The sequence below is a fragment of the Oleiphilus sp. HI0043 genome (assembly GCF_001634935.1).
The window spans coordinates 1-41,949 of the sequence record NZ_LWEY01000114.1; the positions used below are offsets into that span (position 1 = coordinate 1).

Genomic DNA, 41,949 nt, shown 5'->3' on the forward strand with positions numbered 1-41,949 from the left:
CGCCGTAAGCACAGGCTTACTCAATAAAATGAGCCGTGAGGAAGTTAAGGCTGTACTTGGGCATGAAATCGGGCACGTCGCAAATGGTGATATGATTACCCTCACCCTTATCCAAGGAGTCGTAAACGCATTCGTTATGTTCTTTGCGCGAATTATCGGTAGCTTTGTTGATAGAGCAGTATTCAAAAATGAAAGCGGTCACGGCATGGGCTTTTTTATCGCCACCTTCGTCGCAGAGATGATATTAGGAGTGCTCGCTAGCACGATTGTTTTCTGGTTTAGCCGCCGTAGAGAATATCGAGCAGATATAGCGGGAGCGGAGCTAGTTAACCCCGCTGCGATGGTCAGCGCACTTGCACGCCTGCAGGCTGAATACGATAAACCAAGTGAAATGCCTTCTGAAATGGTCGCTTTTGGTATTAGTGGCGAACTGAAGAATTCATTAGGCGGTTTGTTTATGAGTCACCCTCCTCTAGACAAACGTATCGAAGCGCTTCGACAGCGTTATAGTGCTTAGGTCCTGAAGTAGCTAGTTCGAAAGCTTTATTTTCGAACTAGCTCTAAAGACCGATACCAATCAGACTGACCCGGGAGCACCTTAAACATTTGGTAGCGCTTAACGCTCAAGTTTGCTTGTTTCGCATAAAGTGTATAGTCGTAGATTTTGTGAACCGGGTTTTTCGCTATTAAATGAAATGCGAATAGTGCTGAGTAATAGTAAAGCCGCTGACATAGTCTTTGCACTAGGTTTCCACTGATCGGAGCAAAGTCCGCAACCATTAGGCTGCCACCCGGTTTAAGCTGCAAGCTTAGATGATTTAGCATTTCGATCATCAATGGGTGAGCGAAGACATTCAAAAAGTAATTCGCTACCACATAGTCATAATAGCTGTCCTTAAGGTGCTTAAATGCATCACCCAGGACAAGCACGACGCGATCGTTCAAGCTTAATCTCTCTAGCTTACATTCAATACGCTTTAGCATTTTAGGTGAAAGTTCAACGACAGTAATCTCGGCACCTTTTTGCGCAGCAAGTACCACATCTTCACCGCTTCCCGCCCCCACAAACAGTAATTTATCACCGGGCTTTATGTCACGCAGCTGCCAACGCTTACTCGCAATGATCTTACCACCACTATATAAATGCGCGGCCTTTTCGTAGAACCTAGCCGTTCTGTCATAACGACCTCTCACAAAAGAATTATCTTCAGACATCACTAAAAAACCTGTATTGCTTTTAAGGTAGCAATGGTTGCTTTAGGCAACGAGATCCCCGGAGGAATACATTGGAACCAGTGTTCACTCTGTGCTCGATATCGAGTTTTATGGTAAGCAAGTGCTTGAAACGCATATAGAAAACTTCCATAGCGATACATTAATTGTTGCAAGTAGCGTAATGAAGCAATCTCATGTGGAAAGCTCTGAAGCTCGTGCAAGGGTGCTAAGCCCAGTGACAAACGAGCAACACCTTCTTTCTGAAAAACCTTCATTGCTTCAAGGATTGTATAATCTAGAAAGCCATTCGGTTTTATCCCAGGGCAAGCGCGAATGATATTAGCTGTATAACCTATGATCTTATCATCCTGAAAATAGGGATCAAAAAACACATATCCAACGAGCTCTCCTTTTAGGTAACAGAAAAACTTCCTGACTCCCCAAGCATCTCTATACTCTGGCGGCCGAGTAATGAGCCTAAGTTCACGCTTAGTCACCGCCTTGGTTTGTCGCCAGCGCTCGGAAATATCCCGAACTCTATCTTCATTCACCTCAGACCAAGCCTGTTCTTTAACAACAAAGCCCCTACGTCCAAAGTTAGATGCCCAGCGCAGATACTTTTTCTCTTTCCCTTTGACATCAAAACTGTTGAGTGAGAGCGAATACTCAACCCCCATATCGTTACATCGATAACCCCGATCTATCAAAGCACTCGCACAATCAGCATCAACTGCCATGAAAATACTTGGTCGCTTCGTTGACGCTTCTAACGCATCTAATAAGGGGTGAAAGTCCTCATCAGCACACACCGGGCGGGTAAACGCAATATTGAATTCAGAACCAAGGAAACGCTGACGAAAATAGGAAACATAGCCCCGATGTGCAGAACCAAAATGTTGTACACCGGCTTGCAAGTTAAAATAAGAGCTGGACTGGCAGCCATAACGTTGAAGTAAGCTTTGTTTATCTTCTGTTGACAAGCTGTCTTCTTTGAATGGAAGTAAAACCCGCTCTGCAGAGCCTACCTTAGTGGCAGATGCAGCCAATGACCTTTCAGCTGTCAAATCAAGACAAGTCGTCATGAGCATTCCTCTCTCAACGTTACCTGTTTCTTTCTGCCAAACCAAAAGGCTTTTAACATCACGTCAGGCCGAAGCAGGCTAAGCGGTGAGCTCACCATATTGGCAATCGATAAGCAGCAATGTGCTAAAGGTTTTGAATGTATACAGGCCGCGAGCAATCTATCCATATAGCGATAAGATACGTTTAAATACCAAGGAATATTACGCCCTTCTGTCTCAGGCCAGCGCATATCTTCACTGATAGCTATCATCCACGCAGTAAAAAAGAATCGATTGAAACGTCGATAGGTTCTACGTGCCCACGTATTAGAGAAACCCGAGCGCGCCCCCTGCTCTAAACGCAACGCTAAAGACTTCGCAGCCATTGCAATTAGTGTAAGACCTTGTCCATATAGCGGGTTGAATGCACACATCGCATCCCCCATTACAAGCAGGCCCGAAGGATGATCTTTCATTTGATCATAGCGATGCCATACATTTTCAGTTCCTCGAAAATGTGTAATACCAGAGGCCGGCGACATATCACTCAAGGCACGATGAATATATTTGGTTGGCAATTCAGCAGCAAATTGAGTAAACCCATTAAGGTCATTACCTGGATACACAGCATTCATACCGATTAGAGTGAGCAGCCACTTATTATTCTCGACGGGCCACAAGCCTGCAGCACGAGGACTTGTTGGCGCATGAGGGGCAACCTCAATAGGTTTAACCTGCTGCCCTGGTCGAACCTCGAATAACTGACTGGCATACCCTAGCTTGGGGTTAACATGCGTCCCGCTTACCTCTGACAAGCCCTCTTTCTTGAGCCAAGTTCGCGTCCGGCTACCTCGGCCCGAGCAATCAACAACCAAGTCTGCTCGCAATGTTTTTTCAGCACTTATACTCCCTTGTTGATATCGGAGCCCTGTCACTCGCGAGTTATCATTATTCAGTATGAAGCCACTCACTTGGCAAGCGTAACGACGCTCAATGTTTTCAATACTCTCTATCCGCTCAGTCACCACTCTGTCAATTAAAGGGCGACGACATACCCTCAAATCCAAGCCAGACTCAAAACGCGGTAATTTACCTTCGCCTATAAACAAAGAAACATCTTCAGAGTAGTTAACTAAGGGAGCCCCATAACGCTCAAGCTCTGCATCAAAGCCAGGAAAAAACTCTTCGAATAATTGGCGACCTTTAAGTAATAAAAGGTGTTGATGCGCGGCTTGCGGAAGCCCCTTTCGAAATAACTCTCCCGACGTTGAAGAGAGCTCGTCCGGTGCAGCATCTTTTTCTAGAATCACCACCAAGTCAAAGTGCTCTGAAAGAACTTTTGCCGATAACATGCCTGAGATGCTTCCACCAATAACCAGCGCAGTCCCTTTATTTGCTCGCTGTGACGCCATCCGTCAATCCTTCGTATTAGGCTTAGTTATTTGTTTTTGGCAAGAATGGATAAGCCTGACTCCAGTGCGTCTTGGTACTTAGGCCTCTTAGCTTGTGCCAGCAATGCTCGAATTGTGTCGAATGAAGAATCAAGATAAGCAACATTAAACAAGTGATACAAGGTGCTCTGTACTAAGCCACCTGGCTGAGTAAAACTTTGATGTTCTATTTCTGTCTGACCATTACCCAGGCTTGTAAACTGCCAGTAGCCCGCCATTAAAGGGAAACGAACTAAACGTAAGTCTCGTGGTTCATAAGGCTTATCTACGGTGATAAAGTTAATACGGTTTCTGCGTCCCTCAATATCCGTCACCATAGAATACCGGCTTAGAGCGTCTCTATTGTAGGCACCGGTAAAGTTATAGGTTGTATAAACATAAGTATCGGGATCAGATTCTTCATACATTACTCGCTCAGAAATCAATACACTGATCGCCCACTCTTTGAAGCCTTCAACATCTTGAATGACGGCTGTAAGTGCCTCGTGAGATTCATCGACAACCACCTTAAAACGACACTGCATAATTTTGCTGACATGCTTTCGGCACTCAGAACCAATTCCACCTTCCGACCTTTCCTGCTGCCAATCAGTAAGCCATTGAGGACTTTTGGTAGATGTTTCAGCTGAGTTTTCTGTAGCCAATAAGGCACTCGAATATAAGATGCTTATTAAGCCTAGGAAGATAAAATTCATGATTTCACCCGTTTATTCTTTTGCTCTTATTTCAGTTGTGCGAACTATATATTCACACGACTATATTTTACGCAATATATTTTTCCCCGAGGAAAAGCTCATAACTTTTACGGCTTACCTCGTAAATTAGGTAGCTATAAAACCACAACAACTTTACAGTGTATAGTTAAATTTTCAATAATATGGACTGTTTCTAATTATCATTTATTAGCAGGGTTTTGAGTCAGACAAGGAGGAAGCCGATAAGTTCAATGTATACAAAAGGAACTTTCGGCTTGTAGGCTGTGACCTACCTTCATCGCTGGCACGCAACTCACAGTTTGAGTTTGATATACACCTATGAGTAGAGTTCTCTGCCAGCAATCAACACACCTAATTATGCAAACTTCTTAGCAGCCTTACTGCGCCACTTGATTGCTTTTGTGAACAGCCATTGATAACCCGTTGGGAAAAGACGCACTACGCCATCAAACGCCTTCGCATCAGCACCAATCAGCACACGCCTATCATTGCGCTTAACACCCTTAAGAATAGTCTTTGCTGCACTATCAGGCGTATGAACAAACATTTTTTCAAACTCTTTTAAGGTACTTTCCTTAGTTGCCCCAGTCACTTTCATTGAGCTTTTATCAACTCGCGCTGACTGAGCAATATTTGTTTTTATACCACCAGGATGAATACAAGTAGTGCTGACCTTTGAACCGGTAATTTCCAAGTCCTGACGAAGAGACTCGGTAAACCCTCGAACAGCGAACTTACTCGCGTTATAACCACTCATTAACGGCTGTGAAGTTAAGCCAAATATACTGGAAATATTTACCACATGACCTTCGCCCGATGCTTCAAGGTGAGGCAGAAAGGCTTTGGTGCCATAAACAACACCCCAGAAATTGATATTCATAATCCATTCGTAGTCTTCAATCGAGAGCGAATCCACCGTGCCTGACAAAGCCACTCCGGCATTATTGAAGATCAAATTTACTTTGCCATGGTCTTCGACCACCTTATCGGCCCAGGCATAGACAGCCTCTTTATCAGCTACATCGAGAGCATGGCTTGTGACTTTCACATTGAAGCCTTTAAGTAAGTTCTGCGTTTCTTTCAGACCTTTCTCATTCACATCAGAGATGGCCAGAGCACAACCTTCCTGCGCCAAGTTAACCGCCAGTGCTTGACCAATGCCCGACCCAGCACCTGTCACCGCGGCTACTTTACCGTTTAAGTTTTTCATTATTTTTCCTCTAGGTAAGCAGGCCGACAAAGTCGAGCCTGGCACGTTTAAATTAGCTATTTTTATCTAAAAACGCCTGGTAAACCTCAGCACTTTCAGCCGGAATCTCAACCATAGGCATATGTCCAATACCCGGCCAAATTTTTATAGATATATTCTTAATGCCAGCCTTCCATACATCAACGGCGCTGACATGTAGGAGCTGGTCCTGATCACCCCATAGCAATAGCACAGGCGCTTGAATTTCATTTAATACCGGCTGCAACATATGCTTGCCATGGAAGTCCTGGAAGATCTCGATTAACTCTTCTCGGCGCGCTTGGTACTTTTCTGAAACAGCCTCAAGAATAAAACTTGGAATGTAAGGTGCTTTGGCCATGGTCATCCCGTAAAAGGTATCAAACTCTTCACGACTGTGTATTTCGAAAGGATTGCGCCCTGCTGCTAGCATCTTCTCCATATCACTCTTGATGGGTGACTCAACACCTGCCGGATCAACTAAGGTCGAGCTCAGTGTTCGCTGAGGATACATACGAGCAAAGTGGCCTGCGATAAATCCGCCCATTGAATTGCCAATAACATGAACTTTATCGAGCGCTAATTTATCAAGCAAAGCGATGATACGTTCAACCTGAGCAGGTCCACCGTAATCCCAATCTTTATGGAAGCCCGTTTCACCATGACCAGCCATATCAGGAATTAGCACGTTATAGTGCTCGCTAAAAAACTGAGCAAAACGTGGCCAGACATCTTTATCGGCACTATAGCCATGCAACATAACGATAGTAGGACGCTCAGGTTTTATTTCATTTTGGTAGAGATAAATATCCATCTCGCCAATATTTACCTGAGCCTTTTCCAAGCCATATAAACCAGCCTCGAAGGGAGCAGCCCATTCATAGACCGCTTTACCCATTGGAGCCGGAGCGATGAACGTGGCACCCACAAAAACTAACAAAATGGCAGCTAAAGCCAGTAAACTTTTTTTCAACATTTCAATATCCTTATTTGTATTTATACGCTCGAAGGTCGATAACCTTCTTCATTTCTGACCAAACCATCGCGCAAACAAGCGGTAAAGGCAACAGTTTGGAAGCCAACCACACTTTAATAGCATTATTTCCATAGACAATACGAGGCTTATTTTTCTTAACTGACTTAATTAAATGTTCGGCAATATCCTCTGGTTCAGTAGTCAGAAAGTTCTGAGAAAAGTCTCGGGCATGTTCATGCCTTACGATATTGGTTCGAATCCCCCCTGGATGTAGAAGGTGTACCTGAATATCACTGGCCGATAATTCGACCATTAAAGCTTCGGTAAAACCTCGTACGGCAAATTTACTACCACAATAATCAGCATGATTGGGTGTTCCCGTCAGGCCAAAGATACTTGAGACATTCACAATCACGCCTTGGTTATTAGCCAGCATGTCAGATAGAAATGCGCGAGTACCATGAATCACACCATAGTAATTAACATCCATCACCCGCTTAAAATATGATTGCTCTGTCGCCCAAACCGGCTCACCACTGCCTTCAACCCCCGCATTATTGACAAGCATAAATGCTTGACCCAAGTGTTGTTTAACCTGATCGGCGAACTCAAACACTGCCTGCTCATCTGAGATATCAAAGGCCTGTGCAAAGACTTTTTGTGATTCTGGTAGCAACGAGATCGTCTCGCCTAAGCCTTCCTCGTCATAGTCACACAAAGCCAGATGACTACCTTGCTTAGCAAAAGCCAGCGCATAGGCGCGCCCCATACCCGAGGCAGCCCCTGTTATCACCACTACCCTGTCTTTAAAACTTGTTATTTTTTTCATCGTTTTTACTACTTAAGAGTTAAAAGAGTGATCTTGGCGTTTAAATTTCTTAGCCCAGCGTCTGAAGGTAAAACTAAACCCCGGGAACATGGCAATCACTTTTCCGCTCTTGCTCTTATACCAAGAGTTACAACCGCCACGCTGCCAAACCGTTTTGGCCATCTCGTGATGAATTAAATCGGTATATTTCTCCTCAGCATCTACATTGACTTCGATCACTTTTTTGCCACTTTGTTTAAGCGCCGAAATACTGTTCATGATGTATTTCATTTGCGACTCAATAATAAACAAAGCGGAGGTATGACCAATGCCTGTATTAGGCCCTGTGACAATAAACAAATTTGGAAAGCCTGGCGCACTCGTCCCTAAATAAGCTCTGGGGAAGTCACTCCATGCCTGAGCTAAGGTCTTACCGCCTTTACCCACCACCGGATATGAGATCACGCCATCAGTAGCATCATAACCGGTTGAGTAGACAATCAAATCCAGCTCGTGCTCGACACCGTCCTGAGTCACAATACCCTTCTCGGTGATTTCTTTTATGCCATTATTCTTATCGAATAAGGTGACATTATCTCGACAATAAGCTGGGTAAAGCGTGTCTGATAAAATTACCCGCTTACAGCCTATGGTGAAGTCGGGAGTCACTTTTCGTTGTAAGTCCGGGTCTTTGATCTGTTTGCGAATATGCTTTTCAGCTTTGTTCTTCGCCAAGACCTTCAATGCCAAATCTGAATATTTAAAGCCAATAACACGGAATTCATACCACCAGTAGATCAAGAAACGTAAAGCAAAGTAGGCCCAACTCTTACTAAGCAACTTACGTTGCCAGCCTTTAAATTTATAATCATTTCGAGGCATTACCCAATGAGGGGTACGTTGAAGCACATCAAGGTGTTCAACTTCCGGAGCGATCGCAGGGATTATTTGTGCGGCACTGGCACCACTACCTATCACTGCAACTCGCTTGCCTTTATGGTCATAGTTATGATCCCAGTTATTACTGTGAAAGGACTTACCCTTAAATGTATCTTTTCCAGGAAAATCTGGAATCACTGGTGTACTAAGTGGCCCTGAAGCATTAATAACAAATTGAGCGTGATAAGCATCTTTGCCTTCAATATCAATTTGCCAGCGCTGCTCTGCTTCCTGCCATTCAATCTTCGACACATTGGAGCCTGCCGCAATTTTCTTATCCAAAGCGTGCTTGGAAATGATGTGCTCGGTGTACTCTCTTAGCTCGTCTTGTTCAGCGAACATTTGCGACCAATTGTAAGGCTCTGAAGATATCGAATACAAAGGAGAAGGAACATCGACGGCTGCGCCTGGGTAGGTATTTTGGCTCCAGGTACCACCGACAAATTCGCGCCGCTCCAGAATCAGAAAATCCTGAATGCCACGTTTGATTAGGTTCATGGCTGCCAGCTGTCCGCCGAATCCGCTACCGATAATAATGACTTGGTAATCTTGTTTCATTTAGCACTCCAGTCGCTCACAAGACCTTGCCTTGCTCACTGAATTTTTATGTTTATTGTCTAGCGCTTGCCATCATCATAGTCGAAGATTAACGAGATATAAATTGTGACGACAAGCAACTTCAAAACATCATATATTCTGACTACAGGTGTAGTCAAATATTTTTTGACTGACGGTCACGCTTTACATCCGACTTCAAATCACGGCAGAATAGACGGCTCAACCCGGACTAAAAATCACTTCAATCAGGACGAAATAAAACGCCAATGCCCTCTGCTGAACCTTCTAAAGAAAATAAAAAGACCGAACGGACCTATGGCGGGGTATCTTTAGCTGAGCGGAAAAAACTTAGAAAACAACAATTTTTAGATGCGGGCTTAAGACTATTTGGATGTTGCGGCTTTAGAAATTCAACTGTCAGGAGCTTATGCAAAGAAGCCAAGTTAACTGATCGCTATTTTTACGAATCCTATTCAGGTCTAGAAAATTTATTACTGGCGGTCTATGAAGACTGTATGACCCTGCTCAGTAAAGAAATTGTTCAAGCCATCGTTGTGGGCTATCAAGACTCTGACCCAAAGGCTGCCATTATTGCGGGTTTAGATAAGTACTTTGAAATTCTTGAAGACCCTAATATCGCTCGAATATGCATGGTCGAATTAGAAGGCATTAGCCCAGAAGTTAATACGCTTTACTATCATTACATCAATGGCTTTGCAGAAATTTTAAGAGTAATGGCAAATAAGGCTTTTCCCGATATGACGATTGATCGTGCCCAACAGGACATCATGGCTATATCCTTAGTAGGAGCAATGCGCCAGGCAGCGACAAACTGGTTAGTGAGTGATTATAAAACGGAACGAAAAGAGCTAGTTGCCGCCACCAGTAAGTTATTTTTAGGAATCATTAAGTTGATTGAAGCGTAGCGCTCTCACACAAAAAAGACGGCAACAAAAACCTGCTGGCAGAGCCTGCCCATTGTAATTTTCGAATAAATAATCATTTCCGTAGATAGAGGGTGTCACTCCTCACTGGAACCTGCCCCGCGTTAACCCGCTAGCGAGCCATGGAAGGCTCTGTCTACAAGTTTGTATTATTCATCACACCGGAGGCAAAGAATAGCTGCCGGTCACATGCGCCACAACATCCTCAGCCCCTTCGCTTCGGATCGAAACTTCACAAAATGCTATACGCTTACCCAACTTCAATATCTTTCCTTCTGCGATCAAGTCGCGCTGTTCAGGCCGCTGAAGAAAATTAATATTCAGGTTACTGGTTACCGCCATCGCGACCTCGCCCAGGCTTCCAAGTATCGCAGCATACATCGCCGTATCACCTGCGGTCATCATAACCGGGCCCGATACCGTGCCACCCGGCCGAATACATTTATCTTGAAAAGGAATTCGAATCCGCGCGTAGCCGGGCTTGATCTCCTCGATTTTCAAGTCGATATCCTCAGCCATTGGCACCCACTCTCTTATGCGGGCTTGCACATCTGCGGCCTGTAATGTCATGTTCTACTCCAAGATTGTATTAATTATTTGATTCAGGACTATACGATCAGCACTTAGCTATTTAAAATACGCCATTATATTTTTACACTCAAAGGAAATCATTGCCTCATGCGCGCAAGTCGTTTTTTAATCGCTACTCAAAAAGAAACTCCAGCTGACGCTGAAGTCATCAGCCATCAGCTAATGCTTCGTGCAGGCTTGATTCGTAAACTCGCATCAGGTTTATACAACTGGATGCCCATGGGTTTAAGAGTGCTACGTAAAGTAGAAGCGATTGTTCGTGAGGAAATGGATAAGGCTGGCGGACAAGAACTTTCTATGCCTGTTGTTCAGCCTGCAGAACTTTGGGAAGAGTCTGGTCGCTGGCAGCAATATGGCGGTGAGTTATTGCGTATCAAAGATCGTCACCAACGAGACTTTTGCCTCGGCCCTACGCATGAAGAAGTGATCACCGACCTGGCTCGCAATGAACTGAGCAGCTATAAGCAATTACCGGCAAACTTTTATCAGATCCAGACAAAATTTAGAGACGAGCGCCGCCCGCGCTTTGGTGTGATGCGTGCCCGTGAGTTTTTAATGAAAGATGCCTACTCTTTCCATGCGACTCAGGATTCTCTGGACGAGACCTATGAACTCATGTACGACACCTACACCAATATATTTACGCGTCTTGGTCTAGACTTCCGCGCTGTGCAGGCTGACTCAGGCAGCATCGGCGGCAATGCTTCACATGAATTCCATGTGCTGGCCGATTCAGGTGAAGACGATATCGCTTTCAGCACAGAAAGTAACTATGCAGCCAATATTGAGCTGGCTGAAGCCCTCGCACCTGAAGGTGAGCTAGCAGCACCAAGCAAAGCCATGGAAGAAGTCGCTACGCCTGAACAGAAAACCATTGAAGAGGTCACTTCTTTCTTATCTGTTCCCGCTAGCTCGGTTATCAAAACCTTACTGGTTCTTGGCGAAGAAGATGAAGACGGCAATGCACCCTTGGTAGCGCTGGTATTAAGGGGCGACCACAGTTTGAACGAAATCAAAGCTGAAAAACTTGAAGGCGTCGCCTCTCCCTTAGTGTTCGCAAATGAAGAACAGGTGAAAGCCGCAACGGGAGCGAATATAGGTTCCATTGGCCCGGTCGGACTAAAAGACATCACTGTATTTGTCGATCGCACCGCTGCACTGTGTTCAGACTTCACTTGTGGCGCGAATAAAGATGGCGTTCATTTAACAGACGTCAATTGGCAAAGAGATCTTGAACTAGGTGAAGTCGTTGACCTGCGTAACGTTCTTGAAGGTGATACCAGCCCTGACGGCAAAGGTACACTCGAAATCAAACGCGGTATCGAAGTCGGTCATATCTTTAAGTTGGGCAACAAATACAGTTCCGCAATGAATGCCTCGGTATTAAACGAAAATGGCAAAGCCACCATTATGGAGATGGGCTGTTACGGCATCGGTGTATCGCGTATTGTAGCGGCAGCTATTGAACAAAATAACGATGACAATGGCATTATCTGGCCTGAATCGATAGCGCCTTTCCAAATCGCGCTCATCCCACTCAATGGTCATAAGTCTGAGCCTGTTGCCAATAAGACTGAAGAGATCTATCAGCAGCTTGTTGACCTAGGTGTTGATGTACTCATGGATGACCGAAATGAGCGTCCAGGTTCCAAGTTTGCTGACATTGAGCTGATTGGTATTCCTCACCGAGTTGTTATTAGTGACCGAGGCATCAAGGCTGGCACACTAGAATACAAAGGCAGAAATGACAGCGATAAGCAGGATGTTGCTATCGATGACATCATGGCCTTACTAGCAGATAAGCTTGGCTTCACTATTGCTTAGGGTTTGTCGATGAGAGCGATGACTCCACAAGGTCTTTATCAGCTCTTATTCGTGCTGGTTATTTCTCTGTCTTTCGCGTCTTCAGTTAGCGCTGAACAGGCCAGCTTACGCCAGGCTCCAGATGATGAGCTGCGTAAGCTCCTTATGCAAACGGTCAATGAGTCCAGTAGTTTTGTTGACCGCTTTGATGCTGAAGTTTGGCTGGTCGATATGTCCAGCCGACTTAAGCGCTACATCAAAGACCCAGAGGAACGTTTGTCGCTGTTAAAGCGCGTTCACTCTGAAGCGAAACGAGCGGGCCTGGAACCCGAGTTAGTACTATCAGTGATCCATGTTGAAAGCGCATTTAAGCGCTTTGCTATCTCCAGAGTGGGTGCACAAGGACTCATGCAAGTTATGCCTTTTTGGAAGAATGAGATTGGTCGCCCGGACGACAACCTCACGACCGTTTCAACCAACCTCCGGTATGGCTGTACAATCCTGAAGCATTACCTGAATAAAGAGAAAGGCAACCTGATCAGAGCCCTTGCGCGATACAATGGCAGTTTAGGTAAAACTAAGTACCCTTCAAAGGTCTTACGTTTTTGGCAGGACTACTGGTTCGTAAAACATGTATAAGCCAGCATAAAGAAAGAAATAGAGTTCAAACTATGCAAGAAATTATCGTCGACCTTTCCATTGATAAAGAGGAATGGCTGCGAATCTATAGGGGTGAAGCCAATATCGTCTATGCAATCAGCAGAGATGGCCGATCCATTCAGTTTCCGGCCGCTATCCTGAGTAAATATGTGACACACCACGGCATTGAAGGGAGCTTTGTTATTTCTATCAATGACGCCGGAAAGTTCCAATCTATCATTAAACTTTAGACCCTACTTGAGACAACGCGATATGACACACAACACCACGAAAGCCACGCTACAAACGCATCAGGTCATTTCGCTAAAAGAAGCTGAACTGGTTTCTCACTTGAAGGCCATGTCACTTGAAGAACTTGAGTTTCATGCTCATGAAATTATGAAAGATATGGGTTCTGAGCAATCTCCTCAAGTCATGGCTAAAGTAATGAAGTCTTTGGAGAAACCCAAAGAAGGTTATTCAAAATTTGAAACAGTCCAAAAAACACTTGAAGATGAACTGCCCAACAAAGCTTATCTCAGCGATATCTATGCGCGCCTGGCCGCTATCGTGATGAGCATTATATCTCGTCGCTTCAAAGAGTTTTTGTAAACGGCTATAGGCGGCTAGCTACCAGGTTCAAACTCTGTTCGTCGCCGCCATGCCTTGATAATCACGATCAAAAACAGCAAGCCTCCGATGGTAGAGATCAAACCACCCAAGCCCATCATTCCCATCCCTATAATTTCAGGTAAACGATCTAAACCTTGAGCTGCTCCTGCAGTCTTACGTTGCACACCATAACCACCTGACCACGCGAGACCCAATATATGCATCAACTGGCCACCACCATAAACATAAGGTTGAATTGCCGCTAGGCGAGTATCTGGGGTACCTAAACCCAGCTTAGGCATGAGCAGATAAGCAATACCCATAAAGGAAAGCGTTACTCCGACAATCGAACCATGGTAATGCGCAGGTATAACTACATTCACACCTTCGATCAAAAAGCCAATGATGCCGCCTGCCGAAAACAAAATAAACGAAGCTATCATTGCTGACTTTAATGGCTTTGAAGATGCCTCAATCCTGCCTCGTTTAATCAACAGAAACAGTTGATAAACTGCGATAATGCCAAGCGGCATACTTGCCAAGCCACCGTATTGCATTAATTTAGTAAAACCTAAACGATGCCCTAGCGAATCAATTTCGCTTGAAGCATACAGCCAAGGCACCATAAGTACAGGCAATATAACCAATGCTGACAAAGCCAAAAGTAGCCCAGGCTTATAGCTAAAACGAGCACCACATGCACTTGCAAGCCATAACCAGGCAACAAGTAAAAGCAAGGTATGCGTGAACTGTAAAGTGTGCCCACCACCCCAGAACAGTAATTCGAAATAATATTCACCACTATATTCAACTGATATGCCCAGATAACTAGCCACTAACGCAATAATACTTAATAGAGCAGGAATAGCGGCTAAATACGATGCCCAGCTCAGTACCGACTCACCACTATTAAAGCCTTGAGGTATAGTCAATAAGCGAGCTACTAATAACAGCAGAATGCCAAAACCAAAAACACATAAAGCCAGGTAGAATGCTGGGTGTTGAAGCACAGGAACATAGTTATTCATCAAAGGCTCCCCTACTCCAAAAAATGGACAAGCGACCATAATCAAGGCACCAAGCGCAGCAAAGTTCCACGCCCACTGATCCAACAAGCCACCACTAGCCGGGTTGCTGCTAGTCCAGAAAACTCCCGCCATTGATAGAAACCAAATCAATACAGAAAGGTCAACGTGCACAACCAGTGCAACATGGAAAAAGTCCACCCAGGGAATAAAGTCTTGTACGCCTGGCGTTCGAGACAAAACAAGCAGCAAAGAAAATACCCCTGCGCCTAGCAAAGAAGCGACAGCCAGCCCGAGCCATTTTTTAACAATCGTTTTCTGAGCGGCAGCAACTAGAGAAAGTTGCATTACCATAGAAGTGTTTAATGCCGTCATAATCCCTCATTATTATATTTATTGTGTCGCTCAGGATCCTATCAAATAATTGGGGTCAGTGTAAAAAAGGCCGTTATCACACCGAATCCAGTTATTTAATGGCATAAGTCGCATTTTATTCACTGTTCAAAGATTAGGCTTGCATCTCTCACTAAGAACAGTAAATAATGTGCAGCCATGGAGACTAAATAATTAGTACAAAATAAAAGTTTCCTACTATGCTTAAACAAGCATAAAAGTGTTACACGACTTAGAAAGAATCACTAACAAATATAATAAAGGGGATGAAACGTAAGCCGTGCTTCTTATAGAGCTGCTTCTGACTAAGCAGATTGCTATAAACCCTGCTTCTCGATTTCATCATTAAAACAAACCATAGCCAAATTCTGGAATAACCTTATTGGTTTCAGATACTTTAAGTAACTAGGTTATCGTTTTATTTTTTAAGTAGTAGCAATGTTGTCGGCCTCTAAAAATGTTCCGCATTACATAAATAGAACAGGCCAGATTGAAAATAATAACTAGATATTTTTGACATCTTGATTTGCCACACAACGGTTAAAGACGTGATTATGCCCCTTAACGAATAAAGTTCGGCAAATTCACTTCGACTCAGAATCTGGTATGCCTTTGATGAGGATCAACGGATGCCAAATCGTTTACGCAAGCTCAGCATGCTTATTGCCATGCCAAGTCTTTTGCTTGCCTCCAGGAATGTATTTTCTGAATACGCTCTTAACCTTCCTGAGCCAGTCTCTCCTGTAACACGGGAAGTATTTGACCTCCATATGATGACGGCCTACATCGCACTGATCATTATGATCCTCGTCACCGTCGTCATCTTTTACTCCATATTCAAATTCAGAAAGTCGAAAAATTACGAAGCCGACCAAGAATTTCATAACAGCAAGTTTGGCACATGGTCCTGGATTCTGGTGCCGATTATTGTACTCGCTATTGATTTAAGTATTGCTGGCAGCGCAAGCTCTACCTTTGACTTAATTGAAGATAAGACCCCAGCAGACCTGACAATTAAAGTGACAGGTTCCCAATGGAAGTGGACATACGAGTACATGGAAGACGATATTAAGATCGTCAGTAACCTACTGCCTGAGGAACAAGCTGGTGATCGCTATTTAAGAATGGTGGATAACCCTCTCTACCTACCTACTGACCGACGAATTCGTTTCCTTCATACCGCAACCGATGTTCTTCACGCTTGGTGGGTTCCGGCAATTGCGGTTAAGAAAGACTCCATTCCCGGCTATATCAACGAAACCTGGACTATTATCGAGAAGGCTGGCACGTATCACGGCCAATGTGCCGAAAACTGTGGTACGGGGCACGCTTTCATGCCCATTCAAGTTGAAGCGATTGCCGGTAGCGAGTTTGATTCATGGATGACAAAGCAAAAGGAAATCAAGATAGCGAAAGAGAAGGAAGCTTCTTCAGACACTGTCTGGCCAATGCAAGAATTAATGGCTCGGGGCGAGTCCCTCTACAACACCAACTGCGGAGCCTGCCACCAAGTCGATGGCTCTGGTGTTCCCCCCGCATTTCCAGCGCTGGCTGGTAGCGAAATTGCCAAAGGCGACCCCGCTAAACATCTTGAAGTCGTAATCAAGGGTGTATCGGGTACAGCCATGGCTGCTTGGGGCGCTCAGTTGAATGACCTGGAAGTGGCAGCAATCGTAACCTACGAAAGAAATGCCTGGGGTAATAACACAGGTGATGTTGTGCAACCAGCTGATGTCAAAGCGGCGCGCTAGGAGGAGATAATCAATGAGTTCTACTATTACAATTGATGAACAAAATCAGGACGTTTCAAGCGCCGATCATGATCACCACAATGAGCCACCGAAGGGTATAGGCCGCTGGTTATTCAGCACTAACCATAAAGATATTGGTACCATGTACCTGGTGTTTTCTCTCATTATGTTATTTTTGGGTGGTGGTATGGCAATGCTCATTAGAGCAGAGTTGTACTTTCCTGGCTTGCAGTTTTTGGAGCCTGACCTTTTCAATAACATGGTCACTACACATGCCTTGATTATGGTCTTTGGTGTTGTCATGCCTGCCGCAGCTGGTATGGCGAATTGGATGATCCCACTTCAAATCGGTGCGCCAGATATGGCATTGCCACGCTTAAATAACTTGAGTTTCTGGCTATTACCCGCCGGGGCTGCCCTGCTTATTTTGTCAGTCATCGTACCGTTTTTCGGTGGCGGCGCCCCCGTCAATACAGGCTGGACCTTGTACCCTCCCTTATCTGTTCAAGCGGGAATGGGGATGGATCTGCTGATCTTTACTCTTCATGTATTAGGCATATCATCGATACTCGCTGCCATCAATATCGTTACAACGGTATTGAATATGCGCGCTCCCGGCCTTGATATGATGAAACTACCCTTGTTTGTCTGGGCATGGCTATTTACAGCAATTCTATTGATTATGATCATGCCAGCACTTGCTGGCGGCGTAACCATGCTTTTGTTTGACCGTCACTTCGGTACCAGTTTCTTCGACGCTGCTGGCGGCGGCGACCCTGTGTTATTCCAGCATTTATTCTGGTTCTTTGGTCACCCGGAAGTATATGTACTATTACTACCTTCTATCGGAGTTTTAGGTGTTATTGTTCCAACATTCTGCCGTAAGCCTTTGTTTGGCTACCGCCCATTAGTTTGGTTTATGGGTATTCTGCTGGTCTTGGGTATGGTCGTATGGGCTCACCATCAATACACCATTGGCATGTCTGTCCTCGCGACCAACTACTTTATGATTGGTACAATTTTAATCTCGATCCCCGTTGGCCTAATGCTGTTCAACTTTATCTTAACGATGTGGCGTGGCTCTATTACCTTTGAAACACCCATGCTCTTCGCCATTGCCATCATTGTGATGTTCTCATTTGCAGGAACTACAGGTGTCATGCTGGCGGTTGTACCTGCAGATTTGCAATACCATGACACCTACTTTGTGGTCGCACATTTTCACTACGCATTAATACCCGGCGCACTATTCGGGCTCTACGCAGGTGTATTCTATTGGCTGCCAAAGTGGACTGGCCATATGTATAACGAAACGCTGGGTAAAATCTTTTTCTGGTGGACAACCATCGGCTTTAACCTGACGTTCTTCCCTCAACACTTTTCGGGCTTAGCGGGTATGCCACGCCGTATCGTTGATTACAGCGTGCAGTTTATTGAGTTTAACCAGATATCGAGCATTGGTGCCTTTATCTTCGGCCTATCTCACCTACTCTTTGTCTACATCATTATTCAAACTATACGTGGTGGCGAGAAAGCTCCAGCTCAGCCTTGGGAAGGTTCTCAGATCGGTACACCTGGCCTGGAGTGGACGCTCCCATCTCCTCCACCATTCCATAGCTTTGAAACACCTCCTACGGTCAAATAAAACCAGAATCTGGCCTTGGGTGCTTTAACAAAGAGCCCAAGGCTAGATACTTAACAACAAAAAGAGTTTTGATTATGAACCAACAAAGCGAACAAGCATTAAAGAAGTCAAATATTCGCACCGCGCTAATTCTTGGAGGCATTGCGATATCAAGCTTATGCATTGCCGCCTATGGCGTCAGCCAAACTTTAGCCGTGGGTGCATAACATGAGTGAAGTACCAGTAAAACAAAACAAGAAAACCGCACTAAAGCTCGCAATGTTAACAGTGCTTATGTTTGGCTTTGCCTTTGCGATGGTGCCGTTATACAAACTCGTATGCGATGTCGCCGGTATCAATAGCATCGATAGTAACAGTGGGCGCTCTGAGATTTCTGAACTAAGTAGCGAAGAACTTAGTCAGTCTTTAAGAACCGTAACGGTTCAATTCGACTCGACTATAAATGGCAATATGGCATGGGAATTCAAACCTGAAGCGAAAACCATGAAGGTGAAGCTTGGCGAACGAGTCAGTACCAGCTATTTCTTTAAGAACAACAGTTCGCAGCCAGTTGAAACCCAGTCAATACCTGGGGTTACACCATGGCAAGCAAACCAACATTTAAAGAAAATGGAATGTTTCTGCTTTGAGACTCAAACCCTTCAAGCAGGCGAATCAAAAGACATGGGTTTACAGTTTGTTCTCGACCCGAATCTACCTGAAGACATTCAAACGGTAACTTTATCTTATACCATTATGAACACAAACAGAGACGACTCACTGAAAACTAATAAAGACGCATTACCCTCTGTCAGCGACTCAAAGAAGACTTTGAATAAAGCTGGCGACAAGCAAACTATTTGAATAGCTAATGGTACAAACAATTAAAATAAAGAGGACATTATGAGCACAGCAGGTTCTGACAGTTATTACGTCCCCCACGGCAGCCAATGGCCCATTATTGCTGTAATGGGAATATTTTTTACAGTACTCGGTGTCGCATTTTGGGTTAATGACGTCGATGCGGGTACATATATGATTTGGACGGGGCTAGCTATTGTTGCCTATCTCTTCTATGGCTGGTTTAGTGACGTGATTGACGAAAGCATGGGTGGTAAATACAGCCCTCAGGTAGATATTTCCTTTAGACAAGGAATGATATGGTTTATCACCTCAGAAGTATTTTTCTTTGTAGCACTTTTTGGCTCCTTATTTTACCTTCGAGAAATCTCACTCCCCTGGCTCAGCGGTGAAGGTCACCTTGGCTCGTCTAACCTTCTATGGGAAGGTTTTAAGGCGTCCTGGCCCTTACTTACAACTCCTGATGGAGGAGAGTCTTACATCCAAACCAAAGAGGCTATGGGCGCTGGTGGCATCCCGCTATATAATACAGTCATATTACTTTCCAGCGGAGTAACACTTACCTGGGCACATCATGCTTTAAAGCATAATAAGAAAAACCAGCTTATCATCGGTTTAGCAGCAACAATTTTATTGGGTTTGATTTTCTTTGGTTTCCAGGCATACGAATATAGCCATGCCTACAATGCTTTAGACCTGACACTTAATTCAGGTATCTACGGGTCGACCTTCTACATGTTAACCGGTTTTCATGGCATGCACGTGACGATTGGTACTATCATGCTAATTGCTATTCTAGTAAGAAGCTTGAAGGGGCACTTCAGCTCAGATAAGCACTTCGCATTTGAAGCCGTTGCATGGTACTGGCACTTCGTTGATGTCGTCTGGTTAGGCCTTTACTTCTTTGTTTATTGGTTATAAGCCTATCAAGACATAAAAATGCCAGCTTAGTTGCTGGCTTTTTTATGTCTTGAATAAATAGATGCTCAGTTTTTCTAGCCAGCTAGGGCGTTGTCCCTGACTTTAAGGGCCGAACATTTCCAGCCTTATTCCCCTCTTCACACAAAGCCTTCCCCACTTCGATCCCCGCGACCTCCTCTGGTGCGCACATTTTAAGAATGGCAGACAGGTCATCATCCATATGAGAGAAGTGCTCGAAGATATCGTAGACATTGTTTTTTCCTGTTTCCAAGCGCTCCAAGAGAATCTTTTCCTGTTCATCAGTGAGCAACAAGGTTTGCATCGATTGCTCGAAGGAGTCAGCCAGCTGATTGACAACACCAGCAATCTGGACTGTCATATCACGATATTGAGAGCCTAGGTTCTCTATACCACTCTCCATACGCCGTATCAGCGTTTCTTGAGATTGATGCTCTAGATAAATATCGGCCTGCATATCCAAAGCCTCTATTTTTGCATCGGTTCCTTGTAGAAGCGCAAAAATATTATCTTTAATCTGACCATACTTCTCGGGATCATCAAGTGGCATATTTTTAATGAGAATCGACACACGGTTGTAATTGATCACAGTACGGTTGCCAAAATCATAAAAGCGACCGGCATCTTTCAACTCACTTAACAAGCGAGACTCCATTGTTCGTTCCATGCCGTTTGCTTCCATGTTTTTAACCTTGTATTTACCTCGCATTTGCAGGCTACAACTAATCCCATAGTGATTAAGGCTTTGGAACAATAACTGACCTAGCTGATCAAAGTTCTGACATTGATAGCTGTCCAGTAAAAACTGGATATTGGCACCCAGATCTCCGGTGCTAGCCATAGCCGCCATTGCAACATCTGAAGCGGCTCTAAGTTGGTCTTTAAGCTGTTTGTTAGCAATCGCATTGAAAATTGTGCTCTGAATACGTGTCACCATGTCATCATGACTAAGCTCTGTGGACATACAATCATCAGCACCTAGCTCACACGCTAGAAGTCGCTGATCAAGCTCCATATTGCGGCTAAGCACAATAACCGACATAGACTCAAGTTCTAGTGGGCATTCGCTCTTAATTTTGTCTAAAAAAGCTAAATGGGAGTTATTGCCGGGCATATCATCTATCAAAAGCAATTGATTATCGCTATATGCAGCGTGTGTCAATAAGCTTTCATAGGTCTGGCAATGCGTTAACTTGAAGTCTAACTGAAGGGAACGAATTGAATCACTGATAGTTGATGTATTGTATACAATGACGCCATACTTTTTTGACACGGTTGTCTCCTATATCCGAGGCACTAGTTACCTAAAAAATACAACTTACTGCTCCAATTCACGCCTTACGTCAAATCCCTTTCGGCGCACCTTGAAACAGGTAGATACAGCTCAACTCATTTAAGTTTAATAAGTATTTAGGTTTTATGGGTAATCTTCTTTCATAAATATAGGAAGCTTTTTCAGGTTTTACAAAGAAAAGCTTCAGAATTCTGACAAAAAAAAACCGACTACTTAGTAGTCGGTTTTGAATCAATCAATTAGCTAAACTTTAACGCTTACCTGAACGACGCAATGCCGCAGGCGTGAAGTCCTTACTCTTAAAGCTCTTTGAGTAGTCATAGCGAATAGGAATCTCATTAGCTAAACCACCTACAATATATCGACCAGACAACAAGTCGTGCAACGATTCTGCTGTTGTAATATGAGCTTTCACATCATAAAAGAACTTGTTATGAGCCTCACCAAAACGCCATAGCTCTCCACGACCATCATAATGATCTGCAACTAGGATTGCCCAAGAGTCCTCATCAATATAGAAAGTACGCTTTGAATATACATGACGCTGCCCTGCTTTAAGGGTACCGGTAACTTTCCACACCCGGTGCAGCTCGTATCGCATCACTTCTTGATCTAGGTGACCTGCTTTGATGATATCGTCATACTTGATACTCTTATCATCCATCGCATAGGAATTATAAGGAACGTATAGCTCCTGCTTTCCTTCTAGAGCCCAGTCATATCGATCCATCGCGCCATTGTACATATCGAAGTTATCGGTAGTACGCAAACCATCCGCCGCGGTTCCTGGTCCATCATATGCAACCTGAGGAGCTCGACGAACACGTCGCTGACCAGCGTTATATACCCACGCTCTACGTGGTTCTTTAACTTGGTCAATTGTTTCGTGGATAAGTAGAACGTTACCCGCCAAACGAGCCGGTGAAGCTACGCGCTGCTTAAAATACCAAAAGACGTTTTTATCTCCATTCTTTGCAGCATCCGTCAATTCCAATCGCTCAGAATAATGTTCTACGAAACGAATTGGTGAGAAGTCTCCTGATTCAGTAGGTGTAACCTGTACGTAGTCACGAACAAAGCTTCCCCCTCTTGAACGCATAATATGGTTCCAAACAACTTCTTTAGCATTCTTTGGAATTGGGAAAGGAATTGCACCTTTATAGCCTTGCACGCCATTCCCGTCATCAACCATTTCAGCATTAGTCGCATTATGCTTGAAATACTCACCGAATTTATCAATATAACCAACTGAACGATGAGTAGGATACACCTTCATTTTATAAGTAGAGTATCGCTCCAGGGTCTTCTTCTGACCATCAGACAACTTATCTGCATACTGAGCCATATTGTCTTTAGTAATCGTGAACAAGACCTGATCCGAAGCAAAAGGATCCGGATAAGGTTCACCCACCTTATAATCAGCAGGTGCTTCTACACCACCCGTCCACTCAGGAATTGTTCCATCTGCATTCCCTGCTTTTTCTGCACCAATTGGCGTTAATTCATTCCCTAATTTCGCCGTTTCTTCTGGTGATACTTTTGCCATGACATTTGCCGCACTAAAGCTTGCAGCAACAACACCAATGGCACACAAAGTTTTTATCATTTTCATTTAGACTACCTCGTTAAACCAAGCCAATGGGTTATTAGAATGAGTACGAAACACTAAGCGCAAGACTATCTCGGTCGGAGATTGTGTTATGAACCCCTCCACCGAAGTAATTGGTATACGCCAAGGTTGCACTGTACTGGTTTAAATAATCTGCTCTGACTGACAAGCCAAGAGATTTACGCCCCTCGATAAAGTTAGCACCAGGACCTGGCGCATAACCTTTCACATCATGGCTCCAAGCGACCTGTGGCGTCATATTCACACCGGCAAAAACATCGTTATATTGTAATGAGGTTCTCATACGGTAACCCCAAGAGAAGCCAGTAACATAACCCTCATCATCGCATGGACCTGTATAGGTTGGGTTTGAGCTGGCCAGAACGCCTTGACAAGTTAGCTCACCCACGAGATCGTCAGTCAGTTGACCATAACCTAACTGATCAGTCCGACCATAGCGGATTTCATCAGTATCAGGTAAGTTATGAACATATGTAGCACCCACCTCACCAACAAAGGCTAGACGGCTCGCACCCCAAATTTGATCAACAAACTTAATGGCGGTCATCTGAATCTGCGATACATCATAAGCGTCATAACCCGCTTGGACACTTCCATATAAAGGCGCTAATTCATCCGAAGTTATCGTTCCATCGCCGTTACTGTCAGTTGCTCTACTAGTAACGATAGGCGATACAACGTTACCTCTCGTTGCAAGCACTAAGTCTGGAGAGTTGAACTGCAAAGGCATATCATGCTTGAAGCTATACTCACCACCTAATGAAATACCACCAGGCCCAGTCGTGTTAAAGCTGAGACCTACCATTTGAATCTGTTCAGGGTACTGAATTTGATACTCAGCAGTCGAAAACTGTTCATCACTATCTATCGCACCGTCGCTATCAACGTCGGTACCGACTCTACCACCAACAATTGGTAAGCGACTATGGTATTGCAAGAAGTAGAAACCAAACTCTGTTTCATTCAAATCTGCAGCAAACCAGCGTAAAGCAATACCAAACTGATCAGTATCATCGGGCTTGTCATCATACATTCTCTGCAAGCCGGTTTGTCCACCCTGGTTCCACTCTTCAGTCATGAAGTTAGCACCCCAAACAGGGCCGCAACCATCGGCTACATAATCATTTGTAGAGAAGTAGGTTCCGCAATCATCAATTCGCGAAGGCTCATACTCTAGCTGAATAAACGCTTCAATCGTAATATCATCCGTTAAGCCAAGTGAACCATAAAGCATGTTTACAGGAATCAAAGCTTCTTTGATTTCTGCGCCAGGCGCTCGAATTGCACCAATATCTACTGGGTTAATAACGTTAATACCGTTAAAAATAAAGGTACTCTCACCCCAGCTGACTACCTGCTTACCTAGACGAAGGTTAAGAGGTGTATCACCAAACCAGAAATCTCGCCAGATATACGCGTCTAAAATTTCTCCGCCAGACGCGTTCGCTTTACCATTCTTACTCAACTGACGCTGATAACCATTGACGTCGGTATCCCTGTCACCATCTTTTAGCTCAAAGTCATACCAATACTTTGCACGAGCAAATACACCCCAGTCTTCATAAGTGGCTAAAAAGTCACTGGTACCCTTGACGATCTGCGAATAGGCATCACCCTTATCGAAATTAAGGTTACCGTCATCAGTATTGATTGAGAAACCTGACCCGCCATTACCTGTTCCGATCAGACGGTCGTCTCTACCTTCTACTCTCCAACTCGAGCCAGCACTAATATTAGTATCAAAACTTGCTTCTATATCGCCCATATAAAATTGAAAGGCGCTAGCAGGTGCTGACAATGTGGCCGCGACTGCCGCTGCTAAAGGCAGCTTTGCAAACTTATGCAACCGCTGTGTTTTTTTCGTCATCGAACGCTACTCCGTTACTTTGAGATTATTAATCTTTAGGCTCAGTTCAAGTGATTTTTCTTGTTTGGTGAAACCAATAAAGCCTAAGATCAAATCGATGTTGTACTACATGACAAGCTAAGCCCCAACAGAACCTTGTTAGCCATGTTGTTTTTCTAGATCCGCCGCTCTGAATAATTTCGGAGAGCTGCAAATACACTTAAAACAAAGCATAGACGCAAATTCTTCATTCCACCAACTTATAGGGAATTTTTTTTTCGACACCGATTCCAAGTAATTGGCAAAACAATCAGCGCGTATAAAAACAAGAGATATAACTGACTAAAACTTAGCTAAAATGACTAGTTTTAAATCTGAGAGAGTAAACAAAAAATACGGCGGCGAGCGCAACAAGACCACTAATAATAAAGGTCCAGTAATAGCCATATTCAGATACGACTACGCCACTAAAATAAGCACCTGCCGCACCGCCCGCACCGAAACCCAAACTACTATAAAGTGCCTGCGCCCGCCCCTGGTGCCTGAGTTTGAATCGCTGATGAACAAATTTGATCGCTGTCGCATGCATCGCTCCAAAAGAAAATGCATGAATACATTGTACGATAACAATTACCATCCAGTATTCTGCAAGCAGCCCTGTTACGACCCACCTGAAAGCAGTCAGCAATAAAGAAATAGCCATAATCAAACGTATCGAATGTAAGCCAAACCAACGGTGCATATAAATGAAGAGAAGCACTTCAGCAATAACACCTAAGCTCCATAGCACCCCAACCTGCGCAGTGCTATAACCCAAAGATTCCATGTAGATACTAAAATAAGTGTAGTAAGCGCCGTGAGAAACCTGCAATAAAAAGCAGACGATAAAGAATTGCTGAATATCACGTCGCTTTAAATACACCATAAAGCCATGGCTAGCTTCATCATGGCTTTGCGTTCTTTTCGGTTCCTCAAAATGAACTAAGCTGCTAACAAAAATCAACGCGATCACACAGAGCAAACTTATAGGAAAATATGCAATCCCCCAAATATCAAATACTATACCGAATCCCATAACACTAAAGATAAACCCGACTGAACCCCATAGCCGTATCCGCCCATACAACTCTTTCTTACTACCCAGATTAAAAAGCGTTACGACCTCTATCTGTGGCAAGACCGCATTCCAGAAGAAACTAAATAAGACAATAACTAGGGCATAAGCCTGAAAAGTGTTGGCAAAGAAAAAGCCGCTATAACAGACAAGCGTCATTAGCGTCCCAAAACGAACCAGAAAGACATTGTTACTAAAACGATCAGACAATGCGCCCCACAGTAAGGGAGCAAGCACCTTCGTTATCATCAATAAGGAAAGCAGCTGGGAGATTTCTAATAAGCTGAAGCCCTTACTATCGAGATATAGCCCCAAGTAAGGCGCCATGACACCTAGCAAGGCAAAATAGGTGAAATATAAAAATGATAGCTTCAGATATAAAACTGGCATTAAAAGCCCTGGCAAGCGAATCGAAAGCCAATAGAAGTCAGACTATTGATACGCAAAACTTCGTTGATCACACCCAAGCATCATAAGCCTAGGTAATTTGCTATTTCATAGAGATCTGGCCGCCCCTCTTCAAAGCCAAAATAGCAAACGGCTTCAGAACTCTCAGACTTAGCATCGTACTCAGAAACAACAAATTCGCACTGGTATTTTTTAGCAAGATCATATAAAAAATTTAGCGGTTCTTTTAGTTTAAATTTGGATTTCACCCGTAATGCAAAACCAAGTTTCCAGTCCTCTAAACATTCTTCAGGTCGAAAATCCAACAAACTAATAGAAGTCTTATTATTGAGCCAAGCACTTAGTTCAGCGAGTAGATCTTGAGAAATTTCTTCAATATCAATATCTGAATAGGATGAGCTATCTATATAGATGTGAATATCCATTACCCGCGAATACCTTCTGTTGTGAATACTAAACCCTATTATGTACGATAGAATTAAATTACTCTAAATAAAAAGTGCACTAATATCTCGACCAAGCTCACGTCAAACATTGCGACTCAAAAAACTCAAACCCAGAAATAATAATGCACGCTTTTAGTGCTGATCATTGTTTTTAGCGCTACGTTAGTGCACACATACAAGCAATATACGATAAATTCAAGAATTTCCTCTCCTGCTATTGAAATCCAATTTCAATTTAATTAATTTTGCACTGCCTTATAACAGTGCAATTTTGAAAATTAATTTTTGCACCAAAAGAACTCCGGCGCCATACGAAAAACAATATAAAAACGATAAATATCGCTTAGGCAAGAACTAATTACGCCATTTATTAAGCGACTCAGACATACAGGGCTACATATGAAATTAATTACGGCAATCATTAAACCTTTCAAACTAGATGACGTCAGATCAGCACTCACCGAATTAGGGCATCACGGCATGACTATCGAAGAAGTTAAAGGCTTTGGTCGTCAAAAAGGCCACACAGAGCTCTACCGTGGTGCCGAATACGTGATCGATTTCATTCCAAAACTAAAACTACAAATTGCCGTTGCAGAAGACGCTGTAGACCAAGCCATTGAAGCCATTATTTCAGCAGCAAACACTGGAAAAATCGGCGACGGTAAGATCTTTGTCAGCCCTATGGAACAAACCATTCGCATCCGCACAGGCGAGACCGGCAACGACGCCCTCTAAACAGAATCGAATTAAAAACAAACTCTTTACTCTTTTTAAAAATCAGGAGCTCTCTCATGAACAAACTCTTCCTGCTAGCTGCATCACTGCTAGCACCGTCTTTGGCTTTTGCTGAAGATGCGCTTAACGGCGCAAATACCGCCTGGATCCTTACCTCTACAGCCTTGGTATTGTTTATGACCCTACCAGGCCTAGCATTGTTTTATGGCGGTTTGGTTCGAAGCAAAAACGTTCTATCGGTGCTAATGCAGTGCTTTGCGATTGCAGGTATTTCTTCATTATTATGGTTCATCGTAGGCTACAGCCTGGCGTTTACGGAAGGCAACAACTTTATCGGTGACTTCAGCAAAGTTATGCTATCTGGCGTAACTCGTGAGTCTTTAGCGGGCGACATTCCAGAATCCTTATTCATGCTATTTCAAATGACCTTCGCAGTCATTACACCCGCACTAATTGTGGGTGGTTTCGCAGAGCGTATGCGTTTTTCTGCAATGGTTCTTTTCAGCGCAATCTGGTTATTAGCTGTCTACGTACCTATTACTCACTGGGTCTGGGGCGGCGGCTGGTTAGCTGATATGGGTCTATACGACTTCGCGGGCGGTACGGTAGTTCACATTACTGCAGGTGTTGCAGCGCTGGTTGCAGCGATTGTGATCGGCCCTCGAAAAGGCTTCCCAACAACAGCGATGCCTCCTCATAACATGACAATGACTGTAACAGGCGCAGGTATGCTTTGGGTTGGCTGGTTCGGCTTTAACGGTGGTAGTGCTTTGGCCGCTGACGGTAATGCAGCGATGGCAATGCTTTCCACACATATTTCTGCTGCAGCGGGTACGCTTACCTGGTTAGCTATCGAGTGGAAAAAGTTCGGTAAGCCAAGCGCTCTGGGTGGCGTAACAGGTATGGTCGCAGGCCTGGGTACCATTACTCCTGCTTCTGGTTTTGTTGGCCCTGGTGGCGCATTATTAATCGGTATTATGGCGAGCATAACATGCTTTTACGCAGTTCAGTACGTAAAACGCGTGTTGAAAATTGATGATTCATTAGATGTATTCCCGGTTCACGGCGTTGGCGGCATTATCGGTACTTTGTTTGCTGGTATCTTCTCTGCAACAAGCCTTGGCGTTTTCAGTGGTTACGGTTTTGCAGACGGAATCGAGTCAATGGCTGGCCAGCTTAGCGTTCAAGCCGTTGGTGTAATCTCTACCATTGTTTATACAGCTGTTGTTACCTGGATCATACTTAAACTCGTCGCAATCTTTACACCTTTACGCACGACAGATGAAGAAGAAGTTCAAGGCCTTGATGTCGTTGACCATGAAGAAACTGGCTACAATCTCTAAAGGCCCAAACGGCATTTGATCACACTTTAATCAAAGCCAAACACAAAACATGAATATTATTCATGTTTTGTGTTATCCTCCTTTTCTATAGCCTAGCATGAGCACTCTCCATGCCTGAGCAAATATAACAGGAGGCAAGCATGACCCATCTCAAGATCACCTTTCTAGTATTATTATTCCTAAGCATCAATATGACTGCTTGCAGCAGTGACTCGCCCGAGGGTTTTAAAAACATCTCATGGTCAGCCCAGTCGTTGCCTAAGGACTTACAGCGTATTTATCAGCAGAGCTGTAAAAATTGCCACGCAAATTCTGGCACTGGAGCGCCACTCACGGGGGACTCCAAGACCTGGAATAAGATTCTCGAAAACGGGATTGACGCCAGCGTTGAAAAAGCTATCAACGGCTCCGGTGGTATGCCGCCAGGTGGTCAGTGCTTTGAGTGCACTCCTGATCATTTCGTAAAGCTTATTCGTTATATGAGTAAGCCCCTTGAACAACAGTTATAAGGATGCGGCCATGAATAGACGTAGCTTACTAAAGTCACTTATCGCCACTACGCTTACCAGCTCTCTTCCACTGAGTAGCATGCTGGCAATCAATGCCCAGGCTTCTACAAGCACAAAAAGCTTCCCTTGGAAAAACTGGTCTGGCAATCAAAAATGCGTTCCGAGCGAACGCTTAGCGCCCGCCTCTATTGCTGAGCTGCAAACTCTGATTCGGCAAAAGCAACCCGGCATCCGGGCCTTGGGCAGCGGCCACTCCTTCTCTGCATTGGTTCCTACTAATGACATACTGCTTTCTACCCGGCGACTATCCGGTTTAAAAAGCATTGATAAAGAAAAGCAGCAAGCCACTTTCTATTCCGGAACTTTACTTAGTGAGTGCGGCCCTATACTCAACGAAAACCATCAAGCGCTAATTAATATGCCAGATATTGACCAGCAAACCCTTGCTGGCGCCATCAGCACCGCAACGCATGGCACAGGCATGTCATTAGGAAGCCTATCGAGCTATGTCATAGGCCTTGAAATGGTTAGCCCACAAGGTGATCTTGTTCAATGTTCTAATGAGCACAATCCCGAGCTATTTAGGGCAGCTCAGGTTGGCCTGGGAAGCCTCGGTATCATCACCTCAATCACGATGCAAAACCAGGCGCCATTTAACCTTATACGCGAAGCACAATGGATGAGTTTTGAAGACGTCACTGAGCAAGCCCATAAACTTGCCAAGGACAACCGGAACTTTGAATTCTTCTATTTCCCCTTCACCGGCATGGCGCTCACTGACACCTTAAATATCACCAATGAGCCCCCCTCATCGTCAGAGGAAATTGATGGTAACAGCGGCATTATGGACCTTAAAGCCGCCAGAGACTACTTGGGCTGGTCGAGTCAACTGCGCGAGTTGATTATCGGCACCTATATGAAGACCCTTGAAACACATACAAATATTGACCATTCCTACGCTATTTACGCCAATGATAGAAACGTCCGCTTTAATGAAATGGAATATCATCTTCCCGTAGAAGAAGGAATCAAAGCCTTAGGTGAAGTAAGAGACACCATTGAAAAACACTTTAGTGAAGCATTCTTTCCTATTGAGTGTCGCTTCATTAAAGGTGAAGAAGCCTGGTTAAGCCCCTTTTATCAACGTGACTCCATATCCATCGCAGTGCATCGTTATTTTGAAGAAGATTACCAACCGATGTTTAAAGCAATTGAGCCAATTTTTCGAAAGTATGGAGGACGACCTCACTGGGGCAAGCTTAATACATTTAGCCGCGAAGAGTTCAAGAAAAGCTACCCAAAATGGAATGATTTTATTGAGCTAAGACGCAGCTTTGACCCAGAAAGCAAATTCCTGAATACCTACCTGAAAGACACCATCGCTTAAGGTCTAGCTAGCGCCGGGAAAGAGCCTATTCAGGCTCTTTCCAAGCCATCAGCATCTCACGGGTTTTAGGGTAAACATCCATAAATTCTTGATGCATAGGTAATATGTTTTCGATAGGCTGCCCGTCTTTGCAAGCTATCTCAATTTTCTTTGCTGCCTCAGCGAGCGCCAAGGCACTCAAATTGGCAGCAACGCCCTTTAGAGCATGCGCGCTATTTCCTGCCGCTTCCAGATCGCCTTTATCGATATCTGATTGCAGAGTATCAACATACTGCGGCATATCACTCAAAAACGAAGCTATCATAACTTTCAGGATTTTGGACTTCCCCATTACCCTGCGTAATACATCACTTTCATCCCAAATCTGCAACTCAACCCCCTTCGTTTCATCTGGTACTGCCTCTTCAACTATTGCAGAAGCCTCTTCACTTAAATCACAACTTTCGCTCACTTTTACAATTTCACCTACTTGGGCTGCCTTCTGATCAACACCCGCCACAAGGTGAAAATAGAGCTTTCTTTCCAAAACCTCAGTATCGATAGGCTTGGATAAATAATCATTCATTCCTGCTTCAAGGCAGCGTTCCTTATCGCCCTTCATTGCATTCGCTGTCATCGCCATAATAGTGATATCTTTATAACGAATTCCAGCCGCACCACCTCTTATTTCTCGTGTTGCTTCATAGCCATCCATACCTGGCATCTGACAATCCATAAGAATCAGGCTATACGGCAAATTGTCTGGCGAATTTTGCAAAGCAACCAACCCACTATCGGCCAAATCAGCACTGAGCTTCAATATATCCAGCAATGCTAAAGCAACCATTTGATTGACATGGTTGTCTTCGACCAAAAGAATACGGGTATTATCCGGCCACTGGTAGCCACCTGGTAGGCTATCCTGATTCTGATGAATACCGCCATGCTTCAAGCCACGATCATGATCACCCGCCTCTTGCCCACCCTTACACACACTCTCTTCTGAGAAAATAATATTAAGAGAGTCGAACAAATCTAAGGTCGTGGTTGGTTTTGGAAAATAGGCACGACAACCCAAGTCTGAAAAAAACTGTGAGTCGCCCCGGTTCTGCAAGGATGTCATCATCACTAGGTTTGTCTCAGACAAACCCTCTTCCTCTCTAAGCCTTTTCGCCAGTTCAACACCATCTATACGCGGCATATCCATATCAATAAATATAGCTTTATACCGAATAGTTTCACTATCCTGAGCAGCCTTGGTCAACATATCCATGGCGTCGCTAGCTGAATCAGCCTGCGCTACATTTGCTCCCCATACTGTTAGCTGACGCGTCAAAAACTCCCGATGACTGGTATTATCATCAACAATCAGGATATCAGCCCCCTTGATATCGACATCGGGGCTAACCGTTTGAGATTGTTCACTTGTTTCAAGCAAAAGGTTAAATCTGAAACAACTCCCCTTACCCGCCTCGCTTTTAACAGAGATGCCGCCTCCCATCATTTCGCATAACTGCTTAACAATCGCCAGCCCTAGACCACTGCCACCATACCTTCTGGTCGTTGAGGCATCGACTTGAGTGAATGAGTCGAACAACTCCGCTATTTTATCTTTTGGAATACCTATACCGGTATCGGATACTGAACAATTTAGGCGAAGGAGGTCTCGACCATCTGCAGAGAGCTCAGGAGTTAGCGACACTTTCACATAGATCTCGCCTTCGTGAGTGAATTTAATCGCATTACCCACCAGGTTTGATAGAATTTGCCTAATTCTTCCAGGGTCCCCTTTTACCAGGCTATGTTCAACATCAACAACGTCAATAATCAATTCAACATCGTCTTCACAAGGGCGATGACCGATGGCTTCAGAAAATTCGCCAATCATTGAGCGCAAGTTAAACTCTAGAACTTCAATATCCAACTTGCCGGCTTCGATCTTGGAAAAGTCCAGAATATCATTGATCACAGCGAGCAAAGAATGAGCACTCGATCGAGCTAAGGTCACTTGATGATGCTGCTCTTTATTAAGCTCACTATTAATTAGCAGCCCCAACATACCTAAGACACCATTCATTGGTGTACGTATTTCATGGCTCATGCTGGCTAAAAACTCGCTTTTGGCTCTAACAGCAGACTCGGCCTCATCCCGGGCAACGATAAGCTCTTTAGTCTTCTGCTCTAATGCTGCCAATGCATACTTAGATTCTTGATCACTCGCCTCTAAAGCCTTTTCATGCATTTGCCTCATTACCAGCATATGATTGAACGCTTCAGCCAAGCGTCCTATTTCATCATTGCTATCAATCTCGACTCGCTGATCCATCTCTCCTGCCGCAACAGCCATTGTTGCTTCTGCAAGCTTTGTAATGGGCCTAGAAACTCGTCGTGCCTGCCACAAAGCCAAGACAATACTAAGCAGCCCGGTCAGTATGACAAATACCGTTACTATCTGTTTTAGCCAATACGCCGAAGCCAAAGCTTCTTTCTTATCTACCTCGCTGATCAAACTCCACTCAATATTAAATATGCGTACCGAGTGATGAATACCAATTACCTCTTCACCATTCGGCCCCACATATTCGAAAGCCTCTTCATAGTCATGCTCCAAGTCATGAGTTTGGAATTCTGAAGTTTTTTTACACCTATAAGCTTTTGATACAACGCCTTCTTCAGCACCTACTGCATGCTCCTTTCGCCACTTTTCGAATTGTTCAGTTGCGATAGTTCGCTCCAGAATCTCTGACTGATCATCGATACTGGTTCTAAGCAAGCCGTCGGCACCGACTAGATAATGTGAAGCATTAATTTTCGCCAAATCTCGTGACAGCAGGTTTATCAATTGCTCTAATCTAATTTGAATAGCAAAAGAACCGATAACTGCGCCGTCACCCGAAAAGATCGGTGCCGCAATAAAACCATCTGGGCGCCCCTTAGATGGCGCATAGCGTTCGATATCTGAAAAAAGCGTTTTCTTCTGTTTGAGTGTTTACTGCACAAGCCACGAAAACTTTGTCTGGGCATAGCGCCCGTCGAAAAGATTGGTACCAAAGTCATCTTCATGCTCAATGGTATACAGAATATTGCCTTGATTATCGATTAAGAATATATCGTAAACATAGGGATAAGCAGCGCCTATCGCAACAATACTGTCTTCCTGGCCTTTTACCCGTGCCTGCCAGTCTGAGCTGTGCACATAAGTGAATAAATCAGTATTGCTGTGCTCGTAACCCTCTCGAAGTGAAATCAGTAGGTCTTTGTGGGTCGGCACTCCTGCCTGTAAGGTGACATCGGTAAAACGATAGTTGAACCAGCTTCGAATGAAGCGCTCATTAAGGTCAGCGGCCTGAACCAACTCATCAACAGCTGCTTGTCGCAAGCTTGAATAAGCTTGATAATAGCTCATAGAGGCGATCAAGATCATTGGCACGATTGCCAGAACTAAAAACCAGAAAGTCAGCTTGAAGCTAAGAGATTTTCCGAAGCTCTTGGCTACCGGCTCAGACACCTCATTACCAATCAGAATATTAGCCTCACCTTCAGGCACGACGAACCTCACATGTTGAACAGTGAGTTTTGTTATTTTTATTCTTTGCGTACATCAAGACTCTCTAGCAGGTGAAACTTTTAGAAGGCCTTGATTATTTATAGTTCAGGTCACGCAGTATTGCGAGCCACCCAAGCTCTATAATAGGTGCTTGTGACTAACTCTCTACACCACCAAAGGGGCAATCCATCACGGCGGCAACACCTTTTATCAAGTAACTCTGCTTTGCCGTGACAACTGCATCGGATTTGGCAGCCGCGAGCAAACCTTTCAATAACCGTGGTTTTAACAATGGGTAGGCCAAGCCCAAGTCATGCACTGCTCGAGTAAACCTTGCTGATTGGCAGTCACTTATTGGTAGCAAGGTAATCCCGGCAACGCTTGCAGCCTCACAACCTTCTTTGAAGGCTTGCTGATAAGTTGCTTGCTCACGTTCCAAGCCATAATAGACAATACGGGACAGCACAACTTGGTAAAGAGAAGCAATTTTCTTAATGTCTTTATATTTTGGTTTTTCTGGACGCGACAAGCCAAAATATCGATCACAATGCTGCTTAAGGAGCTGGAAAATCAGCCACTCAAAAACATCAATTTTTCCATCAGCATGAATTAGTTCCAGAAACAAAGAACGATAATGACGATATTGCACTAAAGACATCAGCTTTAATGCGGGTATGCTTAGTTCAACAATCTCCAAGCGCTGCTCGGAGTTTAGCTCAGCTAAAGGCTTGATCATGTCAGCAACTGAATCTGCAAGATCACCACCAATCTTTTGAGGTGAACCTTTTTGGCTTGAACTAACGATCTTAAGCTGTTTTTTGACGACAGCTTCCTGTTCATCAAGCAAGACTGCACACATTAAGGCAGGCGCTTCACTGGGTTCGTGAGCTTTACCAACAAGCAAATCATAAGCTGACTTGAAAACACCATCCTGACTAAATGCCGGCTCAAACTCTATCGGTTTATGCTCTACAGGTTTTGCAGATTCAGCTTTTTGCTCGCCTATTGTTGGTTCTACTACTTGCTCACTCCCAGCAAAAGACGATACAGTTTCACCACTACCGGATAAAACACTTGCTTCCCGCTCTAGTGAAGAAGGCTTCATAAAACGGCCGCTCCACCGTGGCATAACTCTGCGAATCCGTTCTTCTAATGGCGGGTGCGTAGCAAAAAACTGGGTGAAGTAGCGCCTAGGAGATCCGATGCGAGAAAAGAACAAGTGGCTCACTTCATGAGCGCCATGATGCACAACTTGTGACTGGGCAGTGGCACCACCAATCAAACTCAAGGCCTCACCAATACCATTGGGGTTTCGGGTAAACTGCACTGCAGAGGCGTCGGCCAAAAACTCTCTCTGACGGCTTACAGCAGACTTTATGATCATGCCAAATAACTGGCCAATCGAGCCAAGTAGCCATAGGCACAAACCAAATGCAAACAGGCCCGCAACCACGCCGCCATTATTTCGGCCATGACCATAGCTACGATAGCGACGCCCTCGTTGACTCGTCATACGCATCACCATATGACCACTTTCACTAATCATTAGAATGCCATGCAAGACAACCAGTAACTTCATGTTCAGGCGCATATCGCCATTAAGAACATGGCTAAATTCGTGAGCAATAACTCCCTGCAGCTGATCTCGGTTAAAAGTATCCAAACAACCTTGTGTGACGCCAATAACGGCATCCTCAACCGACAAACCGGCGGCAAAGGCATTAATACCTGGTTCTTTTTCAAGCAAATAAACTTGTGGCACTGGGATACCCGCGGCCAAAGCAATCTCCTCGACAACATTTAGTAAGCGCTTTTCCTGAGCCTGGCTTGAGTTTGTCAGAACAGGTCGACCGCCCAAAGCTTCAGCGACAACCCTTCCTCCGTCTCGCAAAGAGAGCCATTTGAACAGCATAGCCATCGCCAAGACGCCTACGACGAGAAGCGTCGTCCAGGTAAATTTTTTCCAACCTAGTGCGGTGATCAGGTTTTCGCACCACTGAAAAATGTTCCCGCCTGCATCAGCAATCGGATTCACTCCATCCAGTGCATACTCTGGGTTACTGTATAAAACGAAAAACGCGACACAGAGGTTTGTAAGCAAAACCAATAAGACGACAGCAATGGTAAACAATGCCAACAACCATAAGGTTTGTTTCCTGGCATCATCTTGCGCTTTATAGAAGTTCATTGTCTAGAATGAAACTTTGGGAGCCGATTGAATTTGTGCCGAGTCTTCAAACTCTAGAAGCGTCGCGTCTTCTCTGTGACTAAAGCTGGTAGCAAAAAGGTTTTGAGGGAAGCTTTGACGATATTGATTATATTCAGTAACTGAATCATTAAAGGACTGACGCGCAAAGGACACACGATTCTCGGTGCTAGTCAGCTCTTCAGAAAGCTGGCTCATGTTATCACTAGCCTTCAGTTCCGGATAAGCCTCTACAGCCACATTTAGACTTCCTAAAGCACTTTGTAATAAACCTTCACTTTTAGCAAGTTCCTGCAACGCTCCCGCACTAGAAGGATTAGCGGATGCTGCTTTAAGGCCTGCCAGAGCTTGATTACGAGCCGATATAACCGCTTCCAGCGTTTCACGCTCATGTGTTAGATAAGCCTTAGCCGTCTCGACTAGATTAGGAATCAAGTCATAACGACGCTTAAGCTGAACTTCAATTTGAGAGAAAGAGTTTTGATAGCGATTTTTTAAAGCTACCAAGGTATTGAAAATACGAATGATATAAAAAATCGCAAAAATGATAATGAAGGCTGTTACTAAACTGCTGATATCCATATTTAATCCCGTCACTTGGCGCACCAGTTACAGTGCAATATTCAATTGATCGAGATATCCCTATAAGCAAAAACAGTATAGGCGCATTAAGCGCCTAGCTCCTATCTTTTACTTAAGCTTGCGAGCTATGATAGGCCCACTCAAGCCAAGGCATAAGCGCGTCAACGTCGCTGCTCTCGATCGTACCTGCACACCAGATTCGTAGGCCATCAGGAGCATCGCGATATGAGCCTATATCGTAGGCTACACCTTCCTGCTCTAGCAATGCGACCATCTTCTTCAGTGCGTCTTTTTCTAAGTCTAGCACCAAACAAACACTTGTATTGGAACGAGTACTTTTATTTTCAGCCAAAAAGTGAATCCAATCATGCGCGTCAACAAAACGCTCAACAGCAGCCAAATTCTCTTCTGAGCGCTTGATCAAAGCAGGTACCCCGCCCAAGCCATCAACCCAGGATAAAGCATCTAAATAATCGGCAACACAAAGCATTGACGGAGTATTAATAGTTGAACCTTTAAAAATACCTTCAACCAACTTCCCTGCCTTGGTCATACGGAATAATTTGGGCATTGGCCAAGGTGGCGTATAGCTTTCCAAGCGCTCGACAGCTCGAGGGCTAAGTATCAGCATGCCGTGAGCACCTTCACCGCCAAGTACTTTCTGCCAGCTAAATGTGATTACGTCCAGTTTTTCCCAGGGCATATCCATGGCAAACACTGCCGAGGTTGCATCACAAATCGTCAAACCTTCACGATCGTCAGCTATCCAGTTGGCGTCTTCAACTTTGACACCCGAAGTCGTGCCATTCCAGGTAAATACAATATCGTGAGAAGAAGAAGCTTGAGAAAAATCAGGGAGTTTACCGTAGTCCGCTTCGTAGAGAGAAACATCATCCAACTTCAGCTGTTTTGTAATGTCGGTTATCCAGCCTTTACCGAAGGATTCCCACGCAAAAACATCGACAGGACGAGCACCGAGCATCGACCACATCGCCATTTCCATTGCTCCGGTATCAGAACCCGGTACTACACCCACTCGATAACCTTCAGGCAAACCCAATAAACGCGCCGTTTCAGTACAGCATGCTTCCAATGCTGTCTTACCAATCTTGGCGCGATGAGATCGACCTAAGGTATCTAATTGGAGCTGGTTAACGTCATAACCAGGCCTTTTACTACAAGGCCCTGATGAAAAGTTTGGGTTATTTGGTTTAATGCTTGGTTTTTGAATTGGCACAGCGCTGATCTCTGACTAAATAGATTAGAAAAATTTGCGCTATCCTATCATTTTTAGGGCTGTTAGGGTAAAGGCTTGACGTAGATTGTTATTTTTTAATCATCGCTTTTACTGTATTAATGACCGCGGCCTTAAAACACTACAACCCTGTATTTTTCGTTCAAGAGGTAGCGCGATATCCACCAGTCAATAAGTCACTTACCCGCTTTTGATTTATTCCAAATAGCACTGTTCACATTTCGGTCGCTTTCGCTGTTTGAGTCTTCCTTACTATGGACGGGAGATGCAGGAACCGCAGTCTCATCAGCATCTGTGCTATCACGGTATTTTCGCTGCATGCCCTGAATAAACTTGCGCAGCATTTGATCTTGCAGCTCACGATAATGTTTGTGGCCTACTTTACGAAAGAATGCGCTCAACTCGGATTTGCTGACACGATAGCCACCTAATGCCATTAGCTCACAAATATCATCGTCTCGAAGGTTCAGCGCAATCTTCAGCTTACGCAAAATAATATTATTATTTAAACGACTTTCGGGCAAAGCTTGAGGACCATCTTTCTTGCCACGCAACTTATTAATCATACCATTGAGAAAACTGGCAAACTTTTTATCTGGACAGTTAACGAAGTCTGGATCATCGTCTTTCTTTAGCCATTGACTTATGTGCTCTCGAGTTACAGCGCATTCTGCACTGGCCCACAGCGCAATCATTTGTCGATCATTATATTCAAAGGTATAGCGCAAGCGGCGAAGGATATAGTTATTGGTCAAAACAGTCTCGCAAGTTATTGCCCCTATCTTCTCGGGGCCGTAAATTATTACAACAGGCTAACATATTTTCGTGCAGACAATCCCTTCAGCATCAAATCCAATCGCGTTAGCTTCAGCACTATATTGTTCGATTAGAAAACTTTGTTAGAAACTCACTGCTTTTAGGGTGACTACTCTTTATATGAACACCTACAATAAAGCCATCAGGTGTAATAAGTGAATGCCTTACCGTTCCTAGCGCTGTAATATCGTAACGACGACCTTTATAGAATGCATTGATATCAACTTTAACCAAAGCCCGCTCTTGAATGCTTACCGGTGAGGTCAACGCAATCCCTGCTTCACTCAGATCTTTCGTTGTACACTGGATCGTCTGCTGACTTTTTAAGGTCACAAGCACCGGCCAGCGAACCTCCCTACGCGAATGCAAGCGCCTGTTTGAATCATCCCACTGCCCTTGTATAAAAACTTTTTCATCACCCTGAACTCGCGGCTTAGATAAGGCATTTTGACTTTGAAGTGATTCTTCAGTTTGTGCCTCAACACTCTACCTTTCATGCGCTTTCACATTCTCATGAGATGATTCCTCCATAACCTGCACTTTAGGCTTATTGTTTCTTTTAGTGGCAGGTGGAGCGTTAAGCACATTGCGCCCCGCAAACTCCTTGTCATGAAGCCCTAAGGCCTCATCAACATTCATCACGACAGTTAACATTTCATCATCCGAAGACTTATGCTCCGAATCTATTAAAATAAAATCAAATTGAGCAAAATGAATAACCGTGTTGTGAGTCAATAATACCTCACTATTAATACGCTGCTTGTTTACAAAAGTACCATTAGTAGACTGAAGGTCTCTCAAAAATAAGCGACCGTCTTTGCTTATTATCTCGGCATGTTCACGAGAAATACCAGAGCGCAGAACAACCATATCAATTGACTTATTTCTGCCAATAACAAAGGGAAACTTAGTGATGGGTATTTTCTTGACCACCCCAGTTTCGTCCAAACTTCCTTTCCAGTGCCAAAGTGCCAAAGTGCCAAAGTGCCATAAAATAAACTCAGTATTAATCGACATAAAACTTCTTCAGTATAAGAGCCATGCTGAAAAACACATAACTGAGCACCAAAGTTATTGGTAATAAAAGTCCATTACCGCTACCCACCCTTTGATCGCTATCGTCAGTTTAATAATGCGCATGAATCCAGGAACTATTTAAACCCAAGAAGCTCAGCCAAATGACGCTAGTTAAGCATTCTGCTACAATCTAAAGTACTAACTACTTAAATATAGGGGACCTCACTTTGCGCCAAATCAGCTTATTAATCTGCTGCATATCACTCATTACTTTTAGCAGCCTAAGTTTGGCCAAGCCTCTCGCCAGCAAAGATAAGATCAATAAAGTCAGTGACTACTTTATGAGCCAAGTCGTTCAAGCGGAATATGACAGCGCTTATTCGCTTATGTCTGCTTATATTGGCGTCAGTCCTGAGCAGTTTGAGGAACGTGGCAAAAAGATCTCCCACGATATGAAGATGCTTGAAGCACGTCAGGGCAAGCCGCTTTCCTTTGCACTTTTGAAGCAAGAGTCGGTCGGGGAGCATTTCTATAAAATAAGCTATTTGCTGAAGTACCCTTCAGCCGCCTTAGTTTGGGAACTAAATTACTACCAGCCTCAAGAAGGTTGGAACCTGGTTGATATTAGTTTCAACACCAACATTAATGCTTTGTTTGAGTAGGATATACGGTAAAGAAATTAGCTATTTTACTTATAGCGCTTGCGCTCGAAGTAAAATAGCCTTCATTTCATCCGGGTTTTTGGCGGTATCACCCTCTACAGAATGTTGCTGATAACCTGGCAGATAGTAACTAACCAAACGGCTAATCCAGAACCTTAAGGCGCCAAGCTCAAGACACCTGGGCCAAACCTCTCGTTCCCTGTCAGTCCAGGGTCGATGCGACTGATAAGCCTGAGTTATTGCTCTCAGCAAGCCCTCATCATAATCTCCTTTCGATGCATTCCACGCCCAATCATTCGCCATCACCGCCAAGTCAAATAACAAGGTAGCCTGACAGGCATGATAGAAATCAATGACCCCTGAAACCTCATCCCGCCGAAACAAGACATTGTCACGAAATAAGTCGCCATGAACGATACCCTGAGGGCAGTCTTGGGTGGCACTTCCATATTCATTGCTATATCTGAATATTGACTGCTCTAGTAAGTCAAAGTCTTCTTCTGGCATAGCACTCTGTTGCAAAAGCGCCTTCTGCGCCAACATCCAATCGCTATCTCGCGCTAAAGGGCGACTTCTTGGAAAGTCCCTTAAAGCCAGGTGCATACTTGCCAGATATTCAGCCATCGCCTCACACTGTGTAACCTTGGGTTTGCCCACTGCCTTACCAGACAAGCATTGAACGATCATTCCAGGCTTTTGCTCAAGTTCGAAAATTGCTTCGCCTTGCTTAGTCAATACTGGCGCAGGAACTTTAAAACCTTCTCGGGCCAGGTGCGTCGTCAGCTCATTGAAAAAGGGTAAAGTGTTTTTTTCCATGCTCTCGAAAAGAGTAAGAACATACCTCACGGCGCCTTTATCCGCTTCTTCGCCCCCGCTTTTTGGGTAGGTATCTAGAAAATAATTGGTATTCTCAATACCAGCGCTAATCTCGCTAAAGCCAACAAGCTCACCTAAGTCATATGACTCGAGAAGCTTGTCTATTTGTGAACGAGTCAATTGAGTGTAAACAGCCATCTATTCCTTCCTTACCGAATAT

The 41,949-nt window shown here is 44.3% G+C and carries 40 protein-coding genes; 16 read left to right on the top strand and 24 right to left on the bottom strand.

Going from position 1 to position 41,949, the window contains the following annotated elements:
* A partial coding sequence (locus A3729_RS02400) for a M48 family metalloprotease (RefSeq protein WP_156497587.1) occupies positions 1–517 on the top strand: 517 nt, incomplete at its 5' end.
* Positions 518–543: 26 nt separating this feature from the next.
* Here A3729_RS02400 and A3729_RS02405 read toward each other — a convergent pair.
* From A3729_RS02405 to A3729_RS02440, 8 genes are all read right to left on the bottom strand, one after another.
* A complete protein-coding gene (locus A3729_RS02405; RefSeq protein WP_068510408.1) occupies positions 544–1,215 on the bottom strand; it encodes a class I SAM-dependent methyltransferase in 672 nt (223 codons plus the stop codon).
* A gap of 2 nt (positions 1,216–1,217) precedes the next feature.
* A complete protein-coding gene (locus tag A3729_RS02410; RefSeq protein WP_068510409.1) occupies positions 1,218–2,297 on the bottom strand; it encodes a DUF2156 domain-containing protein in 1,080 nt (359 codons plus the stop codon).
* On the bottom strand, positions 2,294–3,688 hold the full coding sequence (locus A3729_RS02415; protein WP_068510411.1) for an NAD(P)/FAD-dependent oxidoreductase: 1,395 nt from the start codon (positions 3,686–3,688) through the stop codon (positions 2,294–2,296). Before A3729_RS02415 ends, A3729_RS02410 begins: the two co-directional genes overlap by 4 nt.
* Positions 3,689–3,714: 26 nt before the next feature.
* Positions 3,715–4,422 carry a hypothetical protein gene (locus A3729_RS02420; RefSeq protein WP_068510413.1) on the bottom strand — a complete coding sequence of 236 codons (708 nt, stop codon included), beginning with the start codon at positions 4,420–4,422 and terminating at the stop codon, positions 3,715–3,717.
* Positions 4,423–4,798: 376 nt separating this feature from the next.
* On the bottom strand, positions 4,799–5,653 hold the full coding sequence (locus tag A3729_RS02425; RefSeq protein ID WP_068510415.1) for an SDR family oxidoreductase: 855 nt from the start codon (positions 5,651–5,653) through the stop codon (positions 4,799–4,801).
* 52 nt (positions 5,654–5,705) lie between these two features.
* A complete protein-coding gene (locus A3729_RS02430) occupies positions 5,706–6,647 on the bottom strand; it encodes an alpha/beta fold hydrolase (protein WP_068510422.1) in 942 nt (313 codons plus the stop codon).
* 10 nt (positions 6,648–6,657) lie between these two features.
* The gene (locus tag A3729_RS02435) at positions 6,658–7,476 is read right to left on the bottom strand and encodes an SDR family oxidoreductase (protein WP_068510424.1); all 819 of its coding nucleotides are present in this window, start codon (positions 7,474–7,476) and stop codon (positions 6,658–6,660) included.
* Between the two features lie 12 nt (positions 7,477–7,488).
* Positions 7,489–8,952, bottom strand: a complete 1,464-nt coding sequence (locus A3729_RS02440; protein ID WP_068510427.1) for an NAD(P)/FAD-dependent oxidoreductase — start codon at positions 8,950–8,952, stop codon at positions 7,489–7,491.
* Between the two features lie 266 nt (positions 8,953–9,218).
* Here A3729_RS02440 and A3729_RS02445 point away from each other — a divergent pair, with 266 nt between their 5' ends.
* Positions 9,219–9,878 carry a TetR/AcrR family transcriptional regulator gene (locus tag A3729_RS02445; RefSeq protein WP_068515554.1) on the top strand — a complete coding sequence of 220 codons (660 nt, stop codon included), beginning with the start codon at positions 9,219–9,221 and terminating at the stop codon, positions 9,876–9,878.
* A gap of 174 nt (positions 9,879–10,052) precedes the next feature.
* On the opposite strand, the gene A3729_RS02450 is transcribed toward A3729_RS02445, so the two are convergent.
* On the bottom strand, positions 10,053–10,466 hold the full coding sequence (locus A3729_RS02450; protein ID WP_068515557.1) for a PaaI family thioesterase: 414 nt from the start codon (positions 10,464–10,466) through the stop codon (positions 10,053–10,055).
* A 108-nt stretch (positions 10,467–10,574) separates the two neighbouring features.
* Here A3729_RS02450 and A3729_RS02455 point away from each other — a divergent pair, with 108 nt between their 5' ends.
* Genes A3729_RS02455 through A3729_RS02470 form a run of 4 tightly spaced genes read left to right on the top strand, consistent with a single transcriptional unit; the run spans position 10,575 to position 13,541 of the window.
* Complete coding sequence (locus A3729_RS02455) at positions 10,575–12,311, top strand: proline--tRNA ligase (RefSeq protein ID WP_068515560.1); 1,737 nt, start codon at positions 10,575–10,577, stop codon at positions 12,309–12,311.
* A gap of 18 nt (positions 12,312–12,329) precedes the next feature.
* Positions 12,330–12,929, top strand: coding sequence for a lytic transglycosylase domain-containing protein (locus tag A3729_RS02460; RefSeq protein WP_197470029.1), 600 nt, complete (start codon positions 12,330–12,332; stop codon positions 12,927–12,929).
* 32 nt (positions 12,930–12,961) lie between these two features.
* Positions 12,962–13,180: a DUF2835 domain-containing protein gene (locus tag A3729_RS02465; RefSeq protein ID WP_068515563.1), complete on the top strand. Its 219-nt coding sequence runs from the start codon at positions 12,962–12,964 to the stop codon at positions 13,178–13,180.
* A 22-nt stretch (positions 13,181–13,202) separates the two neighbouring features.
* A complete protein-coding gene (locus A3729_RS02470; protein WP_068515566.1) occupies positions 13,203–13,541 on the top strand; it encodes a hypothetical protein in 339 nt (112 codons plus the stop codon).
* A 14-nt stretch (positions 13,542–13,555) separates the two neighbouring features.
* Here the strand turns inward: A3729_RS02470 and A3729_RS02475 are convergent, their stop codons facing one another.
* Positions 13,556–14,941, bottom strand: a complete 1,386-nt coding sequence (locus A3729_RS02475) for a cbb3-type cytochrome c oxidase subunit I (RefSeq protein WP_068515568.1) — start codon at positions 14,939–14,941, stop codon at positions 13,556–13,558.
* Positions 14,942–15,588: 647 nt separating this feature from the next.
* Between A3729_RS02475 and coxB the strand changes: the two genes are divergently transcribed.
* From coxB to A3729_RS02495, 5 genes are all read left to right on the top strand, one after another.
* Positions 15,589–16,710 (top strand): cytochrome c oxidase subunit II, encoded by a 1,122-nt coding sequence (gene coxB, locus A3729_RS02480; RefSeq protein ID WP_082865175.1) that lies wholly within the window; start codon positions 15,589–15,591, stop codon positions 16,708–16,710.
* A gap of 13 nt (positions 16,711–16,723) precedes the next feature.
* Positions 16,724–18,355 carry a cytochrome c oxidase subunit 1 gene (locus A3729_RS02485; RefSeq protein ID WP_068515574.1) on the top strand — a complete coding sequence of 544 codons (1,632 nt, stop codon included), beginning with the start codon at positions 16,724–16,726 and terminating at the stop codon, positions 18,353–18,355.
* A gap of 74 nt (positions 18,356–18,429) precedes the next feature.
* Positions 18,430–18,561: a hypothetical protein gene (locus A3729_RS34220; RefSeq protein WP_255374912.1), complete on the top strand. Its 132-nt coding sequence runs from the start codon at positions 18,430–18,432 to the stop codon at positions 18,559–18,561.
* Position 18,562: 1 nt separating this feature from the next.
* A complete protein-coding gene (locus tag A3729_RS02490) occupies positions 18,563–19,198 on the top strand; it encodes a cytochrome c oxidase assembly protein (protein ID WP_068515577.1) in 636 nt (211 codons plus the stop codon).
* 39 nt (positions 19,199–19,237) lie between these two features.
* Positions 19,238–20,116 (top strand): cytochrome c oxidase subunit 3, encoded by an 879-nt coding sequence (locus tag A3729_RS02495; protein WP_068515580.1) that lies wholly within the window; start codon positions 19,238–19,240, stop codon positions 20,114–20,116.
* A gap of 82 nt (positions 20,117–20,198) precedes the next feature.
* Here A3729_RS02495 and A3729_RS02500 read toward each other — a convergent pair whose 3' ends face one another.
* The 5 genes from A3729_RS02500 to A3729_RS02520 form a co-directional block, all read right to left on the bottom strand.
* Complete coding sequence (locus A3729_RS02500; RefSeq protein ID WP_068515583.1) at positions 20,199–21,407, bottom strand: hypothetical protein; 1,209 nt, start codon at positions 21,405–21,407, stop codon at positions 20,199–20,201.
* A 271-nt stretch (positions 21,408–21,678) separates the two neighbouring features.
* The gene (locus tag A3729_RS02505) at positions 21,679–23,040 is read right to left on the bottom strand and encodes a DUF1329 domain-containing protein (protein WP_068515587.1); all 1,362 of its coding nucleotides are present in this window, start codon (positions 23,038–23,040) and stop codon (positions 21,679–21,681) included.
* A 34-nt stretch (positions 23,041–23,074) separates the two neighbouring features.
* Positions 23,075–24,925: a DUF1302 domain-containing protein gene (locus A3729_RS02510; protein ID WP_068515590.1), complete on the bottom strand. Its 1,851-nt coding sequence runs from the start codon at positions 24,923–24,925 to the stop codon at positions 23,075–23,077.
* Between the two features lie 328 nt (positions 24,926–25,253).
* The gene (locus A3729_RS02515) at positions 25,254–26,408 is read right to left on the bottom strand and encodes an MFS transporter (RefSeq protein WP_068515593.1); all 1,155 of its coding nucleotides are present in this window, start codon (positions 26,406–26,408) and stop codon (positions 25,254–25,256) included.
* An 80-nt stretch (positions 26,409–26,488) separates the two neighbouring features.
* Entirely contained in the window at positions 26,489–26,851 is a 363-nt protein-coding gene (locus tag A3729_RS02520) for a hypothetical protein (RefSeq protein ID WP_068515596.1), read from the bottom strand.
* 420 nt (positions 26,852–27,271) lie between these two features.
* Between A3729_RS02520 and A3729_RS02525 the strand changes: the two genes are divergently transcribed.
* The 4 genes from A3729_RS02525 (at position 27,272) to A3729_RS02540 (ending at position 30,849) form a co-directional block, all read left to right on the top strand.
* A complete protein-coding gene (locus A3729_RS02525) occupies positions 27,272–27,610 on the top strand; it encodes a P-II family nitrogen regulator (protein WP_068515599.1) in 339 nt (112 codons plus the stop codon).
* Positions 27,611–27,666: 56 nt separating this feature from the next.
* Complete coding sequence (locus A3729_RS02530) at positions 27,667–28,953, top strand: ammonium transporter (protein WP_068515602.1); 1,287 nt, start codon at positions 27,667–27,669, stop codon at positions 28,951–28,953.
* 140 nt (positions 28,954–29,093) lie between these two features.
* Entirely contained in the window at positions 29,094–29,462 is a 369-nt protein-coding gene (locus A3729_RS02535; RefSeq protein WP_068515605.1) for a cytochrome c5 family protein, read from the top strand.
* 10 nt (positions 29,463–29,472) lie between these two features.
* On the top strand, positions 29,473–30,849 hold the full coding sequence (locus A3729_RS02540; protein WP_068515609.1) for a D-arabinono-1,4-lactone oxidase: 1,377 nt from the start codon (positions 29,473–29,475) through the stop codon (positions 30,847–30,849).
* A gap of 25 nt (positions 30,850–30,874) precedes the next feature.
* On the opposite strand, the gene A3729_RS02545 is transcribed toward A3729_RS02540, so the two are convergent.
* The 8 genes from A3729_RS02545 to A3729_RS02580 form a co-directional block, all read right to left on the bottom strand.
* Positions 30,875–33,670, bottom strand: coding sequence for a hybrid sensor histidine kinase/response regulator (locus A3729_RS02545; RefSeq protein WP_068633080.1), 2,796 nt, complete (start codon positions 33,668–33,670; stop codon positions 30,875–30,877).
* 147 nt (positions 33,671–33,817) lie between these two features.
* Positions 33,818–34,375 carry a hypothetical protein gene (locus A3729_RS02550; protein ID WP_068513115.1) on the bottom strand — a complete coding sequence of 186 codons (558 nt, stop codon included), beginning with the start codon at positions 34,373–34,375 and terminating at the stop codon, positions 33,818–33,820.
* A gap of 157 nt (positions 34,376–34,532) precedes the next feature.
* Complete coding sequence (locus A3729_RS02555; RefSeq protein ID WP_068513117.1) at positions 34,533–36,563, bottom strand: M48 family metallopeptidase; 2,031 nt, start codon at positions 36,561–36,563, stop codon at positions 34,533–34,535.
* A gap of 3 nt (positions 36,564–36,566) precedes the next feature.
* Positions 36,567–37,163: a LemA family protein gene (locus A3729_RS02560; RefSeq protein ID WP_156494769.1), complete on the bottom strand. Its 597-nt coding sequence runs from the start codon at positions 37,161–37,163 to the stop codon at positions 36,567–36,569.
* A gap of 112 nt (positions 37,164–37,275) precedes the next feature.
* Positions 37,276–38,400 (bottom strand): phosphoserine transaminase, encoded by a 1,125-nt coding sequence (locus tag A3729_RS02565; protein WP_231872048.1) that lies wholly within the window; start codon positions 38,398–38,400, stop codon positions 37,276–37,278.
* A gap of 194 nt (positions 38,401–38,594) precedes the next feature.
* Complete coding sequence (locus A3729_RS02570; RefSeq protein ID WP_068513119.1) at positions 38,595–39,173, bottom strand: DUF1456 family protein; 579 nt, start codon at positions 39,171–39,173, stop codon at positions 38,595–38,597.
* A 118-nt stretch (positions 39,174–39,291) separates the two neighbouring features.
* On the bottom strand, positions 39,292–39,603 hold the full coding sequence (locus tag A3729_RS02575) for a PilZ domain-containing protein (RefSeq protein WP_197475492.1): 312 nt from the start codon (positions 39,601–39,603) through the stop codon (positions 39,292–39,294).
* 117 nt (positions 39,604–39,720) lie between these two features.
* Positions 39,721–40,251, bottom strand: coding sequence for an FHA domain-containing protein (locus A3729_RS02580; protein ID WP_068513123.1), 531 nt, complete (start codon positions 40,249–40,251; stop codon positions 39,721–39,723).
* Positions 40,252–40,538: 287 nt separating this feature from the next.
* On the opposite strand from A3729_RS02580, the gene A3729_RS02585 reads away from it, so the two are divergent.
* Positions 40,539–40,913, top strand: a complete 375-nt coding sequence (locus A3729_RS02585; protein ID WP_156490281.1) for a hypothetical protein — start codon at positions 40,539–40,541, stop codon at positions 40,911–40,913.
* Between the two features lie 30 nt (positions 40,914–40,943).
* Here A3729_RS02585 and A3729_RS02590 read toward each other — a convergent pair whose 3' ends face one another.
* Positions 40,944–41,927, bottom strand: coding sequence for a homoserine kinase (locus A3729_RS02590; RefSeq protein ID WP_068513130.1), 984 nt, complete (start codon positions 41,925–41,927; stop codon positions 40,944–40,946).
* Between the last annotated feature and the right edge of the window lie 22 nt (positions 41,928–41,949).

Excerpts from the sequence above, each read along its gene's own strand:
- A3729_RS34220 (WP_255374912.1), top strand. The coding sequence starts at position 18,430 with ATGAACCAACAAAGCGAACAAGCATTAAAGAAGTCAAATATTCGCACC.
- A3729_RS02415 (WP_068510411.1), bottom strand. The coding sequence starts at position 3,688 with ATGGCGTCACAGCGAGCAAATAAAGGGACTGCGCTGGTTATTGGTGGA.
- A3729_RS02455 (WP_068515560.1), top strand. The coding sequence starts at position 10,575 with ATGCGCGCAAGTCGTTTTTTAATCGCTACTCAAAAAGAAACTCCAGCT.
- A3729_RS02535 (WP_068515605.1), top strand. The coding sequence starts at position 29,094 with ATGACCCATCTCAAGATCACCTTTCTAGTATTATTATTCCTAAGCATC.
- A3729_RS02540 (WP_068515609.1), top strand. The coding sequence starts at position 29,473 with ATGAATAGACGTAGCTTACTAAAGTCACTTATCGCCACTACGCTTACC.
- A3729_RS02520 (WP_068515596.1), bottom strand. The coding sequence starts at position 26,851 with ATGGATATTCACATCTATATAGATAGCTCATCCTATTCAGATATTGAT.
- A3729_RS02510 (WP_068515590.1), bottom strand. The coding sequence starts at position 24,925 with ATGACGAAAAAAACACAGCGGTTGCATAAGTTTGCAAAGCTGCCTTTA.
- A3729_RS02440 (WP_068510427.1), bottom strand. The coding sequence starts at position 8,952 with ATGAAACAAGATTACCAAGTCATTATTATCGGTAGCGGATTCGGCGGA.
- A3729_RS02560 (WP_156494769.1), bottom strand. The coding sequence starts at position 37,163 with ATGGATATCAGCAGTTTAGTAACAGCCTTCATTATCATTTTTGCGATT.
- A3729_RS02445 (WP_068515554.1), top strand. The coding sequence starts at position 9,219 with ATGCCCTCTGCTGAACCTTCTAAAGAAAATAAAAAGACCGAACGGACC.
- A3729_RS02505 (WP_068515587.1), bottom strand. The coding sequence starts at position 23,040 with ATGAAAATGATAAAAACTTTGTGTGCCATTGGTGTTGTTGCTGCAAGC.
- A3729_RS02490 (WP_068515577.1), top strand. The coding sequence starts at position 18,563 with ATGAGTGAAGTACCAGTAAAACAAAACAAGAAAACCGCACTAAAGCTC.
- A3729_RS02420 (WP_068510413.1), bottom strand. The coding sequence starts at position 4,422 with ATGAATTTTATCTTCCTAGGCTTAATAAGCATCTTATATTCGAGTGCC.
- A3729_RS02515 (WP_068515593.1), bottom strand. The coding sequence starts at position 26,408 with ATGCCAGTTTTATATCTGAAGCTATCATTTTTATATTTCACCTATTTT.
- A3729_RS02405 (WP_068510408.1), bottom strand. The coding sequence starts at position 1,215 with ATGTCTGAAGATAATTCTTTTGTGAGAGGTCGTTATGACAGAACGGCT.
- A3729_RS02430 (WP_068510422.1), bottom strand. The coding sequence starts at position 6,647 with ATGTTGAAAAAAAGTTTACTGGCTTTAGCTGCCATTTTGTTAGTTTTT.
- A3729_RS02410 (WP_068510409.1), bottom strand. The coding sequence starts at position 2,297 with ATGACGACTTGTCTTGATTTGACAGCTGAAAGGTCATTGGCTGCATCT.
- A3729_RS02475 (WP_068515568.1), bottom strand. The coding sequence starts at position 14,941 with ATGACGGCATTAAACACTTCTATGGTAATGCAACTTTCTCTAGTTGCT.
- A3729_RS02580 (WP_068513123.1), bottom strand. The coding sequence starts at position 40,251 with ATGTCGATTAATACTGAGTTTATTTTATGGCACTTTGGCACTTTGGCA.
- A3729_RS02525 (WP_068515599.1), top strand. The coding sequence starts at position 27,272 with ATGAAATTAATTACGGCAATCATTAAACCTTTCAAACTAGATGACGTC.
- A3729_RS02530 (WP_068515602.1), top strand. The coding sequence starts at position 27,667 with ATGAACAAACTCTTCCTGCTAGCTGCATCACTGCTAGCACCGTCTTTG.
- A3729_RS02435 (WP_068510424.1), bottom strand. The coding sequence starts at position 7,476 with ATGAAAAAAATAACAAGTTTTAAAGACAGGGTAGTGGTGATAACAGGG.
- A3729_RS02465 (WP_068515563.1), top strand. The coding sequence starts at position 12,962 with ATGCAAGAAATTATCGTCGACCTTTCCATTGATAAAGAGGAATGGCTG.
- coxB (WP_082865175.1), top strand. The coding sequence starts at position 15,589 with ATGCCAAATCGTTTACGCAAGCTCAGCATGCTTATTGCCATGCCAAGT.
- A3729_RS02555 (WP_068513117.1), bottom strand. The coding sequence starts at position 36,563 with ATGAACTTCTATAAAGCGCAAGATGATGCCAGGAAACAAACCTTATGG.
- A3729_RS02590 (WP_068513130.1), bottom strand. The coding sequence starts at position 41,927 with ATGGCTGTTTACACTCAATTGACTCGTTCACAAATAGACAAGCTTCTC.
- A3729_RS02425 (WP_068510415.1), bottom strand. The coding sequence starts at position 5,653 with ATGAAAAACTTAAACGGTAAAGTAGCCGCGGTGACAGGTGCTGGGTCG.
- A3729_RS02485 (WP_068515574.1), top strand. The coding sequence starts at position 16,724 with ATGAGTTCTACTATTACAATTGATGAACAAAATCAGGACGTTTCAAGC.
- A3729_RS02470 (WP_068515566.1), top strand. The coding sequence starts at position 13,203 with ATGACACACAACACCACGAAAGCCACGCTACAAACGCATCAGGTCATT.
- A3729_RS02495 (WP_068515580.1), top strand. The coding sequence starts at position 19,238 with ATGAGCACAGCAGGTTCTGACAGTTATTACGTCCCCCACGGCAGCCAA.
- A3729_RS02450 (WP_068515557.1), bottom strand. The coding sequence starts at position 10,466 with ATGACATTACAGGCCGCAGATGTGCAAGCCCGCATAAGAGAGTGGGTG.
- A3729_RS02460 (WP_197470029.1), top strand. The coding sequence starts at position 12,330 with ATGACTCCACAAGGTCTTTATCAGCTCTTATTCGTGCTGGTTATTTCT.